The following is a 56,412-nucleotide window of genomic DNA, read 5'->3' on the forward strand; positions in this document are numbered from 1 at the left end:
ACGAGATCAACGCCCTGTGCCTGTGGTGCTGCCTGGCCTGGGTCGGGACCATCGTCATGTTCTGGTACGTGACCTCGCACAACGTGCGCAACGGGCTGCTGCCGGCACCGGCCGGGGTGCGGTCCTTCCTCGGGGAGTTCACCTGGGCGCTGCCGGTGCTGCACATCGGGATCATCGGCATGCTGATCCTGACCCGCTGGTGGGACTTCTGGACCTCCTGATCCGCCGCCGCCCACCGACGGCACGCGCACACGGAAGAGCCCCGGCCGCCTGGACGGCGCCGGGGCTCCTGCGTGCGGTGACGATCAGCGAGCGGAGACGCCGTTCGCCGACAGAACCGGGATGTCGTTGAGGATGTGCGACAGCGGCTCGTCACCCTTGGCCTGGGTGGAGTTCTCGACGCACTGCTGGTTCTGCGGGGCCGACAGGATCGGGATGTCCTGGACGGAGATCGGCACCGCGCCGACCAGCGAACCGACGTTGGCCTTGAGCGGCAGACCGACACAGGGCTTGTTCAGCGAACCCTGGATCAGGCTCATCTGCGGGCTCATGTCCCCGTACGTCTCGGCGTTGCCGTACGACTGGGAGGCGCCGTTGCCGCTCGCGGAGTGGGTGCCCTCGTTGTCGCCCACGGCCATAGCCTGCGGCGCCATGGCGGCACCCGCGGCAGCCACGGAGAGGGAGAGTGCCGCCGTAGCCATAACCTTCTTGAACATGTTGCGTCCTTCTGTTGCAGAGAATGCCCGCCGTTGGAGCTGCCTGACCAACCGCCGACCCGGCCTGTTGGTTATTCCGGTTCACTCCAAAGGCCCTCTTCCGTACGGCTGCTGACGGCTTCCGCCCCGGCGGACGGAGGGGCGGAGGGCGCCGGGCCGCCGGGGGTCAGCCGCCGAGGGAGATGCCGCCGAGCATCGGGGTCGCCCCGGCGGCCGTCTTCAGCAGCTGCTCCGGAGCGTTGCCCTTCAGGTTGTTGAGCTCCATCACCGCGTCGGTCGCCTGGCCGACCGCCGGACCGGCCTGGGTCACGTCGTCCAGCTGCGGCAGCGTGGAGGCCGCGTGCGCGATCCCGCCGTTGAGGCTCATCGGGACCGCGGGAGCGGCGTCGGCGGCGAAGGCGGGCGTGGCCGCGCCCAGCGCGACCATGGACCCGGTGAGAACGGCGGCGGCCCTGGAGTGCTTCATGTCCTGTGATCCTGTTCCCGGCGGGGCTCCCCGCCGTCGACAGGCACAACGATCAGCACGGGAACGGGAAACCCCTTCGCGCCGCCTCGTTCGCCCCTGTCCCGGCAATCCGCCGGAATCACCGTGACGACGCTGCAACGAACAAGTCGGCCGATGGTTGCGCTCTATCACACGATGGATTGATTCCCGGGTGCGGGGGGCGCGCGACACGCCGTGCACAACGCGCCTGTAAGGGACCGGAAAAGGCGCACCTCCAGATGGTCGAACGCCCGAGTCCGACGTGATTTCCCCCTGGCTTTCTGACAAAGTGCACTCCTGTTTTGTCGCGTTGACCGAAAATGGGGAGCCAGTCATGTCGAAGTCGTCAGGCTTCGCGGCGGTAGGGGGAGTCCCGCGGTTCGGGGCCGGACGCGCCGGACGCGGTATCGCCCGCTGGGGGGCACTGCTGTGCGCGGCCGTGACCCTCGCCCCGGCGACCGCCGCCGCGGCCCCGCCCCCGGTCCCCGCCGAGACCCCCCGCATTCCGTTCGTCCAGCGCTACCACGCCGTCCACCACGGCGGCGTCACCCGGATCGCCAACTCGGCCATCACCTGCCGCACCCCGCTCGCCGAGGGCGCGGCGGCCTGCCCGGCCCTGGAGCGCGGCGCGGCCGGCGCCAACAGCGACTACGAGATGTTCTACGTCGACCTCGACGACGACCCGAACACCTACAACTCCACCCGCGCCGAACTCGCCCTGCCCGCCGGTTCCACCGTCCGCTACGCCCGGCTCTACTGGGGCGGCAACCTGCGCGTCGGCGAGCAGAAACCCCCGAAGGACAACGGCCGCGTCCTCATCGCCGAGCCGGGCGGACGCTACAAGGAGGTCCTGGCCGACACCCGGATCGCGCACCGCGACGCCGACGGCCGCGACGCCTACCAGGCCTCCGCCGACATCACCCCGCTGGTCCGCGACAGCCGCTCCGGCTACTGGACCGTCAGCCAGCTCAACGTGGCCCGCGGGCACTCGAAGGCCGGCGCCTGGGGCGGCTGGACGATGGTCGTCGCCTACGAGAACGACCGCGAGCCGCTGCGTGACATCGCCCTCTGGGACGGCTTCGAGACCGTCGGCGAGGCCCGCGAGGTGACCCTGACCGGACTGCGGGCCGCCCCCGGCGCCACCGGCCGCGCGGGTCTGGTCGCCTACGACGGCGACCGCGGCGCCACCGGCGAGTCGGCCACCGTCCGCGCCGGGAACGGCCCGGCCCACCGGCTCACCGACGCGGCCAATTCCCGCGCCGACCTGATGAATTCCACGATCACCGATCTCGGCAGGCCGAACTCCGCCCGGAAACCCGCCCACCGGAACACCCTCGGATACGACTCCGACGTGTACGACATCTCATCCGCGCTCCGGCGTGGCGCCGATTCCCTCGCTTTCCGATTCACCGGAGAGAGGAACGGCTACTTTCTCGGCGCCCTCTTCGTGCAGGCCGACGCGCGCCGCTGAATACCGGCCCCCTCACAGTCCACCGCGTTCACGCCTGTTCGAAAAGAGCCGCATGTGCTGCACAGAGACTGGACCGAGAAAAGCCGGCTGACCGTATTCCATCTCGTTCAGCCCGTCGAAGGCGGAGTCGCCCGTGTCGTCACCGATCTGGTGCGCGCCCAGGCGCACGCGGGCGCACGACCGGTCGTCGCCTGTCCGCCCACCGGTCCGCTCGCCGCCGCCGCGGCCGAGGCGGGGGCCCGGGTCCACCCCTGGACCGCCGGCCGCTCGCCCGGACCCGGTCTCGCCCGGGAGGTGCTCACCGCCGCCCGGCTGGTCCGCGAGGTCCGGCCGCACCTTGTGCACGTCCACAGCGCCAAGGCCGGACTCGCCGGGCGGCTCGCCGTACGCGGCCGGGTGCCGACCGTCTTCCAGCCGCACGCCTGGTCCTTCGACGCCGTCGAGGGCCGCGAGGCCCGGCTCGCCCTCACCTGGGAGCGCTACGGCACCCGCTGGAGCACCCGCACCCTGTGCGTCAGCGACAGCGAACGCCGGGCCGGGGAGCGGGCGGGCATCCGCGCCCGCTGGTCCGTGATCCGCAACGGCGTCGACCCGGCTCTCTTCGCCGAGGACAGCGACGGCACCCGGCGCACCGCCGCCCGGGCCAGGCTGCCCGTGCCCGGCGGCCTCCCGGACGGCGTCCCGCTCGTCGTCTGCGTCGGGCGGCTCTGCCGTCAGAAGGGGCAGGACGTCCTGCTGCGCGCCTGGCCCGCCGTCGTCGGCCGCGCGCCCGCCGCCCGCCTCGTCCTCGTCGGCGACGGCCCCGAAGCGGACCGGCTACGGGCCTTCGCGCCGCCCGGGGTGGTGTTCGCGGGCGCCCAGGGCGACATCCGGCCCTGGCTGTACGCGGCCGACACGGTGGTCCTCCCGTCCCGCTGGGAGGGCATGGCGCTCGCCCCGCTGGAGGCGATGGCCTGCGGGCGGCCCGTCGTCCTCACCGACGTCAGCGGCGCCAGGGAGAGCCTGCCGCCCGGCCACGAGCCGTACGCCCTGGTCCCCCCGGAGGACCCGGCCGCGCTCGCCGCCGCCCTGGTCCGGCTGCTGGCCCAGCCGGGACTCGCCCGCGACCTCGGCCGCCGGGCCGCCGCGTACGTCCGCGCCACCGGCGACGTCTCGCGCACCGCCGACGCCGTGCTCGGCCTCTACCAGGAACTCCTCAGCACGCACCGACCCCTGACGAGGAAGCGCACCGAACGATGACGACGGAGAGTGCTCCCGCGCCCCACACCGCCCCCGTGGCGACGACCCGCCGCGTACCCTCGGTCCATCCGCCCCGCGGCACCGCCGGCCGGCGCCCCGCCGCGCACGCCAAGCGGCGCATCCGGCAGCGGCGGCGGCCCGTCGCGCTGATCGCCGCCGACGCCACCGCCGCGGTCGCCGCCTGCGCGCTCGCCCCCGGGGTGCCCTGGCCCGTCGCCCCGGCCGCCCTGGTCCTCACCGCCGCCGGGATCGCGCTGCACTCGGGGCGCGGCCTGTACCGGCTGCGCCTGTCGCCGTCCGCCCTCGCCGAACTGCCCGCGCTCCTCATGCTGTCGGCCGCCACCTGGCTGCTCCTCGACGCGGCCTTCACCGTGCACGACCCCGCGTACGCGGTCGGGCCGGCCGCCGTCGCGACGGGCGCCGGACTCCAGGCCGCCCTCGCCTGCGCAGGGCGGGCGGCCGTCCACCAGGCGCGCCGCCGCGCCGCCGCCCGCAGGCCGCGCTCCGCGCTCGTCGTGGGCCGCGGCCCCAGCGCCCAGCAGCTCACCGCCGCCCTGTACGCCCATCCCGGCTACGGCATGCGCCCGGTCGGCCGGGTCGACCCCGGCCACCGCGGCGGACCGGCCGACGAGGGCCAGCTGCCCGTCCTCGTCACCCCCGAGGACGTCAGCCGCGCCGTCATCCAGAACGCGGTCCGGCACGCCCTGTTCACCGGGCCCGACCTCCCGGCCCATCTGGTGCGCCTGTTCGGCGGACACGGCTGCCGGGTGTGGCAGGTCGCCCACCCCGCCGCCGAGGGCACCGCACCGCCCGGGCGGCGGGACGCGGACCATCTGTGGGGCTTCGCGGTCCGGCAGCTGGAGACGGACCCCCCGCGCGGCGGCTTCCCGCCCGCCAAACGCGTCCTCGACGCGGCCCTCGCCGCCGTCGCGCTCGTCGCCGCGGCCCCCGTCCTCGCGGTCTGCGCCCTCGCCGTCCGGATCTCCGACGGGCCGGGGGTGCTGTTCCGGCAGGAGCGGATCGGGCTCGGCGGGCGGCCGTTCGTGCTGCTGAAGTTCCGCACCCTGCGGCCCGCCGACGAGCACGAGTCCGCCACCCGCTGGAGCGTCGCCCGCGACCGGCGGATGAGCGCCACCGGGAGCCTGCTGCGGCGCACCTCGCTGGACGAGCTGCCGCAGCTGTGGAACGTGCTCCGCGGCGATATGAGCCTCGTCGGCCCGCGGCCCGAACGCCCCTACTTCGTCGCCAAGTTCGCCCACACCTACCCGGGCTACGCCGAGCGCCACCGGATGCCTGTCGGCATCACCGGGCTCGCCCAGGTCAACGGGCTGCGCGGGGACACCTCCATCGAGGAGCGGGCCCGCTTCGACAACCACTACATCGACACCTGGACCCTGTGGCAGGACGTGTGCATCATGGCGCGCACGGCCGCGTCGCTGTTCCGGCTCGGGGGAAGCTGACCATGGCCCTCGCCGCCGCGCCCTCCGCGCCCGCCTCCGCTGTTCCCGCGCCCGCCGCCCCGCACGTCTTGGTGGCCGCCGCCCGCCGGGTGCCCCGCGTGGACCGGCTCCTGCTGCTGCCGCTGCTGGTCACCGTGCTGCTGGTCGCCCTGCCCATCGGCCGCTCCGGTGAACCGGGCACGGTCGCGCCCGCCGACATCGCCTCCGGGCTCCTCGTCCTCGCCTGCCTCGCCCGGGTGCTGGCGCTGAGCGCCCGGCCGCTGACGGTCACCGCGGCCGTCGTCCTCGCCCTGCCGGTGGTCGGCTTCGCCGTCGCCACGGTGACCGCGGCCGACCCCGAGGCCGCCCTGCCCGGACTCGTGCGCTACCTCCAGGTGTTCGTCCTGGTGCCGGGCGCGGTGCTGCTGGTGCTGCGCGACGCGTGGGCGTTCCGGCTGGTCACCGTCTCGATGGTGGCGGTGGCGCTGGTGCAGGGCGCGGTCGGCACCTACCAGTACGCGACCGGCACCGGCGCCTCGTACATGGGCCAGGACGTCCGCGCGGTCGGCACCTTCGGGCCCACCGATGTGATGGGCATGGCCACGGTCGTCTCCTACGGGCTGCTCGCCGCGCTCGCCCTCGCTCTGCGCACCCCGCCGGGCTCGCCCGCCTGGCTGCGACCGGGCGCCTTCGCGGCGGCCGGGGCGCTGGTGGTGCCGCTCGGACTCTCCTTCAGCCGCGGGTCGTGGATCGCCACGGCGGCCGCCGCGCTGGCGATGCTGCTGCTGTCCGGGCTGCGCCGGGCGGCCCGAGTGCTGGCGGTGGTCGCCGCGCTCGGGGTCGTCCTCGTCGGCGGGCTGGGCGTCGGCTCCGAGATGATCGCCCAGCGGATCAGCAGCATCACGCAGGTCACCGGGACGCCGGACCGGTCGGTGACCGACCGGTACAGCATGTGGGCCGCGGCGGCGGCGATGTGGCGCGACGAACCGGCCACCGGCGTCGGCCTCAAGGGCTTCCCCGCCCACCGCGACGGGCACGCCTCGATCGGGCTCTCCGCGGGCAGCGACACGGCGGGCGCGGGACGGGAGTTCGTGAAGCAGCCACTGCTCTCGCCGCACAACATGTACCTGCTGATCCTCGGCGAGCAGGGCCTGATCGGGCTCACCGCGTTCCTGACCTCCTGGCTCGCGATCCTGGCGGGCGCGGTCCGCCGCGTCCTGGTCCGCCGCGGGGGCGGCCGCGTCGCGGCGGCGGACTGCGGGCTGGCGGCGGTGGGCCTGATGCTCTGGCAGACCGTCGACTTCCTGTACGCGGACATCGGCGGCCCCTCCACGGTCCTGACCGGCGTCATCCTCGGCCTCACCGCATGGTGGGCCCTCGCCCCACGCGAGGCCCGCCCATGACCCGCGACCGCGCCCCGGGCACGGCGGGGCCCGACGACACGGCCCCGCCGCCGACGGCTCCTCGGCCGCGTGCGCCGGGCGGGGACGGCATGCCCGGCCCAGGCGCGGCGGGCAGCGCGGTCCCGGTCACGCCCGGCGCCCCTGCCGCCGCCACCCCGGGCAGCCCTGGGCCGATCACGCGGCGGGCCCACGACCCGGGTTCTGACCCCGTGTCCGGCGCGGGCGCCGCTCCCGGCCCGGGCGGCACGCCCGAGCCCGGGCGGGCCGGGCATGCGACGGGCCCGGGCCCGGGCCCGGACGCCGCGTCCGGCGCGGTTGCGCCTGCGGGCCCGATCACCGCTCCCCGCCCCGGCAGCACGCCCGAGCCCGGTGGCGTCCCGCCGCACGTGCCGGACGGCGGTGCCGGCGAGCCGGACGTCATGCCCGGCGTGGGCGGGGAGCCTCCCGCTGTCGCCTCACGCCGCCCGGGCCGGGCGCGCCACGCTGCCCGGCGCGGGGGGCCCGGGGCGCTGCCCGCCGCCGTGCCGGACGGGCCCGGTGCCCCTGGCCCGCACGCGGGGCGCGCGCCGGGCACGGGCGCGGACACCGCGTCCGGCGGCGCGGGGTCTTCCGCCGCCACCCCCGCCCGGCGCGGGGGCCCCGGGGCGGAGGTCTCCGCCGTGCCGGGCGGCCCCGGCAGAGAGGCCGCCGGGGCGGAGCCCGCAGCCGAGGGCACTGCTCCGCCCCCGGCCCGGGGCCGGCACGCGCGGCGGGGAGCGCCCGCCGGTGGGCCGCCCGCGCGGCGTGGCGGGGAGGAGGGCGGCGGTGGGGCGCGGCTCGGGCGGGTGTTGGTGCGGGCCGCGGCCGTCACCGGGGCGCTCACCGTGGCCGGTGCGGTGCTCGGGCTGCTGCGCGATCAGACCATCGCGCACCTCTTCGGCGCGAGCGCCGAGAGCGACGCCTTCCTCATCGCCTGGACCGTGCCCGAGATGGCGTCCACGCTCCTCATCGAGGACGCCATGGCGCTGCTGCTCGTGCCCGCGTTCAGCCACGCCCTCGCCGCCCGCGACCCCGGGGCGGTCCGGGCCCTGGTGTCCGCGACCTTCCCACGGCTGTTCGCCGTGCTGACCTGCGTCGCCGTCGCCCTGATGGCGGGCGCGCCACTCGTCGTACGGCTGCTCGCGCCCGGGTTCGACGACCCGGAACTCGCCGTCGAGTGCACCCGGTTGACCGCCCTGACCGTGCTCACCTTCGGCGTCACCGGCTACTGCAGCGCCGCCCTGCGCGCCCACGGCAGCTTCCTCCAGCCCGCCGCCGTCTACAGCGCCTACAACGTCGGCATCATCGGCGTCACCCTCGCCCTGCACCAGTGGTGGGGCGTGCGGGCCGCCGCCGCGGGCGTCGCGGCGGGCGGGGTCCTGATGATCCTCGTCCAACTCCCCGCGTTCGCACGGAACATCGGCCTGCGCCCCCTCCTCGCCCCGCTGCGCGCGCCCCTCCGCGCCCCCGCCGGCGTCCCGCTGCTCGGCGCGGCCGTCCTCGCGCCCGTCGTGCTGTTCGCCGTCAGCCGCCAGTCGCAGGTGCTGGTCGAGCGCTTCCTCGCCGCGCCGCTCCCCGCCGGGGCCATCTCGCACCTCAACTACGCGCAGAAGGTCGCGCAGATGCCGATGGTGCTCTCCCTGATGGTGTGCACCGTCACCTTCCCCGTCGTCGCCCGCGCCATGGCCGAGGGGGACCGCGAACGCGCCCGCCGCCGCGTCGAGGAGGACCTCGCCACCGCCGGGGCGCTCGTCCTGCTCGGCACCGCCTTCGTCATCGGCTACGCCCCCGGCATCATCGAAGTCCTCTTCCAGCGCGGCGCGTTCGACGCCCAGGACACCGCGACCACCGCCGCCGTGATGCGGGTCTACGCGGCCGGGCTGCTCGGCCACTGCCTGGTCGGCGCCCTCGGCCGCCCGTTCTTCTCCTCCGGCCGCCCGACCTGGTACCCGGCCGCCGCCATGGCCGCCGGGCTCGCCGTCACCGTCGCGGCGGGGGCCGCCGCCGTCGGCCCGTACGGCGTCCACGGCATCGCCGCCGCCAACGCGGCCGGCATCACCGCCACCGCCGTCCTGCTGCTGCACGGCCTCGGCTCGCGCGTGGTCGCCATCGAGGTCCGCGCCATCGGTGTGCGGATCGCCCGGCTGCTGCTCGCCGCGGCCGCCGCCGTCACCGCCGCCCTGCTCACCGCGCCCCTGACCGGCGGCCCTGTCCTCTCCCTCGCCGCCGGAGCCCTTCTCGTCCCCGCCGTGTTCCTCGGCGCCGCCCGAGCCCTGGGCGCGCCCGAGGCACTCCACCTGCTGGCCCTCGTACGCCGGAGGCTGCGTCATGACCACTGACCCGACGACCAACCGCCGCCCTCAGCCGTGGATCTGGATGTACCACGCGGTCGGCGACCCCACCGACGACCCGTACGGCATCACCGTCGGCCCCGGCCGGCTCGACCACCAGCTCCGTCTGCTGCGCGACCGCGGACTGCGCGGCGTCACGGTCTCCCGCCTGCTGCGCGCCCACGCCGAGGGCCGCGACCACGGTCTCGTCGGGCTGACCTTCGACGACGGCTACGCCGACTTCACCGCCTCCGCGCTGCCCGTGCTCCGCCGCCACGGCTGCTCCGCGACCCTCTTCGTCCTCCCCGGCCGCACCGGCGGGGTCAACGTCTGGGACCCGGAGGGCCCCCGGCGGCCCCTGCTCGACGCGGACGGCATCCGCGGCGCCGCCCGCGCGGGCGTCGAGATCGGCTCCCACGGGCTCCTCCACCGCGATCTGACCACCCTGGACGACGGGGACCTGCGCGAGGAGACCGTCCGCAGCCGGGAGTTGCTGCGGGAGCTGACCGGCACCGCGCCCGCCGGGTTCTGCTACCCGTACGGCACCTTCGACGCGCGGGCCGCCGACGCGGTCCGCGCGGCCGGGTACGCGTACGCCTGCGCCATCGACCCCGGCCCGGCGGCCGGCCCGTACGCCCTGCCGCGCACCCACATCAGCCACGCCGACCGGCGCGGGCGGCTCGCGGTCAAGGGCCTGCGCCACCGGCTGCGCCGCCTCCCCGGCCTGCGGCCCGTCCGTCTCCCGGCCCTCCAGGAGCCCGTCCGATGACCCCCGCGAACCTCCCGGACCTCCCGAACCCCGCGCCCGGTCCCGAGCGGACGGTCCGGGTCCTGCACATCGTCACCGGCCTCGGCGTCGGCGGGGCCGAGCAGCAACTCCGGCTGCTGCTGCGCCACTTGCCCGCCCCCTACGTCTGCGATGTGATCACGCTGACCAACCCCGGCGCCGTCGCGGCCGGACTGCGGGACGACGGGGTCGCGGTCACCGACCTCGGGATGCGCGGCAACCGCGACCTGGCCGCGCTGCCCCGGCTGGTGCGCCGCATCCGGGCCGGGCGCTACGACCTCGTCCACACCCACCTCTACCGCGCCTGCGTCTACGGCCGGCTCGCCGCCCGGCTCGCCGGGGTGCCGTCCGTGGCCACCGAGCACTCCCTGGGGAAGGCGGAGATCGAGGGCCGGCCGCTCACCCGAGGGGTCCGCGCCCTCTACCTCGCCACCGAACGGCTCGGCGCCGCCACCGTCGCCGTCTCCCCGACGGTCGCCGCCCGGCTGCGCGCCTGGGGCGTGCCCGGTGAGCGGGTGCGAACGGTGCCGAACGGCGTCGACGCGGCCCGGTTCCGCTTCGACCCGGCCGCCCGCGCCGCCCTCCGCGCCCGACTCGGCCTCGGCGAAGGCGCGTTCGCCATTGCCGGGATCGGCCGGCTGGTGCCCGGCAAGCGCTTCGAGATCCTGGTCGAGGCGGTGGCCGCGCTGCCCGGGGCGGTGCTGCTCCTCGCCGGTGACGGCCCCGAACGGGAGGCGCTGCGGGCGCTCGCGGTCCGCCTCGGCGCGGCCGGCCGGGTGCGCCTCCTCGGCGAGCGGGACGACGTGCCCGCCGTGCTGTCGGCGGCCGACGCCTTCGTCTCCACCTCCCGGGAGGAGGCGTTCGGACTCGCGGTCGTGGAGGCCCTCGCCGCGGGCCTGCCCGTGCTGCACGGCGCCTGCCCCGCCGTCGACGACCTGCCCGCCGGCCACGCCCCCGGCGCCCACGCCCTGCGCGAGGGGACGGCCCGTGAACTGACCGCCGCCCTGACCGCCCTGCACCGGGCCGGCGCCCCCCGCCTGCCGCCGCCGCCCGCTGTGGCGCACTACGACATCACCCGTGGCGCGGCCCTGCTGGCCGAGCTGTACGCGCACCTCACCGGGCCCCCGGGCCCGCCCCGCGTCCCCCGTCCCACCCCCGACTCCGACCACGCCCCCGTCCCCACCGAGAGAGCGGCACGCCCATGACGACCACCCCCGAGCACGAGCAGGAGCCCGCCGAGACCGGCCGGACACGCCGACCGCGCCGCCTGCGCACGCCGTTCCCCGCCGGGCCCGCCTGGTGGCCCGTACCGGCCCTCGCCCTCCTCGGCACAGCCGCCGGCCTCGCGTACGGCCTGGTCAAGGCCCCCGAGTACGCGGCGACCAGCTATGTCGTCGCGGTACCGGCGAGCGGCACCGAGGCGGGCGCCGCCCTCGGCTTCGCCCAGGCGTACGGCCGGATCGCCACCAGCGACGCCACCCTCGCCTACGCCCGCCGCGACGCCGGCCTCCCCGTGAGGGAACTCCGTGACCGGGTGCGCACGGAGACCTCCCCGGACTCGCCGATGATCGCCGTCACCGGCACCTCCACCCGCCGCGCCCAGGCCGCCGACATCGCCAACGCCGTCTCCGACGCGATCGTCGTCAGCAGCAACCAGGTTTCCAAGAACACCGGCGTGAAGTTGATGACCTTCTCCGAGGCGGTCACCCCGAACGAGGCCGTCTCCCCGTCGCTGCCCGTCGCCACCGCCGTCGGCGCCTGCGCGGGCGGACTGGTCGGCGGGCTCTTCCTGCTGGTCCGGCCCCGGCCCGGCCGGCGCGGGGCCGGTGCGGGCGGCACCGCGGTGCCCGGCCCCGCCCAGCCCGTGGGGGCGCCCGCCGAGCGGGAGCGCGTGTGAGGGCCCAGGCCCCGGCCGGATGCGCCGTCAGCCTGTGCCGCGAACCGGCGGAGTTCGCGGCGCTGGCCGACGAGTGGGACCGGCTGCACCGCGCCTGCGGCGCCGCCACCCCGTTCCAGAGCCACGCCTGGCTCCACTCGTGGTGGCTCTCCTACGGCACCCCAGGACGCCTGCGCGTCGTCCTGGTCCGCGCCGAAGGCCCGTCCGGGCGGGGGGAGTTGATCGCGGCCGCGCCCCTGATGCTGGTGCACCGCCCGCTGCCCCTGCTGGTGCCCCTCGGCGGGACGATCTCCGACTACGGGGACGTCCTCGTCGACGACGCCCGCGCCGGGCTCGCCCTGCCCGCCCTGGCGCACGGCATCGGGCGCGCCGCCCGGCACGCCGTCGTCGACCTGCGCGAGGTGCGGCCCGGCGGGGCGGCCGAGCGGCTGTGGGAGAGCTGGCCGGGCCCGCGCGCCCGGCTGGCGGACTCGGTCTGCATGGAGCTGCCCGCCCTGCCCGTCGAGGACCTGGTCGCGCGGATGCCCGCCAACCGGGCCCAGCGGGTCCGGGCCAAGCTCCGCAAACTGGACGCCCTCGGGATCGAGGCCCACCCGGTACCGCCCCACGAGGTCGCCGGCGGCGTCGACCTGCTGCTGCGGCTGCACGAACTCCAGTGGCGCGGCCGGGGCGTCAACGTCGAGCACCTGCGCCCCCGCTTCCGCGACCACCTGGTGCGCGCGACGGGTGCGATGGCCGCGCGCGGCCACGCCTCGCTGACCGAGTTCCGGATGGACGGCCGCCCGGTCGCCGCGGGCCTCACCCTGCGCGCGGGCCGGCTCAGCGGCGGCTATCTGTACGGGGCCGACCCGGTGCTGCGGGAACGCAAGGCGGACGTGGCCGCGATGCTGCTGCGCGAGGAGGCCCGGCAGGCCGCGGGCCACGGCCTGGCGGTGCTGAGCCTGCTGCGCGGTTCGGAGCCGTACAAGAACCACTGGCGGCCGGAGGCCGTGACCAGCGGCCGGCTGCTGCTCGCCCGCCCCGCGCTGGAACCGCTGCTGCGGCTGCACGAGTCGCGGGCGCGGATGCGGGAGCGGGCGGCGGAGATGGTCCGCAGCAGACTGCCGGCCGCGCGCGAGTGGCGCGGCCGGCTCAACGACTGGCGGGCCCGGGGCACGAACGGCGGGCCGCCGGGGCAGGCCCCGGTCACAGCGCCCAGCGGGCCTCCGCGGGGAGGGTGACGCAGTAGTCCCGCGCCGGCACCCACTGGGACACCCAGTCGCCCAGGTCCAGGGGCATGCACCAGTCGTCCGGGTTGGTGCCCGTGTCACCGGGCACGGGGACGGGCTCGGTGGGCACCGGGTCCGGGTCCGTGGGAGCGGGCTCCTGCGGAGCGGGGTCGGTCGGGACCGGATCGGTCGGCGCCGGCTCGTTCGGCGGCTCGCCCGGGACGGGGTCCGTGGGCGCCGGCTCGTTCGGCGCCGGCTCCTCCGGGGCACCGGGCTCCTCGCTCTTCGCAAACAGCTTCGAGCGGAACACCTTCGAGGACTCCGGATTGCTCCCGCACTGCCAGACCCCGTGCGGACAGTAGTCTGTGATGGTCTGGTAGAGCGGCTGATGGCGGTCGATCCATTCGAGCATGCGCCGCATGTACTCGGGATTGTCGCCGTTGCGGAAGAGACCCCACTCCGGATAGGAGATCGGCTTTCCCCGCTCCGCCGCGAAATCGACCTGCTTCTGCAGTCCGTAGGGCGCGTTCACCTGGTCGTCGAACGAACCGCCGGGAGGCTGGTCGTACGAGTCCATTCCGATGATGTCCACCACGTCGTCGCCCGGATAGCACTCGGTCCAGGCGATGGCGTCCAGTCCGCGATTCGGCGCGAAATCGAATCGGAACTCCTGCCCGGGAACGGAGCGCATGGCCGCGACGATGTTCCGCCAGTACGTCCGCCACGCCTGCGGGTCCGGCCCGCAGCGGTGGGTGTACGTGACGCCGTTCATCTCCCAGCCGAGCACGATCACGGTGTCCTGCGCGCCGAGGTCCACCAGGCGGGAGGCGAGGGTGCGGAAGTGGTGGTCGTACTGGCCCTTCGCGCCGGCCCGGAGCAGTCGCGCGACGGCCGCGTCCGGGAGCCGGTCCTCGTTGCGGTCCAGCATCGGCACGTTGAGGACGAAGGTCCGCTCGGCCGACGCCCGCCGCCACTCGGCCCACGGCCGCAGGAATTCCGGGCGGCCCTCGATGTTCGTCCACACATCCCCGGGGAGATAGGTGTGAGCCACGGTCAGTTCGCGTCCGCCCAGCCATGCGGAGAGTTCCGACATGCGCTGGATTCCCTCCGGCCCGTAATGGAGATACGCGCCGTGGGCGGTCGGGGAATCGGACGCGGAATCAGCTGCGGAATCGGCCCGGGAATCGGCCGACGCCGGGGTCGTGAGCGGTCCGCCGGAGACAAGAAGTCCGGCTGCGACCGTCGCTATACATGAGTTGATCAGACGGTGCCTTCGCGGCATGCCTTCCTCCTTGTGGAGCATTTCTGCGACTGACACGACGTTAGGCAGAAACCTCCTGCGGCGAGCTGTCGTGAGGCACGTCCCTAGGCCATTAGCGAACAGGCGCGCACGCTGCGGGCCCGTCCAGGTGAAAGTTGTGACCCGAATGCCCGAACTCGACCGGTCGGTGCCCGCGCTGGTGCTGCGGCTGGACCGGAACCCCTTCCACCACGGCACCCTGGGCGCGGTGCGCTCCCTGGGCCGCGCGGGCGTGGAGGTGCACGCCGTCGTCGAGTCGCGGCGCAGCCCCGTCGCCCGTTCCCGCCATCTGCACCGGGCACATCCCAGGCCGCCCGGCGCGCCGGAACCGGACGTCCTCGTCGACGCCCTGCACCGGGTCGCCGAGCGGATCGGCCGGCCCGCCGTGCTGATCCCGATGGACGACCTCGGGGCCGTCCTCGTCGCCGGGCAGGCCCACCGCCTCGCCGGACGGTTCCTGCTGCCGCCCCAGCCCGCCGACCTGCCCGGCACCCTCGCCGACAAGGCGGAACTCGCCGGGCTGTGCGCCGCGCACGGCATCCCGCACCCCGAGACCGCCGTCCCCGGCGACGCCCGGGAGGCCGCGGCGGCGGTGCGGCGGATCGGGGTGCCGCTGGTCGCGAAGTGGAGCCGGCCGTGGCTGCTGGACCCGGCGTCCGGCCTGCGCAGCACCAGCCTGGTCGGCTCCCCGGCCGCCGCCGCCCGGCTGTTCGAGCGCACCGCCGAGGCCGGGAGCCGGCTCCTCCTCCAGCGCCGGCTGCCGGACCGCCCGCACTCGGACTGGTTCTTCCACGGCTGCTTCGGCGCGGACGCGGTCTGTCTGCACGGGGGCACCGGGCGCAAGGAGCTGTCCTGGCCGCCGCGCACCGGGCTGACCGCACTCGGGCGGTGGAAGCACAACGAACAGGTGGCGCAGGCCGGCCGCCGGCTCGCGGAGAAGGCGGGCTACCGGGGCATCCTCGATCTCGACTTCCGGCGGGACGCGGACGGCGTGTACCGGCTCCTGGACGCGAACCCGCGGCCCGGGGCGCAGTTCCGGCTGTTCACGGGGGCGGACGGGCTGGACGTGGTCCGCGCGCTGCACCTGGACCTGACCGGACGGCCCGTCACCGCCTCCGGCGACCGGCCCGGCCGGGTGTTCGTCGCCGAGAACTACGCGGTCCTCTCCGCGCTTGCGTCCGCCCGGCCGGGCTCCGGGGTCCGGTTGCGGGCGGGCGCCGGGGTGGAGACGGCGTGGTTCGCGGGCGACGACCCGGCGCCGTTCGCGGCGATGGCCGGGGCGTTCGCCGGGCGCGGCCTGGCGAAGGCGGCCGGGCGGCTGCGGGCCGCGGTACCGGGGGCGGCGGCGGTGCCGGCGGCGCGACGGGAGGCCGCGCCGGGGCGGGAGGCCGCGCCGGGTCCGGGCACGCCGGGTCCCGGAGCCGCCGGGGACGGGCCGGGTCCGGGCACGGCGCCCGGAGCCGCCGGTACGGACAACGATCCGAGGAACGGGAGCGCACCATGTACGACCTGGCAGTGATCGGCGCGGGCCCCTACGGGCTGTCGGTGGCGGCGCACGCGGCCGCCGCCGGACTGGACCTGCGGGTCTTCGGACGCGTGATGGCGTCCTGGCGGGACCACATGCCCGGCGGGATGTTCCTCAAGTCCGAGCCCTGGTCGTCCAATCTGTCCCACCCGGGAAGCGGCCACACCCTCGGGCAGTACGCCGCCGCGCACGGCTTCGAGGCGGTGCACGGGCGACCGATCCCGGTGGACGCCTTCGCCGGGTACGGCGCGTGGTTCGCCGGACGGGCCGTGCCCGCCGTCGACGAACGGACCGTCACCCTGGTGGCCCCGGCGGACGGCGGCTTCCGTGTGCGGACCGCCGACGGGGAGGAGGTCCGCGCCCGGACGGTGGTGCTCGCGGTCGGTGTGATGCCCTTCCGCGACGTCCCCGCCCCGCTCGCCGCACTGCCGGCCGGGCTGTGCACACACAGCAGCGGGCACCGGGACCTCGGCGCCTTCGCGGGGACGGACGTGGCCGTGGTCGGCGCGGGGCAGGCGGCGCTGGAGACCGCGACCCTCCTCGCGGAGCTGGGCGCCCGGCCGGTCCTGGTCGCCCGGACCCGCCGCCTGCGCTGGAACACCCTCCCGGCACCGCTCGACCGGCCCCTGCCGCGTGCGATGCGCACCCCGCACAGCGGCCTCGGCACCGGCTGGAGCACCTGGGTGTGGGCCGAACTCCCGGGCGCGGTCCGCCGGCTGCCCGCCCGCACCCGCCGGCGCCGGGCGGACACGGCGCTCGGCCCGGCCGGCGCGTGGTGGCTGCGCGAACGCTACGAGGGCCGGGTCCCCGAACTGCTCGGCCGCACCGTCCGCGCCGCCCAGGTCCGCCCCGACGGCCGCGTCCGCCTGGAACTGCGCGGCCCGGACGGCACCAGGAGCGCCCTCGACACCGGCCATGTCGTCGCCGCGACGGGCTTCACCCCCGACCTGGAGCGCCTGCACCTCCTGGACGACACCCTGGGCCGGACGCTACGGCTCTCCCCGGGGACGCGGGCCCCCGTCCTGAGCGCCGCCTTCGAGTCCTCCCACCCGGGCCTGTTCTTCGCGGGGTTGCTCTCCGCGCCGACCTTCGGCCCGGCGATGCGCTTCGTCCACGGCGCGACGTACACGGCCGCCCGCCTCGTCACGGGCGTCCGCCGCCACCTGCGCACGACCCCGCGCCGCCCCGCGCTCCCGCAGCCGGCCCGTCCCCTGCCCGCCCCCGAACCGACCGCGGGCGCGGGCCACTGAGACCGGCGCCCGGCCCACGGACGCGTCATACCCCGCGCCCGGGCGCACTCGTGGTCCGCACCGGGGTGCGCTGTGGCCGGACGGACCGGGCGTGGCGCGCCGCCGGGGCTCTCGCGCCGACCGCCGCGCGGGCCCGTGTCCCCGGGCAGCCCCCGCCTGGCGTGGTCACGGCCGCCCCTCCGGAGCGGAACCGCCGGGCCGGTGGCCTGCCTCGGCGGGCGCTGCGCGCCGGGCCAACGGGCACCCGCACCCGGCGTGCTCGTCGGCCGCGCCCGGGAGCGGACCGCGGGGGTCGACCTCGACCCCGGTTCGCCGACCGGCCCGGGGCCGCACCGGGAGCGGACCGCCGGGTCGGCCCCCCGCCGCAGGCGCGGGCCCCCGCCTGGGGTGGCAGGCCTCGCCAGGCGCTGCCCGCCGGGCACCCGCGCCCGCCCGCCGGGGCCGCCGGTCTGCCCTGGTCGGGGGGCCGACGGCGGGTGCCACTCGCCGTCGGCCCCCCGGCCTCAACCCGCCCCCGCCGTCAGGCGGAGACGCGGTTGTGGTCGTGGAGCCAGCCGCGGCGGGGCGGCGGGGACGGGATCGCGTCCAGGAGGTCGTCCGGTGCGGCCGGGGCGGGGCCGGACGCGGGCGGGTAGAGCGTCAGCCACTTCCACTCGCCGTCCGGGCGGCCCGGGAGTGTGCGGCCCGCGGCCGCCCACTCCCGGGCGAGCTGGTCGTAGATCGGGCTCGGGGCGACCGGTGGCGGGGCGGTCGGGGCCGGGTCAGTGGTCGGCCGGACGCGCTGCCGGCGAGCCGGCGCCGTAGTGCTTGCCATACGCGGCCAACGCGCGCCGCGCGGGGGAGGTCACTGCCGGGCCGGGGCGCCGGGGGACGGCGGGAACGGCCATTCGACGGGCGGGCCGCCCGACCGCCCGCGTGATCACCCGCGTGACACGGGGCGCGTCGCCGTCGTTTCCGTCGGTGGGACCCGAAGATACCGACGACGGGCCGCGGGAAGGGGACCGATGAGACGTATGGCCACTGCGCTGACGCCGGCGCTCGCGCTCGTGCTGGGGCTGACCGCCTGCCAGGCGGACGGCGGGCCGGGGGAGACGGCCCCCCGGGACGGCAAACGCGCCGCCACCACCGCGGCCCCGGCGGTCGCCGGGATCGGCGGCACCGCCGACGCCGACGACCGCCCGGGCGGCGGGCATCTGCGCGTCACCCTGAACGGGGTCGTCGACCCCGCCCTCGGCGTCCGGGCCACACCCCGCCCCGCCGCCGGGCACCGCTGGGTCGGCGTCGACCTGTCCGTGGTCAACGTCGGCGGCACGGCGTACGAGTCGGCCGTGGGCGGCGGCGCCTGGGTGACCGACGAGCGGGGCAAGAAGCACCGTGCCGTCACCACCGGGGAGCTGACCACCGGCTTCCCGCTCACCCGTGGGGCGCTCGGCGCCGGTGAACACCGCGACGGCTGGCTGGTGTTCGCGCTCCCGCACGGCTCCCGCGCGGTGAGCCTGCACTGGCCGTCCGGGGACGCGGAGCACCGCTGGACCCTGTGAGCGGACGGCCGCGCACCCCGCGCGGAACCGCCCGGGTCCGCGTTCACCCGCGCAGGTGAACGCGGACCGGGAGGGCCCCGGCCGGGCACTAGGGTGCCGAGCCATGACCACTGCGAACTCCCTCACATCGGCCGTCGACCCGGCGGAGCTGGGCACCCTCGTGCTGCTCGCCTGGACGGGCGACCCGGCCCAGGGGCACGACACCCCGTACCTCGTGGCCTACTCGCTGGGCGACGGCCGGGGCGGCCCGGAGGCGGCCGGCCGGGCCCTCACCGCGCTCATCGGGCAGCTGGGACTCGCCGCGGGGGACGTGCTCCACGACCGCACCGGCGAGGGCGCGTTCCCGGTGCAGCTGCTCATCCAGGCCGGCCAGGCCGTCGTCACCATGCCGCACATGAACGCCCAGTGCCCGGCGCCCGCCGAGTGGCTGGCCGCCGCCGAGCAGCGCGGCACCGTCCACTTCATGATCGCCGCCCGTCCGTGGCCCGAGGCGACGCCCGGACAGCCGCTCACCGAGGCGGTCCTCCAGGCGTTCCTGGGCGACGAGGCCGTCCTCGCCGACACCGCCCACGTCCTGCTCCCGGTCTCCCGCCTGCGCGGCTGACCCACACGCACGCCCGGGTCCGGTCCCGCGCGGGACCGGACCCGGCGGGGCGTCAGGGCGCGCCCAGCGCGAACGGCATACTGCGGACCCGGTTGTCGAAGCTGGAGTCCACCAACCCGGGCTCCCCGACCGCCCGCAGGCCCTCCGTACGGGTCAGCAGCTCGCGGAACAGGGCCTTCATCTCCTGCCGGGCCAGATGGGCGCCCAGGCAGTAGTGCGGGCCGCCCCCGCCGTAGCCGAGGTGCGGGTTGGGGTCCCGGGTGATGTCGAAGACGTCCGGGTCGGTGAAGACCGCCTCGTCGCGGTTGGCCGAGGCGTAGAACAGCACCACCTTCTCGCCGGGCAGGAAGCGGTGGCCCCCGAGTTCGCACTCGGCGGCGACCGTGCGGCGGAACTGGATGATCGGCGTCGAGTGGCGCACGATCTCCTCCACCGCCCCGTCCGCGTACCGGTCGAAGTCCGATTCCAGCAGGGCCCGTTGCTCCGGGTGGGCGGTGAGCAGGTCCAGACCGTGGGCGATCGCGTTGCGGGTCGTCTCGACACCGGCGACCAGCAGCAGCGAGAAGAAGGCCCCCAACTGGCGTGCGGTCAGGCCGCGTCCGTCCACATCGGCTGCGACCAGTGCCGACACCAGGTCGTCGGCGGGCCGCAGCCGCCGCTCCCGGCCCAGCCGCGCCATCTCCCACTGCATCCGGGCGAGCGCGGCCACACCCCGGCCGGGCACCCGCAGACCCCGCCGCACGCCCACGTTCTCCGAGGCACGGTCGATCCGGGCGGCGATCGAGGCGCGCATCTCCCCGGGGATGCCCATCAGGTCGCAGATCACCTCGAACGGCATCCGGGAGGCGACGGCGGGCACGAAGTCCGCGGCGGCGCCCCGGGACGGGTAGCGCGCGATCATCTCGTCGACGATCCGCCGGGCCACCTCCCGCACGTTCTCCTCGGCCGCCGCGAGCAGACGCGGGGTGAACGAGCGGCTCACGATCCGCCGCAGCTCCGCGTGTTCGGCGCCGTCCAGGTTGACCATCGAGTTGCCGAACAGCGCCTTCGCCCACGCGGCCGGCTCCGGCGTCGTCACCCCGGGCGCGCTCGTGAAGTCCCGCGGCCGCCGGCTCGCCCCCGACACGTCCGCGTGCCGGACCAGGGCGTGGAACGGCTTCCCGGTGCCCTCCCCGAAGCGGACGGGCCCGGGCAGGGTGCGCAGATGCGCGAAGGCGGCCAGGCGCGCGGAACGCGGCAGGGCCCAGAACGCCGGGTCCGCCAGGTCCGCCGACTCCGGCGGTGGCACCGCCTGCTGCTGCCCCGGGATCCTCTGTGCCACGACGACCTCCTGTCGCCAGGGCCGGGCCCGCGTCAGTTTCCGTCCCCGGATTGCTGCGGACAGGGGAAAGACGGGGGAAAACCGCACGGGTCGCGGCCGTGTGCTCGTTGTTCTCGTTGTGCCTGTTGTTGCAGGCAACGGACCGACAGGCGTCCGGGTCACTCCCGAGGAGACGAAGACAGTGAAGAAGTCGACAACGCGTGGAACCCTGGCGGCCGTCGTGGCCTGTGTGGCCTCGGCGGTCGGCGCGTCGGCCATGGGCGCCGCGCCCGCGGCGGCCGCCGGTTCCGTGCCGGTCACCGTGCCGCTGGAGAGCGTGGAGGCCGCGCTGCCGGTCGACGCGCCCGCGCTGAGCACCGGCGTCCCCGTCCCGGTGCCCGGTGCGCCCGAGGGGCCGCGCCATGTCACCGGGAACCTGCTGCCCGAGAACACCCTGCCCGCCGTTCCGCTCACCGCAGAGGTGCCCGGGACGCTGCTGGAACTGCCGGTGGAGAACCCGCTCGGCGAGGGGAACCTCGGGGTCGCCCAGGTGGTGTCCGAGGCGTCCGACCTCACGCTGGCGAGCCCCGGCGCCTCCCTCGGCGCCCCGCTGACCCAGCCTCGGCCCGAGCTGCTCGGGCAGCCGGAGGCGACCCTGCCGGAGGCCGGGATCGTCGCCCCGGTGCTGCGGGGCGCGCCCGCGGCGGAGCTGCTGCTCGGCTGACCGCGGGGGTCCCGGCGCGCGGGCGGCCAGAGGCGGATGCCGTGGGGCCGCTGTCCGGTCGTCCGGGTTCCGGCGGGCGGTCCGGGTGGTGGTCGGTCCGCTGCGGGCCGTGCGGGCCGCTTCGCCCCCGTCCGGCCGAGCAACCCTTTGGGCGCGCCCTCGTTGTCCCGGGCAGAGCCTGCCTGCACCGCAGGAACGGACCCACGGGGAGGGCGACGACATGGACCGGACCGACGGCAGCACGGGGACCGGCGGCGTGCGTGCGGCCGCCGCCGGGGAACCGGCCACCACCGGGGTGCCGGCCGGGGTGGCCGGGGGCCGCTCCCTCGCCCGCCGCATCCTGCTGCGCGCCCTGCTGACGGCCGGTGCGATCGCCGGCACGGCGGGCGCCCTGGCCCCCCTGCTGCTGCGGCGGGAGGGCGCACCCGGCCGCCCGCAGGCGCCCGGCGGCACCCCGCACTCGCTGGAGCGTTTCGCCGAGACCTACCGGGGGCGCCACATCCAGGGGAGCGCCACCGTCATGGTCCCGGCCGCCGCGGACGGCGTCCGGGGGACGGACGCGGAGACCCGGGCGCGGGCCGGTGTGCCGAGCGTCGAGGTGCGGATCGACGGCCGCCCGCTGCATGTGATGCGCCGCGCCGACGGCAGCTATCTGAGCCTGGTCAACCACTACGAGTCGTTCCCGACCCTGCGCGAGGTGGCCCGGGCCGCCGTCGACGAACTGGGCGACGCACAGCTCTCGTTGACCCCCCTGCACCACGTCTGACCCGGGAGGGAGCGCACCCGTGTACACCCGCGCCAACCAGCGGAACCTGACCCGCGCGCAGAAACGCCGTTTCGTCGACGCCGTACTCGCGCTGAAGCGCTCGGGCCGCTACGACGAATTCGTCCGGATGCACGGCCAGTTCTATGTGACCGACGCCGAGGACCGGGCCCGGGCCGCGCACATGACCCCCTCGTTCTTCCCCTGGCACCGCCGGTACCTGCTGGAGTTCGAGCGGGCCCTCCAGCAGATCGACCCGGGGGTCTCGGTCCCGTACTGGGACTGGACGGTGGACAACAGCCCCACCTCCTCGCTCTGGGCGGAGGACTTCATGGGCGGGACCGGGAGGCTGGGCGACCGGCAGGTGATGACCGGCCCGTTCGCGCACACCAACGGCAACTGGCGGATCAACAGCCGGATCACGGACGGCAAGTTCCTCACCCGGGACCTCGGCCGGCCCCGCGATCCGGTGGCCCTGCCGACCAAGGAGGACGTGGCCAGGGCGCTCGCCGATCCGGTCTACGACACCGCGCCCTGGGACTCCACCGCGCCCCGCGGCTTCCGCAACACCATCGAGGGGTGGAACGGGGGCGCGGAGGCGCGCTGGCTCAACCACAACCGGGTGCACCGCTGGGTGGGCGGGCTGATGATGGGCGCGACCTCGCCCAACGACCCGGTGTTCTGGCTGCACCACGCCTTCGTGGACCTGCTGTGGGCGCGCTGGCAGGCCGCGCACCCCGAGTCCGGCTATCTGCCCGCGAAACCGCTGCCGTCCTCCGACCCGGCGGCGGGGCAGGTCTTCGCGGCGGACCAGCCGCTGCCGCCGTGGGACGTGAAACCGTCGGCACTCCTCGACCACAGCCGGTACTACCGCTACGTCTGAGGCGGGTACGCGCGAGGGGCCGGTCCGGATCATCCGGACCGGCCCTTCTCTGTGCGGCGGGCCCGTGTGGGCTGGGCCCATGTGGGCCGGGCCCATGTGCGGCGGGGCCATGTGTGCAGCGCCCGTGTGCGCCGGGTCCATGTGCGCTGCGCCCATGTGGGCTGGGCCCGTGTGGGCCCGCGCCATGGGCCCGCCGCACACACGGCCGCGGCCTCCCCCGTGTGCGGAACACGGGGGAGGCCGCAGGTCATGCCGTGGTGGTGCGGTACAGCCCTGTCACCGAGGTGATCAGTAGGCGCCGTGGCCGTCGGCGTTGACGCAGGTGTTGCCGAACGCCGGGTTGAGCAGCGCGATGACGTTCACCGTGTTGCCGCAGACGTTGACCGGGATGTGGACCGGGACCTGAGCCTGGTTGCCCGAGAGGACACCGGGGGAACCGACGGCCGCACCGTGCGCTCCGGCGTCGGCGGCAGCCATGCCGGCGCCGCCGGCCAGGATGGCACCCGTGCCCGCGACAACGGCGGCGGCCTTCGCGATACGCGACATCAACTTCTCCTTGCACGATCAGAGGCGGCCGCAGGGGTTTGCGGCCATCACGCACCGTTCAACGCCGAAAGCGGACGGCGGTAACGGATCAGGGCGAACTCAGACCCCAACGGTCCCGTCGACACCCTCCGGGAGGAAATCCGCGTGCCCGTTCCGATGGGTACGTTCGTTCGTATGTTCTATTTACGGGGTACGCTGGACGCCATGGCAGCACATCTCCAGGGCTCCCTGTTCGACCAGGCCGACGAGATCCGGCCCGGCCCGCTCGGCGGGCTGCGGCGGACGGTCCTCGGGGCGGGGGCGTGGCTCGACGTGCTGCCGGGCTGGCTGAGCGGCGCGGACGCCCTGTTCGCCGCGCTGGAGGCGGAGGTCCCGTGGCGCGCCGAGCGCCGCCGGATGTACGAGCGCACGGTGGACGTGCCCCGGCTGCTCGCGTACTACGGCGCCGGTGACCCGCTGCCGCACCCCGTCCTGGACGAGGCCCGGGACGCCCTGTCCCGCCACTACGCCGAGGAGCTGGGCGAGCCCTTCGTGACGGCCGGGCTCTGCTACTACCGGGACGGCCGTGACAGCGTCGCCTGGCACGGCGACCGGAGCGGCCGGGGCGCCCGGGAGGACACCATGGTCGCGATCCTCTCCGTGGGCGCGCCCCGGGACCTGGTCCTGCGCCCGGCCGGCGGAGGCGGCCCGTCCGTCCGGCGGGCCCTCGGGCACGGGGACCTGGTGGTGATGGGCGGCTCCTGCCAGCGGACCTGGGAGCACGCGGTGCCGAAGACCGCGCGCCCGGCCGGGCCGCGGATCAGCGTCCAGTACCGGCCGCGCGGGGTGAACTGACCGCTGCCGCCGGGCCGGGCTCAGCCCACCGGGGTGCGGCGGACCGAGCGGCCCGCGAGGACGTCGGTGCGCCGGCCGTCCTCGATCACGAAGCGGCCGTCGATCAGGACGTGCGGGATGCTGGCCGGCAGGGTGCGCGGCCGCTCGAAGGTGGAGCCGGCGGCGACCGTGTCCGGGTCGAAGAGCACCAGGTCGGCCCGGTACCCCTCGCGCACCAGGCCCCGGTCCGGCAGGCGCAGCCGGGCCGCCGGGCGGGAGGCCAGATGGGCCACGGTCTCCTCCAGGGAGAGGATGCCCAGCTCGCGGGCGTAGTGGCCGAGGTAGTGGGGGAAGGTGCCGTAGGCGCGCGGGTGGAGCTTGGCGCCCTGGAGGATGCCGTCGCTGCCGCCGGTGTGGACCCGGTGGCGCATGATCGCGCGGACGTTCTCCTCGTGGCCGACGTGCTGGAGGATCGTCGGGCCGAGCCGGTCGCCGATCAGCAGCCGCCGGGCGGTGGTCCAGGGCGACTCGCCGCGCGCGGCGGCCGTCTCCTCGATCGTCCGGCCGACGTGGTCGGCGAAGGCGGGCTCGTTCACCCCGGAGATCTCGACGGTGTCCCACGCGATCGGCACCCCGTGGCAGCCGTCCGAGCCGGTCTCCTCCAGGTGGTGGCGGATGCGCTCGGCCGTGGCCTCGTCCCGCAGCCGGGCGAGGACCGCCTCGGGCCCGCCCTCGCCCGCCCAACTGGGCAGCATCGCGACCAGGGTGGTGCAGCCGGGGGTGTACGGATAGGTGTCCAGGGTGATGTCCGCGCCCGCGTCCAGGGCCTCGTCCAGCAGGGCCAGCAGCTCGGGGGCCCGGTCCTTGTTGACGCCGAAGTTCATGGTGGCGTGCGCGAGATGGAGGGCGCAGCCCGCCTCCCGGGTCAGGCCCACCATCTCCGCGTACGCCGCCAGGGCGCCCGCGCCGTAGGAGCGGTGGTGGGGGCAGTAGTAGCCGCCGTAGCGGGCCACCACCCGGCACAGCTCGGTGAGTTCGGCGTCGGAGGCGTACATGCCCGGGGTGTACGTCAGGCCGGAGGACATGCCGACCGCGCCCTGCTCCAGGCCCTCGGCGACCAGCTGCCGCATCCGGTCCAGGTCGGCCGGGCCGGCGGGGCGGTCCTCCCAGCCCATGGCGAGCATCCGGACCGTGCCCTGGGGGATCAGGTACGCGGCGTTGACGGCGGTGCCCTGGCGGTCGACGCGGTCCAGGTACTCGCCGACCGTGCGCCAGTCGAAGTCCACCCGGTCGTCGTCCGGGCCGCCGCCGTTCCAGCCGTTGATCGCGGTGCGGACGGCGGCCAGGGTGGCGTCGTCCACCGGGGCGTAGGAGAGGCCGTCCTGGCCGAGGACCTCCAGGGTGACGCCCTGCGCGGCCTTCGCGGAGTGGTCCGGGTCGCGCAGCAGGGCGAGGTCGCTGTGCGCGTGCATGTCGATGAAGCCGGGGGCCAGGGCGAGGCCGTGGGCGTCGAGGACCCGGGCGCCGGTGAGCGGCGGGGCGCCCGGGTCGCGGCGTATCTCCGCGATCCGGCCGTCGCGGAGGCCGACGTCCGCGCGGTAGGAGGGGCCGGCGCTGCCGTCGACGACACGCGTGCCGCGGATGACGAGGTCCATGGGGGCCTTTCGAACGATGGCGGACGACGACGGCGGACGGGGCGGGCGGGCCTCGCGGGCCCGCGAGGGCCGCGTGCGATCAGAAGTGCGATCAGAAGAAGGTGCGGATGTAGTCGGTGACCGTGCCGTCCTGCTCCACGACCGGGATGAGCTGCCACTTGTCGAAGGCCGTGCACGGGTGGGAGAGGCCCATGCCCACCCAGTCGCCCACCTCCAGGTCCGCGTCCGGCGCGGTGCGCAGCCAGCCGTGCTGGTCGGAGAGGCCGGTGACGGTGATCCCCTCGGCGGGCCGGATCTCCCCGGTGCGCCCGTCCCGGACGACCTGCGCCTCGGGCAGGTCCAGGTCGTGGGCGGCGTCCCGCTTGCCCGCGTTGACGAAGGCCTGCTCGCCGGACGGGCGGGAGACGACCTGCGCCCAGAGCCGGAACGCGGGCTGGAGCGCGCCCTCGGCCGGCACCCGGTTGAACGGGGTCAGCCGCCGGTAGTGGCCGTCGTCGTGGGAGACATAGGCGCCCGAGCGCAGCAGCTTCAGCACGGGGGCGGACAGCTCCGGGATCTCCGCGAACACCTCGGCGACCGTGTCGAACCAGGCGCTGCCGCCCGCGCTGACCACGATCTCCCCGGCGCCGGCGAAGCGGCCCGCCGCGTCGAAGTCCCGGGCCAGCGCGACCAGTCGGCGCAGCCAGGCGCGCACCCGCTCCTCGTCCGCCTTCGGGACCTCGCCCTCGTACCCGGCGACGCCGACCAGCCGCAGGTGGGCCGAGGCGGCCACCGCGTCGGCGACGGCGGCGCACTCCGCCTCCGTGCGCACCCCGGTGCGCGCGCCCTCACCCGCGCCCAGTTCGACCACCACCTCCAGCGGGCGGGACGCCCCGGCCCCGGCCAGCGCCTCGTCCATCAGCTCGGCACCGCGCACCGAGTCCACGTACACGATCAGACGGAACTCCGGGTCGGCCGCCAGCTCGCCCGCGATCCAGCGCAGGGCGGCCGCGTCCACCACCTCGTTGGCGAGGAAGATCCTGCGGATGCCGAACGCCCGGTAGACGCGGACCTGGTGGGGGACGGCGGCGGTGATGCCCCAGGCGCCGCGCTCCAGCTGGCGGGCGAAGAGCTGGGGGGACATGGAGGTCTTGCCGTGCGGGGCGAAGGCGAGGCCGTGCTGCTCGGCGTAGTGCTCCAGCAGGTCCAGGTTGTGCGCCAGGGGTTCGGCGGCCAGGGCGAGGACCGGGGTGGTGAACCCGCCGGTGAAGAGGTTGCGGCGGGCCGCCGCCAGTTCGCCGACGGTCAGGCCGAGGGCGTCGGGCGGGAGCGCCTTGAAACGGTGGTCGACCGTTTCCCCGGCGAGACCCGAGGCGAGTTCCGCGGCGAGTCGTACGGCGGCGTCGTCGGCGGCCATGGGGCGTCCTCCTCCATGTCGTTGCGTTGTGTGCAACGGTCATTGCGTATATCGCTCAGCGCTGTCTAACATCCGAGCCAATGCCGGGTCAATGGTGTCCGGCGCCGTGCCCGGCCCCGGAACCGGACCCCGGAATCGGGCCCAGGAACCCCGGCCCCGGACCCCGAATCGGACCCGGAACCGGCTCCGGGACCGCACCCACCGGAACGCCCGCCCCGACCAGCGAGGAGCCCCCGCCGCGATGACCGCGACCGTGAACGCGACCGTCCCCGGTGCCACCGGGCCCGTGGACGTCGTCTGCCTCGGCGAGTCCATGGTCACGTTCCTGCCCGACCGGGACGGCCGCCTCGCCGACGTCAGCTCCTTCGTCCGCGCCATCGGCGGCGCGGAGTCCAATGTGGCCTGCGCCCTGGCCGCCGCCGGGCACCGCGCCCGCTGGGTGGGCCGGATCGGCGCGGACGGCTTCGGCGAGCACCTGGTCTCCGCGATCTCCGCGTACGGGGTGGACACCTCCGCCGTCGCCCGGGACCCCGGGCGGCCGACCGGCATCTACTTCCGCACCGCCGCCGACCGCGCGGCCGAGGGCCACGAGGTCCTCTACTACCGCGCCGGGTCCGCCGCCTCCGCCATGTCGCCCGCGACCGTGGCCCGCGCCGACCTGTGGGCCGGGCGGGTGCTGCACGTCTCGGGTATCACCGCCGCCCTCTCCGGGGAGTGCCTGGCCCTGATGCGCGAGCTGACCGCCCGCCGCCCCGGCCGCCCGCTGCTCTCCTTCGACGTCAACCACCGGCCGGGCCTGTGGCGCGCGACCGGCGGCGGCCACGGCCACGGCGACGGACCGGGGGTGCTGCTGGAACTCGCCCGCGGCGCGGACCTGGTGTTCGTCGGCGAGGACGAGGCCGCCGAGGCGTGGGGGCTCACCGGCGCCGACGCGATCCGGGCCGCGCTGCCCGAGCCCGCCGTGCTGGTGGTCAAGCGGGGCGCGGCCGGGGCGGTCGCGTACACGGCCGGCGAGGCGGCGGGGGTCCCCGTCCCCGCGCCCGCCGTGGACGTCGTCGCCGCCGTCGGCGCCGGTGACGCCTTCGCCGCCGGCTTCCTCTCCGGGACCCTGCGCGGGCTGCCCCTGCGCGAGCGGCTGCGCCTGGGCCACCTGTTCGCCGCCGCCGCCCTCACCGTCCCCGGCGACCTCGGCGCCCCGCCCGCGGGCCTGCTCGCGGACCGGCTCACCGCCCTCGACGACGACGCCTGGGGGAGACTGCACCTCGGCCCCGGCTGGACGGGCCAGGACCAGGAGGTACGCACGCCATGAGCCAGACCGTCGACCGGGCGCTCAGCATCCTGCCGCTGCTCGCCGAAGGGCCGGCCGACCTCGGACAGGTCGCCGACCGGCTCGGCGTCCACAAGTCCACCGCCCTGCGGCTGCTGCGCACCCTGCACGAGCACGGCCTCGTCTACCGGCAGCAGGACCAGCGCTACCGGCTGGGCGCCCGGCTGATCGCGCTGGCCCAGGAGGCCGTGGAGAACCTGGACGTGCGCGAGGTCGCCCACCCCCACCTCGCCGCCCTCAACGAGCGGACCGGGCACACCGTGCACCTCGCCGTACGGGAGGAGAGCGAGGTCGTCTACATCGACAAGGTGGAGAGCCGCTACCCGGTGCGGATGTACTCCCGCATCGGCAGGCCCGTCGCCATCACCGTGGCGGCCGTGGCCAAGCTCCTCCTCGCCGACCTGCCCGAGGCCGAGCGGCGCGCCTTCGCCGAGAAGCTCGACTACCCCATGTACACGGCCCGTTCGATCCCGCACGCCGCCGCCTTCCTCAAGGAGCTGGCCACCGTGCGCGAACAGGGCTGGGCCACCGATCTCGGCGGCCACGAGGAGTCCATCAACTGCGTCGCCGCCCCGGTGCGCGGCGCGGACGGCCGGGTCGTCGCCGCGATGTCGGTGTCCGCGCCGAACGTGGTCGTCACCGCCGAGGAACTCCTCACCCTCCTCCCGCTGGTGCGCCGCACCGCCGACGCCATCACACGGGACTACTCCGGACACACCCCCCAGAAGGAAGCACGCGCATGACCGAGCACACCGCGCCCCACGGCAAGGCCGCCAAGACCGCCCTCACGCCCCCCACCCACACCGCGCCGCCCGCGAGGTTCTCCCACGGCGTCCGCAAGGGGAACATCCTCCAGGTCGCCGGCCAGGTCGGCTTCCTGCCCGCCGTCGAGGGCCGGGCGCCCACCCCGGCCGGGCCGACCCTGCGCGAGCAGACCCTCCAGACCTTCGCCAACGTCGAGGCGATCCTCACCGAGGGCGGCGCGAGCTGGGACGACGTGATGATGATCCGCGTCTACCTCACCGACACGGCCCACTTCGCCGAGATGAACGAGATCTACAACGAGTACTTCAAGGACCTGACGACCGCCCCGGCGGCCCGCACCACGGTCTACGTCGGCCTCCCCGCCGGCCTGCTCATCGAGATCGACGCCCTGGCGGTCCTGGGCTGACCCCGGACACGCCGCAGATCCCGGACACCCCTCGGTCTCCGCGTCCTGCTGGTGCAGCCGTCCGCGCGTGCCCCGCCCCTCGCGCGCGGAGAGGGACGGGGCACGGCGCGATCGGACGGCCGGCGGGTCAGCCGGTGCAGTACTGGCCCTCCTTGCCGATGGACCGGTACATGCAGTCCGAGTTCTCCAGGAGTTGCAGGACCGCGTCGCGGTTGCGGCTGGTCTCCCGTTCGATCACCTCGTCCGGCGGGTAGAAGCCGCCGCCGCCGAAGCCGGCCGGGTACATCTCGAAGGTGTAGCCGAAGATCCGCTGGTCACCCCAGAGCCAGTCGTCGATCGACCCGTCCGTGATGTACAGGTCGCTGGACTGCTCGGGCGTGTAGCCGTTGCTGGCCGCCATCTTGCGGCCGACCGCGGCGAAGGCGTCCCGGTCGTCCCTGGTCATGCCGGGGGCGGTGTCGTTGTAGGTGTAGCCGAACGGCCAGAGGACCAGTTCGCTGTAGGTGTGGAAGTCGATCCCGGTGCGGATCTGCTGCTTCCCGCCGACCACCCGGCTGCGCACGAAGTCGGCGACGACCTTCACCTCGGGCGCGGACTCGGCGGCCCGGCCGCGGTAGGTGTCCGAGCCGGGGGAGGACGAGGAGCCGCCGCAGCAGCCCCACTTGAAGGCCCAGTTGCGGTTGAGGTCGGTGCCGATCGCCGTGGAGCCGGAGTTGGGCTGCCGGTTCTTGCGCCAGGACCGGTAGGAGCCGGTGGCGATGTCGTACTCGCCGCCGTCCGGGTTGAGGTCCGGCACGATCCAGATCTCCCGGCTGTTCACCGCGTTGGTGATCCGGGAGTCGCTCCCGTAGTCCTCGCCGAACTCGCGCAGCAGATACAGCGCCATCTCGACGGTGAGGTGCTCGCGGGCGTGCTGGTGGTGGGTGAAGAGGACCTCGGGCTCGTTCTCGTCCGTCCCCACGTTGTCGCTGATCTTGATGGCGACGATGTCCCGGCCCTGGTGGCTCTTGCCGATGACCCGCTTGCTCATGATCGACGGGTACTGGGCGATCCGCTGGTCGATCTCCGCCGACATCTCGGCGTAGTTGTGGTAGCGGGAGTCGGCGGGCGGGAAGTCGAAGGGCTCCACGTCCGCCGCCGCCCCGCGCCGCTGCGGCGGGCCGGGCAGGGCGGTGAGCCTGTGGCCGAGGGCGCGCAGCCGCTTGGCCTCGGCCGCGTCGGCGCTCACCACCAGGGTGTGGTCGTCGACCTCGTCGATGGACGCGCCGGTGGCGGCGACGGCGGTCCGGTCGGCGGGCGTCTCGGGCCCGTGGATGAGGTACTGCCGGGTCTGCTCGTCCGCCGCCGCCCCGGCCGCGCGGGCGTCGGCCGGGCGCTCGGCGGCGGGGCTCGCGTTGGCGGTGAGCGGGACGGCCACGGCGAGGGCGACGACGGCCGCGAGTGCGGCGGTGCGTTTCCCGAGGGTGCGACGTCTCATGGACTGCTCCTGAGGAGTGGGGGGTTGCGCGGGGATCGGACGGCCCCGGCGGACCGGCCGCGGACCCATCCTGAGGTCGTGGCATGTCACGGTCAATACCACTCCCGGCCAAGCCCGCGGCTCCGCGCCCGCACAAGGTCCGCCCCAGTCGATCACCGCAGGGCCTCTTGCGCGATCACCCGCGCCAGGCTTACGTGACCACGGTCACCTGGTGGGACGAGTGGGAACGAGAGGGAAGGCGACTGCGCGATGACAGACACCACCGAGGAGCAGCCGAAGGGGACCGACGCCGTCCCCCGGAAGTCCGCCTGGCGCTACATCGGCCCCGGCATCGTCGTCGCGGCCACCGGTGTCGGCGCCGGCGACCTCGTCGCGACCCTGATCGCCGGCAGCAAGTACGGCTACACCCTGATGTGGGCGGCGGTCATCGGCTGCGTCGTCAAGATCTCCCTCGCCGAGGCGGCCGGCCGCTGGCACCTGGCCACCGGCCGCACCCTGTTCGAGGGCTGGCGCTCCCTCGGACAGTGGACCACCGTCTACTTCGCCTTCTACGTCGTGGTCTGGGGCTTCGTCTACGGCGCGACGGCCATGTCCTCCAGCGCCCTGCCGATCGTCGCCCTCTTCCCGGACGGCCCCGGGCTGAAGACCTGGGCGGTGATCACGGGCCTGATCGGGCTGGCCTTCGTCTGGTTCAACCGGTACGCGGTCTTCGAGAAGGTCATGACCGTGCTCATCGGCGTGATGTTCGTGGTCGTCGTCTATGTCGCGATCCGGGTCGGCCCGGACGTCGGCGCCTCCCTTGCCGGCCTCGCCCCCGTACTGCCGGACGGCTCCCTGCTCTACACCCTGGGCCTGATCGGCGGTGTCGGCGGCACCATCACCATGGCCGCGTACGGCTACTGGGTGAACGCCAAGGGCTGGACCAACTCCGGCTGGATGAAGGTCATGCGCCTGGACAACCGGGTCGCCTACCTCACCACCGGCGTCTTCGTCGTCGCCATGCTCATCGTGGGCGCGGAGCTGCTGCACTCCTCCCAGCTCGCCCTCACCAAGGGCGACCGGGGCCTGATCGACCTCGGGGCCGTCCTGGAGGAGCGCTACGGCACGGCGACCGCCAAGCTCTTCCTGGTCGGCTTCTTCGCGACCTCCTTCTCCTCCCTGATCGGCGTCTGGCACGGTGTGAGCCTGCTCTTCGCCGACTTCGTGGAGCGGCTGCGGCGCGACCGCGCGGGCGTCGCCGTGGAGGCGGGCACCACCGAGGAGGTCGCCGCGGGGGCGAAGGAACGCTCGCCCGCTTTCCGCGCCTATCTGCTCTGGCTGACCTTCCCGCCGATCTCCCTGCTCTTCCTGGACGAGCCCTTCGGGCTGGTGGTGGCGTACGGGGTGCTGGGCGCCTTCTTCATGCCGTTCCTGGCGCTCACCCTGCTCTGGCTGCTCAACTCCTCGCGCACACCCGCGGAGTGGCGCAACGGCATCGTCAGCAACACGATGCTGGCGGCGGCCGGGCTGCTCTTCGTGGTGCTGTGCGTGCAGCAGGTGCGCGAACTGCCCTGGTGAAGCGGTTCCGGACGCGCCGGGGGCCGTGCGCACCGGGGGAGCGGTGCGCACGGCCCTCGCCGTTCAGGGAGCCGTCCCTACGGCAGGTTGTGGACGTGCGGGCCGACCGCGTTGGACCAGGCGTTGCCCGCGGTCGCGTCCCAGTTGGTGGACCAGGTCATCGCGCCGCGCAGCGACGGGTACGTCTTCGACGGCTTGAACTGGCCGCAGTTGGTGCCGCGGGTCAGGCAGTCCAGCGCGTTGTTGACGATCGTCGGGGAGACATAGCCGCTGCCCGCGCCCCGGGTGGAGGCGGGGACGCCCAAGCCGACCTGGGACGGGTCGAGGCCGCCCTCCAGCTGGATGCAGGCGAGGGCGGTGAGGAAGTCCACCGAGCCCTGCGCGTACACCTTGTTGTCGCAGCCCATCATCGAACCGCTGTTGTAGTACTGCATGTTGACCACCGTGAGGATGTCCTTCACGGCCAGCGCCAGCTTGAAGTACTCGGTGCTGGTGTTCTGCATGTCGATGGTCTGCGGGGCCATCGTCAGCACCATCGAGGGACCGGCCTTCGCGGAGAGCTGGCGCAGCGCCTTCGTCAGGTAGGTGGAGTTGATGCCGTGCTCCAGGTCGATGTCGACCCCGGTGAAGCCGTACTCCTGCATCAGGGCGTAGGCGCTGTCCGCGAAGGCGGTGGCGGCCGCGTCGCTGTTGATCAGGACGTTGCCCTTCTCGCCGCCGACCGAGATGATCACCGACTTGCCCGCGGCCTTCTTGGCGGCGACGTCGGACTTGAACTCGGCGACGGAGGAGTAGCCGAGGGCCGGGTCCAGGTTGAAGACGATCTGGCCGGGCGTGGCCGTGGAGTCGGCGAAGGAGACCGCGATGATGTCGTACTGCGCCTGCACGTCCCGGAGCTTCTGCACGGTCGCGCCGTTGTCGAAGTTCTGCCAGTAGCCGGTCAGGGCGTGCTTCGGCACCGCCGGGTTGCCCGGGTTGGTGCCGCCCTTGCTGGTCCGGCCCGTCACGGCGGCCGACTTCGGGGACTCGCCCGCCGCGTTGGCTGCCGTCACCTGGAACTGGTACGCGGTGTCGGCGGCCAGCCCGGTGACGGTGGCGGAGGTGCCGCTCACCGACTGGACCTTCGTCCCGTCGCGGTACACGTGGTACCCGGTGGCCCCGGAGACCGCGCCCCAGCTCAGGGCGACGGACGAGGAGGTCACCGTGCCGACGGAGGGCGCGGCCGGGGCGGCGGGGACGGTCGGCTCGGGGTCGGTGCCGCCTCCGCCGTCCGGGCCGAAGACGCTCACATCGTCGACGTGGTACGCCTCGGTGCCGTACCAGCCGTGGGTGTACAGGGTCACCGAGCTGGTGCCGGCGCCCGTGGTGAAGGTCGTGGACAGCTTGGTCCAGGCGCTGCCGCCCGGGGTCCAGGTGGACACGTCCTGGGTGCCGGTGCCGGTCGCGCCGAGGTAGGCGTAACCGCCCTGCACCCAGGCGCTCACCGTGTAGCTGGAGCCCGGCTTCACCTTGAGGGTCTGGGTGCAGCGGGCGTTGTCGTGCCCGGCGGGGGTCGCCCGGAGGGCGCCCGTCCCGGTGCGCACGGGGGAGGAGACGGCCGCGCCGCTGTTCGCGGAGCAGGACCAGTTGGCGAGCCCGGACTCGAACCCGGCGTTCTTGACGACGTTCACGTCGGCGGCCGAGGCGGGCCCGGCCGTGCCCATGAGAGCGAGCCCGGAGCCGAGGGCGAGCGCCAGTGCGGCGCCCAGCCCTCTCCGGGCGGGAGTGCTGCGGTCCACGTGCGTCCTCCGGTGGGGGAGTCGGGGAGGGAGAGCCGGGAGCCGGGGCGTTCCGGTCCCGGTGTGCGGCGGCCACCGTGGAGGTACAAGTTGGTCCAGACCAATTTGCTTGTCAAGACCTCCGGCAGGAACCCGGCCCGGTCCGCGCGGACATGACGCCCTGCCGGGGCAGGCCCGCGCGGTGGTACGGGAGTTCACCACTGACCGCTTCCTCCGGATTTCGTCCGGGTGCATCGGGTGAGGGGCCGTGCACAGGGAGTCCGAAAGGTGTTCTCCCCCTCGGACGACGTGGTTAGAGTGCTGTCGCAGGAGCACGACAGGAGCACGATCAGGGCAGAGACGTCAGGCAGAACGGCAGCCGCCCGCCCGGCGACCGGATCCGAACGGGGAAACGAGCGTGCAGACCGCCATCGCCGTGACCAGCGCCGACCTGGTGCTGCCGCCCACGGACCCGCACACCCCGACCGCCGCCCTGCTCCCCGCCCCTGCCGAACAGTCCCTGGACGCCGCCCTCGTCGACATGCAGCTCCTGCTCGAACAGCACGGCCATGTCGTCGCCCTCTACCCCGCGTCCCTTCCCGACGCCCACCAACGGCGGCTGCACACCGTCCGGTCGGTGCTGGAGAGCGACCGGATCGCCCTGCTGAAGCTCGCCCTGCCGCCCCTCGCGGTGGCCGTCCTGGTGCGCCAGCTGCGGCAGTTGTCGATCTGCGACTTCGGCCCGGGTGTCGTCGCCTGCGCCGCCCGGCTGCTCGCCCACTACGTCCACGCGGGGGCGGTACTGCACTCGGTCGCCCGTCTCGACCGGGTGCCGGTGAGCCTCACCTCGCACGCCCGGTCCTGGGTGCCCGGCTCCCAGTTCGCCGTCCTCGCCAACCCGGTGCCGCAGCTCATCCGGATCGGCGGCGGCCGGGACGCGGGCGAGGCCGTGGGGCTCGAAGGGCCGCAGTTCGGACACCACTTGGTGGTCGCCCGCGGGCAGTCCCCCAGCGACTGGCCCACCGCCCGGCTCGCGCCCGCCTGGCAGTCGGCCGCCGTGCTGGAGGCCGCGCTGCCGGCGGAGTCCACGCGCTGGTGGGCGACCGCGAAGCTCGTGGAGTTCGCCGCGTACCTCCCCGACATCGGCATGATCCACCAACTGGTCTCCTCGGTGCGGCGCGAGCGGTGCACCTGGTGCGGGCTGGAGATCATCGGCGACCGCTGCTGCTTCTGCGCCGCGCCGCTGCTGCCGGCCGCGGCGGGGCGGGCCCGGCCGGCCCGGGCGCCCGCCGGCACCGGGGCCCGCGAGCTGTCCCCGGCGGCGCCCCGGGGGCTCCCCGGGCGGGCGCCCCGCACCCTGCCCGGGCGCGCGCCGCGGGCGCTTCCGCGGTCCGCGGGCGGGGGAGCGGGCGGGAGCGGTGAGCCCGCCGCCGGAACGGGCGACGGCCCGGACCGGCCGGGGGCCCCGGCCCACCCTGCGGACCCGGACCGGCCTGCCGCCCCGGTCCGTCCGGCGGACCCGCGCCGCCCGGGCCCGCACGGCTCTGCCGGCCCGCACCTGCCCGGCCCGCGCCGCCCGGCGGACCCCACCGACTGACCGACCCGCCGCACCCCGGCACCGCTTGCCCGTCCCGCCCCGTCTCCCCCGACCCGCCCACGAGACCACTCCCGACCGCTCCCGACCACCCCCGACCGCTCCCGCAACTCCCCTACGAGGTCGCTGCGCTCATGAACTCACGGCAACGCCGCGGTGTGATCCTGCTGCTCCTGTCCGTCCTCTGCGCGCTCGCCGCGTTCGCCGGCGTCCTGTCGGTGATCGGCGACGTGAACTCCAAGGTCGGGCCCGAGGTGACGGCCTACCGCGTCAAGTCCCAGGTCGCGCCCTACACCCGGCTGCGGGCCGACCAGTTCGAGCGGATATCGATGCCCGAGCGCTGGCTCTCCCCGAGCGCCGTCACCGACATCTCCGCCGTCAACGGCAAGATCGCCGTCACCGAACTGCGCGAGGGCTCCCTGCTCCAGAGCGACATGGTCGTCGACCGCCCCGCGCTGGAGGAGGGCGAGCAGGAGATCGCCATCATGATCGACGCGGCCACCGGGGTCGCGGGCAAGATCACCCCCGGGGACCGGGTCAACATCTTCGCCACCTTCGACGGCGAGGGACGCGGCTCCGGCTCCGGGAGCCGGTCCGGCGCCGCCGAGTCCCGGATCATCGTCCCCGGTGCCCGGGTCATCGACGTCGGCAAGCTGACCGCGCTGGAGCCCCGGGGCGACGACCGCGCCGCGGCCGCGAGCCAGGCGGTCCCCATCACCTTCGCCCTCGGCACCCAGGACGCCCAGCGCGTGGCGTACGCCGAGTCCTTCGCCGTGCATGTGCGCCTCGCCTTGGTCGCCAAGGGCGGGTCCGCCGACCTCCGGCCGGGCGAAGGCACGTACACCCTCGAAGAGGACAGGAACAGGTGAGGGCCGGATGACCGTACGCATCCTCCCGGCCGTCGGCGACCCCGACGCCGCCCGGACGGTCACCGCGCTGCTCGGCCGGCTGCCCGACGCCGACCCCGCCGCGCCCGTCGCCGACTCGACCGCCCTCCTGGACACCCTCGCCCGGCTGGCCGCCGAGTCCCTGGACGAACTGCCCGAGGTCGTCCTCGTCCATGAACGCATCGGCCCGGTCCCCGCGCTGGAACTCGTCCGGGAGGTCGCGCTGCGCTTCCCGGGCGTCGGGGTCGTCCTGCTCGCCGCCGGCACCGGCCCGGGGCTCTACTCGGCCGCGATGGACGCCGGTGCCCGCGGGCTGGTCGCCCTGCCGCTCACCTACGACGAACTCGCGCAGCGGGTGCAGGCCGCGGCCTCCTGGTCGCTCGGGGTCCGGCGGCACCTCGGCCACACGGGCGACGCGCCCGCCGGGCCCGGCGGGCGGGTGGTCACCGTCTCCGGCGCCAAGGGCGGGGTGGGCACCACCGTCACCGCCGTGCAACTGGCCCTCGCCGCCCGGGCCTCCGGCCTGACCACCGCCCTGGTCGACATGGACCTCCAGTCCGGGGACGTCGGCTCCTATCTGGACGTGCAGTTCCGCCGGTCCGTCGTCGACCTCGCCGGGATCCAGGACATCTCCCCCCGGGTCCTCCAGGACGCCGTCTTCGCCCATGACACCGGCCTCGGGCTCCTCCTCGCGCCCGGCGAGGGCGAACGCGGAGAGGAGGTGGACGAGCGCGCCGTCCGCCAGATCCTCGGCGCGCTGCGCGGGCGTTACGAGGTGGTCGTCGTGGACTGCGGCACCCAGGTCACCGGCGCGAACGCGGCGGTCGTGGAGAGCGCCGACACCACGGTCCTCGTCACCACGCCCGATGTGGTCGCCGTCCGGGCCGCCAAGCGCATGATCCGGCTCTGGGACCGGCTCCAGATCCGCAAGCCGGAGGAGATCACCACCGTGGTCAACCGCCATGTGCGCAGCAGCGAGATCCAGCCCGCCCTGGTCGCCCGGATCACCGGCACCCGGGTCGCCCGCGCGGCCGTGCCCGCCAACTTCAAGGAACTCCACGCGGTCGTGGACGCGGGCCGGCTCCAGGACCTGGAGGCCAAGTCCTCGGTGAAGCAGGCCCTCTGGTCCCTGGCGGGCGAACTGGGCATCGTGAAGGGGACGACGGACGAGCAGACCGGCGACCGGCCGGGCCGGGCCGCCGGCGCGACGGCCGTCCTGCGCCGCCGCCGGGCGATCGGCGGGCCGAAGGGGGAGGGCTGAGCGATGCGCGACGGGAGCGCCGGACGCGCACCGGGCCGGGGCCGCGCCCCCGCCCGAGGGTCCGCCGTGCGCCCGCGAGGCGGTGGCGGTGGCGCCCCCGCCGCCCGGGAGCGCGCTGCCGGCCCGGGCGGCGCGGACGAGAGCGGACCGCCCCCCGCGAGAGGCGCCGGGTCCGGAACGCCCCGCACCGGGGAGGCGCTTCACGGCCGCCGCCACGCCCCGGCGGCCGGGTCCGCCGGGCGTGAGCCGGGTGGTTCCCTCGCGGGCGGGCCCGCGACGGGCCGCCGGGGCGGTGCCGGTGTGCGCCCGCCGTGGCGGCGGGGCGGGGACCGGGGGCAGGTGGCCGTGGAGTTCGTCGGGATGCTGCCCGCGATCGCGGTCACCTGCGTACTGCTGTGGCAGGCCGCCCTCCTCGGCTACACCTATGTCCTCGCGGGGAACGCGGCGGACGAGGCGGCCCGGCAGGGCGCGGTCGGCGAGGGCGGGGCCGGGCGCTGCCAGGCGGCGGCGCTGGAGGACCTGGACACCTGGCGGCAGGGCGCGGACGTCGCCTGCGGCAGCGCGGGCGGCGGGATGTACCAGGCGACCGTGACGCTCCGGGTGCCGGTGCTCTTCCCGGGCTTCGCTCCGTTCCCCTTCGAGGCGAGTTCGCGCGCGGCGGCGGTGGAGGAACGATGACGGGCCCCGCCTCGCACCGGACGCTGCCGCCCCCGGACCGGGTCCGCGTCGGGCACCGGACGCCGCCGGACCGGACGCCGCCCCCGGACCGAGCCCGCGTCGCCCGCCGCACGCCCAAGGACCCGGCCCGCGTCGGGCACCGGACGCCGCCGGTCTCGGCCCGCTCCGCCCGCCGTGCCCTCCGGTACCGCCCCGCCCGCACGCCCGCCCGCCGCGACCGGGGCCAGGTCGCCCTGGAGTTCGCCGGGTTCCTGCCGATCCTGATGATCCTCGCCCTCGCCGCCCTCCAGCTCGGCGTGGGCGCGTACACCGCCCTCCAGGCCGGCACCGCGGCCCGGGCCGCCGCCCGCGCCGACAGCGACGACGACCCGGCCACCACCGGCGGCCAGGCCGCCCGCGCCGCCGTCTCCGGCTGGCTCGCCGACGACCTCGTCCACAGCGGCGGCCCCGGCGGACGCGAGGCCACCGCCACCGTCCGCATCCGTATCCCGTCCGTGATCCCGTTCGTCGACTGGGGCCACGCCGAACGGAGTTCCACCATGCCCGCCGACTGACCGACTGACCGACTGACCGACTGACCGACTCGCTGACCGACTTGACCGACTGACTGACCGCCGCCGCCCGTCCGCCCCAGCGCACCGCCGGCCCCCGCCCCTTTGAGGAGAGTCACACATGAGTTTGCGGGCACGCCTCACCGCTCCCGAGGACCGCGGGGGCGGGCACGACGACGGCCATCTCGTCGCCACCTACCGCGCCAAGCTCCTGGAGGAGATCGACCTCGCCGAGATGTCGGCGCTCGCCGCCGACGAGCGCCGCACCCGGCTGGAACGCGTCCTCGGGCACATCATCAGCCGCGAGGGCCCGGTCCTCTCCGCCGTCGAACGCGGCCGGCTGATCCGCCGCGTCGTCGACGAGGCCCTCGGCCTCGGCGTCCTCGAACCCCTCCTGGAGGACGCCTCCATCACCGAGATCATGGTCAACGGGCCGGACCAGATCTTCGTGGAGCGCGACGGCCGGGTGGAACTCCTGCCGCTGCGCTTCGCCTCCCACGAGCAGCTGATGCAGACCATCGAACGCATCGTCTCCACCGTCAACCGCCGCGTGGACGAGTCGAATCCGATGGTCGACGCCCGCCTCCCCACCGGCGAACGCGTCAACGTGATCATCCCGCCGCTCGCCCTCTCCGGCGCCACCCTCACCATCCGGCGCTTCCCGCGCGCCTTCACCCTGCACGAGATGATCGGCGTCGGCTCCCTGGACGAGCCCATGGTCCTGCTGCTCTCCGCCCTGGTGCAGGCCCGCATGAACATCATCGTCTCCGGCGCCACCGGCACCGGGAAGACCACCCTGCTCAACGCCCTCTCCGGGCTGATCCCGGAGGGCGAGCGGGTCATCACCATCGAGGACTCCGCGGAACTCCAGCTCCAGCAGGCCCATGTCATCCGCCTGGAGTCCCGCCCCGCGAACGTCGAGGGCAAGGGCCGCATCACCATCCGCGACCTCGTCCGCAACTCCCTGCGCATGCGCCCCGACCGCATCGTGGTCGGCGAGGTCCGCGGCGGGGAGACCCTGGACATGCTCCAGGCCATGTCCACCGGCCACGACGGCTCCCTCGCCACCGTCCACGCCAACAGCGCCGAGGACGCCCTGATGCGTCTCCAGACCCTCGCGTCCATGTCCGAGGTGCGCATCCCGTTCGAGGCGCTGCGGGACCAGATCAACAGCTCGGTGGACTGCATCGTCCAGCTCACCCGGCAGGCCGACGGCACCCGGCGGGTACGGGAGATCGCCGTCCTCGACTCGCGCGGGCAGGAGCCCTACCGGCTCGCCACCGTCGCCCGCTTCGCCGCCCGGCCGATGGGCGCGGACGGACGGGTGCACGGCGTCCACGAGCATCTGCCGCTGCCCCGCAGACTGGCCGACCGGCTCTTCCTCGCGGGCCAGCCCGTCCCGCAGTCCTTCGGCGTCGCCGCGCGCGAGGACCAGCTCACCGTCAGAGAGGCCCGGTAGGCGACGACATGACCACCACCGTCTGGCTGACGATCGGCGCCACCCTGCTGTGCGGGGTGCTCGCCGTCCTCGGCGTGCACGCCTGGTCGACCGGCCGGGCCCGCCACGAGGCCCTGATCGAACGGCTCGACCGCACCGGCCCCGCCGAGGCGCCCGGCGGCCGCCGCCGGCGCTTCCGGGGCGTCGACCGGCGGCTGCGCCGCACCCGCCTCGGCCGCTGGATCACCCTGCGGCTCGCGGTCACCGGACTCGACCTGACCCCGGGGGAGTTCTTCGTCGGCACCGCCGCAGCCACCGGGGGGCTGTGGATCCTGGCGCACGTCCTGTTCGCCCCGTTCTTCGGGCCGATCGCCGGACTCCTCGCCGTCTGGGGCGCGTTCGGGTTCCTGGACTGGCAGCGGAACAAGCGGATCGAGAAGTTCATCAACCAGCTCCCCGAGCTGTCCCGCATCCTCGCCAACGCCACCCAGGCCGGACTCGCCCTGCGCACCGCCCTGTCGATGGCCGCCGAGGAACTGGACGCCCCGGCCGGCGAGGAACTGGCCCGGGTCTCCGACCAGCTCGCCGTCGGGCACTCCGTGGAGACCGCCCTCGGGGAGCTGGCCGAACGCCTCCCCTCGCGCGAACTCGTCGTCCTCGTCACCACGCTGGTGCTCTCCAACCGGGCGGGCGGCACCGTCGTCGGCTCGCTGCGCAACCTCACCGAGACCCTGGAGGAGCGCAAGGAGACCCGCCGCGAGGTGCGCACCCAGCTCTCCCAGGTCAACCTGACCGCCTACGCCGTGCCAGCGATGGGCCTGGCCGCCCTGCTGCTGCTCGACCGGGTCCTGCCCGGCGCGATCGACCGCATGACGGACTCCTTCCTCGGCCAGGCCGCGGTCGTGGTGGCCCTGGTGCTGTACGGGCTGGGCGTGTTCGTCATCCGCCGGCTGTCCAAGATCGACGTCTGAGGCCCCGAGCGGCCCGCGCGGCCCGAGAGGAACGCACGCCACCATGACCTCACTCGCCCTCGCCCTGGTGATCGCCCTGTGCGTCGTCGGCGTCTTCCACGGCGTCCGCATGTACCGGGCCGAGGCCCGGCTGCCCGGGGACCTCGCCCTCGCCCTGGAGGTCGGCGCCACCCGCACCACGGCCGTCGGCTCGGCCGTCGACCGGCTCGGCATGCGCTGGGCGCCCGCGGTGCTGAGGCTGATGGGCCCCGCGCGCGTCAACAAGGTCCGCCGCCGTATCGACCTCGCGGGCAACCCCGGCGGCCTCACCCTCGACCGCTACGCCGCCCGGCGGGCCGTCTACGGCCTCCTCGGCGCCTTCGGCGCGTTCGCCATGGTCCTGCGCGGGCAGCCGCTGCTCGCCCTGCTGATGGTCGCCTTCGGGCTCTTCTGGGTGGAGGTCGGCATCCTCGCGGCCATCCGCCAGCGCAAGGACCGCATCGAGCGCACCCTCCCCGACTTCCTGGACGTCCTCGCGGTGGTGGTCAGCGCTGGCCTCGGCTTCCGGGAGGCGCTGGAGCGGGTCGCGGAGAGCTACGAGGGGCCCTGGGCCGACGAACTGCGCATCACCCTGCGGCAGATGGACATGGGCGTCGGCCGCCGCCAGGCCTTCGACGAACTGCGGCGGCGCAACGACAGCGAGCAGGTCGCGCAGTTCGTCACCGCCCTCCAGCAGGGCGAGGAACTGGGCGCCCCGATCACCGAGACACTCATCCAGATCGCCAACGACATGCGCCGCACGGACGCGCAGAACGCCCGGCGGCGGGCGGCCAAGGCGGTCCCCAAGGCGACGCTCACCATCACCTCGATCATGGTCCCGGCGACGATGATCCTCCTGATCGCGGCCTTCGTCTTCGGCGCGGACGCGGACTTCGGCTCGGTGGGCGGCTGAGTTGGCCGCTGAGTCGGCGGTCCAAGCGGCTGGGCGACGGGGGCGCGGGGTCCAAGCGGCTGCGGGGGCGGGGCCGTGCGGCCCGAACGTCTCGACTTCGTTGAATTCAGGCGAACTCGCTTCGCACCTGCAACCGGCTGTGGGACAGTCGTTCCCGAACACGCGGGGTGACGCGTCCGCTACGCGGACGACCTGTCCCGGGCCCGGTGCGGCCCGGCGTCCGCCCCGTGACGTCGTCGGGCACGGCCGGGTTGTACGGGGAGGGGGAGGGGTGGTGCGGGACCATGTCTGATCGCGCCATGACGGCTTATTTCGGCCGGAATTGGGCCCAGGGGCCCTGTACGGGAACGCCCCGCCCGCCGTACGTTCCGGGTGTCGGCACCGACACCGAGACACGCGCACCGGCCGGCCCCGATCCGGCCGGACCCGAAGGGGGACGACATGTCCAACGACTCGCTGCTGAAGGCCGCGGTGAGCACCCAGCTCCGCCTGGCCACCTGGCGGAACACCGTCGTCCGCCACATGACCGGCCCCGACCGCTCGAAGGGCCAGACGGCACTGGAGTACCTGGGGATCATCATGGTGGTGGTGGTGATCATCGGGGCGATCGTGGGGACGGGGATCGGCGGGAAGATCACGGAGAAGATCAACGAACAGATCGACAAGATCAAGGCTGGCTGAATCCCTCCGTGCGCCGGCGTGCCCGGGATCAAGGGCAGGCTTTTCCCCTGTACCTGGTGATGGTGGGTGGTCTGCTCTTCCTCGCGTTCGCCTTCTTCGCCGTCGGCATGGCGTCCGCGACGCGGAGCACCGCGCAAGGCGCGGCGGATGCCGCAGCCCTGGCAGCCGCCCAGGAAGCCCGTCGCCAGCTCACCGGCCAGTGGCTCGACGCACTTGACGACCCTGCCGCCTGGCAGGCCATCTTCGATGGCAGCGGAGAAGTGCTCGCCTGCGGCGAGGCCGAGGGCTTCGCCGCTCGCAACGGCGCCCGGCTGACCGCGCCCTGCCGTGCCGAGATGACCCCGTGGCTCACCTACGGTGTCGAGGTCGAAACCACCGAACCGATCGGCGCGTCGGTCGTCCCCGGCACCGAGGGCAAGTACGCGAAGGCGGATGCGAAAGCAGTGGTGGAGCCCCTGTGCGCCGTGGGCCCGTTGCCCCCGGAGCCCACCCCTTCACCGAGCCTGAGCCCGACGCCCGACCCCGATCCTGATCCGGGGGAGGACGAGGACCCCCGACTTCCCACGCTGGTCTGCGAGGACAGGATCTGGGACCTGGGAGACGATCCGGACGACCTGCCCGAGGCGAAGGACCTCTTCGAAGTCCGGCTGGTCGACTGACAGTGAACACGAGAGAAGGAATCCGATCGATGAGCATTCGGCGCGTCTCGGCGGTACGCAGGGGAGCGGCAGCGGCCGTGGTGTGCGCCGTGCTGACTCTGGCGATGGCCGGTTGTGGTGGGGGCGAGGGCAACGACAGCGCGGACAAGCCCGGTTCGTCCTCCACTCCGCCGAGGAAGGAGAGTCAGGGTGCCGGACGAACATCCGGCACACCGAAGCCCGAGCCCACCGAAGTCATCGCCACCGCGAAGGGCAGGAACGGGATCGTTCTGGAGGTCACCTCGGTCGAGCGTGACTCCGGCGGATTCGTCACGGTGAACGGCCAGATCAAGAACACCGGCAGCGCCACGTACTACCAGACCACGCCATGGCGGGGGAACGAGCAGGAACTCCAGGGCGGCGGTCAGTCGGTGGGCGGGGCCACTCTGGTCGACAAAGTGGGGAAGAAGCGCTACTACGTGCTCCGTGACACGGACGGCCGCTGCCTGTGCACCTCGGGCTTCACCCAGGTCGACGCAGGTCAGGAGCTCCCGATCTTCATTCAGTTCCCGGCGCCCCCGCAGGACACGACGTCGGTGGACTTCCAACTCCCCACGTTCCAGACCACCACCGTCGAGATCACCGGATGAGCGGCGAGGACATGACCCGCACCCGGACGCCCCGGCATCCCGCCCCCCGCCTCGCCCTCGGCGCCGTCACCGCCGTCCTGCTCCTCACCGCCGGCCCCGCCCCCGGCGCCCACGCCGACGAGACGCCCAGTGTGCCGCCCGGGACCGAGGCGTCCGCGACGCCGCCCGTGGAGGTGGACCCCTCGTCGCCCGGGCTCAGGATGGTCGACGGGGCGACGCTCGCGCCCGCCAAGGTGCTCGACATCAAGTCCGTCGTCGAGTCGCCCGGGGGCGAGGAGCGCCGGGAGGACACCAACTCCGATGTGACGTTCGCGCTCCAGGCCGAAGTGCTGTTCGGCAAGGACAGCGCCAAGCTCGGGCCCGAGGCCAGGACCCGGATCCAGGCGATCGCCGCCGAGATCACCAAGGAGAACGCCCGGCGCGTCCGCATCTTCGGCTTCACCGACGACCTCGGGTCCTCCGCCCACGGCGACGTGCTGTCCAAGAAGCGCGCCGACGCCGTGCACTCGATCCTCTCCGGATCGCTCACCGACGCGGGCATCACCTACGAGGTCCGCGGCTACGGCGAGCAGTTCCCGATCGCCGACAACTCCACCGAGGAGGGCCGCAAGAAGAACCGCCGCGTCGAGGTCTCCTACCCGCGCGGCGCGGCCGGCGCCCCCGGCTAGCCCCAGCCCGCCTCCCCGCCTCCCTGCCGGCCCGCTCCGTTAGCCCGCCCGGGGTGCCTGAACCATCCGCTCGCCCTCGCGGCGGTGCGTCCCGTGGCCGTGGACCGTCCGATGGGCCATCTTGCTGACCGTCAAACGGATCAGCACGGACGGCACGGACCGGTGACGACACCGGCACGACACCGGCCGGACGCGAAGGAGGCCCGCGGTGGGCGAGGGCGAGCTGTACATCGACGGCGAGTGGACGCGGGCGTCGGCCGGCGGCCGGCGGGAGGTGGTCAACCCGTACGACGCCTCCGTCGTCACCACCGTCGACGAGGCCGACGCCGAGGACGTGGACCGCGCCGTCCGCGCCGCGCGGCGGGCCTTCGACGACGGGGAGTGGGCCGGCGCCCCCACCCGCCGCCGCGCCGACCTCCTGCGCCGCGTCCACGACCTCCTCCTGCGCGACAAGGAGGAGATCGCCCGCACCGAGACCCTCGACACCGGCAAGACGCTGACCGAGGCCCGGATCGACGTCGAGGACGTGGCGAACACCTTCCGCTACTTCGGCGAACTCGCGGGCAAGGACGGCGGCCGGGTCGTGGACGTCGGCCCGGACGTCCTCAGCCGCGTCGTCTACGAGCCGATCGGGGTCTGCGCCCTCGTCGCCCCCTGGAACTACCCCCTGCTCCAGGCCTCCTGGAAGGTCGCCCCGGCCCTGGCCGCCGGCAACACCTTCGTCCTCAAGCCCAGCGAGGTCACCCCGCTCACCACCATCGCCATGATCCGGCTCATCGAGGAGGCCGGCGCCCCGCCCGGCGTCGCCAACCTGGTCCTCGGCTCCGGCGCCACGGTCGGCGCGGCCCTGACCAACCACCCCGAGGTCGACCTGGTCTCCTTCACCGGCGGCCTGGCCACCGGGCGCACCATCATGGCCGGCGCCGCCGACGGCCCGAAGAACATCGCCCTGGAACTCGGCGGCAAGAACCCCAACGTCGTCTTCGCGGACGCCGACTTCGACGCTGCCGTGGACAACGCCCTCAACGCCGCGTTCCTCCACTCCGGCCAGGTCTGCTCCGCCGGATCGCGCCTGATCGTCGAGGACTCGCTCCACGACCGCTTCGTCGACGCCCTCGCCCGCGGCGCCGCCGCGATCCGGCTCGGCGACGGCATGGCGGAGGGCACCGAGAGTGGGCCGCTCAGCTCCGCCGAGCACCGCGCCAAGGTGGAGGCCCTGATCGCGGTCGGCCGCGAGGAGGGGGCCCGGCTGGTCACCGGCGGCGAGCGCCCCACCGACCCCGCCCTCGCCCGCGGCTACTTCCTCCGGCCGACCGTCTTCGCCGACTGCGACCGGTCCATGCGCATCGTCCAGGAGGAGGTCTTCGGGCCGGTCGTCACCGTCGAGCGCTTCCGCACCGAGGACGAGGCCGTGGCCCTGGCCAACGACACCCGCTACGGCCTGGCCGGCGGCGTGTGGACCTCCGACGCGAGCCGCGCCCAGCGCGTCGCCCGCCGGCTGCGGCACGGCACCGTGTGGATCAACGACTTCCACCCGTACGTCCCGCAGGCCGAGTGGGGCGGCTTCGGCCACTCCGGCGTCGGGCGCGAACTGGGGCCCACCGGGCTGCGCGAGTACCAGGAGGCGAAGCACATCTACCAGAACCTCGCCCCCGCGCCCACCGGCTGGTTCAAGGGCTGACCCCACGCCCACCCCCACACCCCGGCCCCAACGCCCCCACCCAGGAAGGCCCCCAGGCACCCCATGGCTCCCATCACCCCGCACGGCGCCGAGTCCGCCTACGACTACGTCATCGTCGGCGGCGGCACCGCCGGCTGTGTGCTCGCCGCCCGGCTGACCGAGGACCCCGACTGCCGTGTCTGCGTCATCGAGGGCGGCCCCAGCGACGTCGGCGACGACCGCATCCTGCGCCTGCGCAACTGGATCAACCTGCTCGGCTCGGAGTTCGACTACGGCTACACCACCGTCGAGCAGCCGCGCGGCAACTCGCACATCCTGCACTCCCGCGCCCGGGTCCTCGGCGGCTGCTCCTCCCACAACACCCTGATCAGCTTTCTGCCGCTGCCGGAGGACCTGGACGACTGGGTGGCCGAGGGCTGCACCGGCTGGGACCCGGCGACGATCCTGCCGTACCGCGACCGCCTGCTGACCAACATCGTCCCGGTGGCCGAGGCCGACCGGAACCCGATCGCCCGGGACTTCGTCACCGCCGCCTCCCGCGCCCTCGGCGTCCCCGTCGTCGAGGACTTCAACGCCCGGCCCTTCGCCGACGGCACCGGCTTCTTCTCCCTGGCGTACCAGCCGGAGGGCAATCTGCGCTCCTCCGCCTCCGTCGCCTATCTCCACCCCGTCCTGGACCGGCCCAACCTCACCCTGAAGCTGGAGACCTGGGCGCACCGGCTGCTGCCCGACGAGGCGGGGCGGTTCACCCGGGTCGCCGTGCGCGGCGCCGACGGCGAACCCGCCACCGTGCGCGCCGAGCGGGAGGTCCTGCTCTGCGCGGGCGCGATCGACACCCCGCGGCTGCTGATGCTCTCCGGTATCGGCCCGGCCGAGGACCTGCGGCGCGTCGGCATCGAGGTGCGGGCCGACCTGCCGGGAGTGGGGGAGAACCTGCTGGACCACCCCGAGTCCGTGATCGTCTGGGAGACCGCCGGGCCGCTGCCGCCCAACTCCGCGATGGACTCCGACGCGGGGCTCTTCCTGCGCCGGGAGCCGGACCAGCCGCGCCCGGACCTGATGTTCCACTTCTACCAGGTGCCGTTCACCGTCAACACCGAACGCCTGGGCTACCCCGTCCCGGAGCACGGCGTGTGCATGACGCCGAACGTGCCGCGCGCCCGCTCCACCGGCCGGATGTGGCTGCGCAGCGCCGACCCGTCCGAGCATCCCGCCCTGGACTTCCGGTACTTCACCGACCCGGACGGGCACGACGAGCGGACCGTCGTGGACGGGCTGCGGATCGCCCGCGAGGTCGCCGCCACCGAACCGCTGCGGGACTGGCTGGTGCGCGAGGTCGCCCCCGGCCCCGAGGTCACCTCCGACGCCGAGCTGTCCGAGTACGGACGGCGGGTCGCGCACACCGTCTACCACCCGGCGGGCACCTGCCGGATGGGCGCGGCGGACGACCCGATGGCGGTCTGCGACCCGCAGTTGAGGCTGCGGGGCGTGGAGGGCGTGCGGGTCGTGGACGCCTCGGTGTTCCCGACGATGCCCACCATCAACCCGATGGTGACCGTGCTGCTGGTCGCCGAACGCGCCGCCGACCTGCTCACCGGCCGTCCCGGGCCCGCCGCCACCGGGGCGGAACTGTGACCGCGCCCGGCCCCGCCGCCGACACCGAGGACCTCGCCGAGGGGTCCCCGGAGGGCGAGGGCACCCTCAAACCGCTGGTCTTCTTCGGGTCGGCCGCGCTGATCCTCGCCATCTCGGTCTGGGCGATCATCACGCCCTCCGGGGCGGAGAAGGCCATCGGCGTGGCCGTCGACAAGATCTCCGGCTGGTTCGGCTGGTACTACTTCCTCGCCGCGACCCTCTACCTGGTGTTCGTGGTCTTCATCGGGGTGTCCAAGTACGGCACGATCAAGCTCGGCCCCAAGCACTACAAGCCCGACTACGGCCTCTTCTCCTGGGCGGCCATGCTGTTCGCGGCGGGCATCGGCATCGACCTGATGTTCTTCTCCGTCGCCGGGCCGGTGAGCCACTACCTGGCCCCGCCGGAGGGGGACCCCGAGTCGCTGGAGGCGGCCCGGATGGCCGTGGTGTGGACGCTGTTCCACTACGGCATCACCGGCTGGGCCATGTACGCCCTGATGGGCATGGCCCTCGCCTACTTCGCCTTCCGCTACAAGCTCCCCCTCGCGATCCGCTCCGCGCTCTACCCGCTGATCGGCCGCCGCATCCACGGCCGGGTCGGCGACGCCGTCGACCTGGCGGCCATCATCGGCACCGTCTTCGGCATCTCCGTCTCCCTCGGTATCGGCGTCGTCCAGCTCAACTACGGCCTGAAGTACCTCTTCGACATCCCGGAGGGGCTGCCCGCGCAGATCGGCCTGATCGCGGTGGCGGTGCTGATGGCCACCGTCTCCGCGGTCTCCGGCGTGGACAAGGGCATCCGCCGGCTCTCCCAGCTCAATGTGCTCCTCGCCGTGCTGCTGATGCTCTTCATCCTGGTGGTCGGCGAACCCTTCCGGCTGCTGAACGCCGTCGTCCAGAACATCGGCGACTACATCAGCGGCTTCCCGTCGATGACCCTGAACACCTTCGCCTACGACCAGCCCACCGAGTGGCTGGACGCCTGGACCCTCTTCTTCTGGGCCTGGTGGATCGCCTGGGCGCCGTTCGTCGGACTGTTCCTGGCCCGGATCTCCCGCGGCCGGACCCTGCGCCAGTTCATCGCGGCGACGCTCATCATCCCGTTCTTCTTCACCGGCCTCTTCCTGGCGGTCTTCGGCAACAGCGCCCTGTTCGTGGTGATGGACGGGAACACCGCCTTCGGCGACATCGCCCTGAACTCCCCGGAACAGGCCTTCTACGGGCTGCTGGACCAGTACCCGGGGGCCGTGTTCAGCGCGGGTCTCGCGACCTTCGTCGGGCTGCTGCTCTATGTCACCTCCGCCGACTCCGGCGCCCTGGTGACCGGCAACCTCAGCTCCCACCTGCCCACCCCGGTGACCGACGCCAAGACCTGGCTGCGCACCTTCTGGGCGGTGGCGACGGGTCTGCTCACCCTCGCCATGCTGATCGTCGGCGGTGTGCAGGCCCTCACCGACGCCACGATCATCATGGGCCTGCCCTTCTCCTTCGTGATGTTCCTGATCATGGCCGGGCTCTATCTGGCCCTGCGCTCGGAACGGATGCGCGAGGAGGCGCTGACCACCACCCTGCCGGGCTCCCTCTCCGGCCGCACCACCCAGCACGGCCCGACGGGCGCCCAGTACTGGCGCCGCCGCCTCGGCCGCGCGATGGCCTTCCCGGGCCGCCGCGCCGCCGTCCGCTTCGTCGAGGACGTGTGCCGGCCGGCCTTCGAGGAGGTCGCCCAGGAACTCCGGGACCAGGGCGCGCAGGCGGAGGTCCTGACCGGCACCGACGAGCCGACCGGCCTCCCGCACGTCGGCCTCGGCGTCCCGATCGGGGAGAGCGACCAGTTCGTCTACCGCGTCTGGCCGACCGAACTGCCCACCCCCGCCTTCGCCACCCGCTCGGTCAGCACCCACGACAGCTACGTCCGCTTCGAGGTCCAGCTCGCCGAGGGCAACCAGGGCTACGACGTGATGGGCTACACCAAGGAGCAGCTCATCGCCGACATCCTCGACCAGTACGAACGCCACCTCGAATTCCTCCGCCTCCACCACGAGGCCACCGCCGACTCCCCCCTCCCGGACCACCGCCCGGACCCCCCGGACGTGCACCACCCGGAGTAGGACCCCGGGGCACGGCGGCTCACGGAGCGGGGCGCGGCGCGGTCAGCGCGTTCGTGCCCCGCTCCGCGCAGTGCGGGCAGCGTTCGCGGCCGTCCCAGGCGGACCAGCCGAAGTCCGTCGGGGCGAGGGCGCGGCCCTTCAGTTCGTCGCGGACGGCCTCGCGGTAGGCCCAGACGGCGTCCAGGTAGGGGTGGTAGACGTCGTGGAAGGCGGGGGACGCGATGTCCGCGCCCGCGGCGACCGCCCGGCGCAGGGCCCGCAGGTGTTCGAACATGGTCTGGCCCGCGCCGGCGATCCGGGTGCTGGCGTCGAGGAAGAGGCGCTCGCGCACCTCGTAGATCCGGGCGTCCGTCAGCGCCGCGCGGCTCGCCCCCTCCAGGCCGGACGGCCCGGCGCCGCCCTGCGCGAGGCGGCGGAGTTCCGTGTGGGCCGCGCCCGCCGCCGCGATGAACTCCGTGTAGACGTCCCGGCGGCGCGCCTCCAGCCCCCGGCGGTGCTCCTGCCGGGTGCGCAGCCGGTCGGCCAGGACCGTGCCCGCTATCGCGATCAGACCGCCGCCCAGTGTGGCGACGAGTGTTCCCCATTCCACCCCGTGTCCCCCTCGGATCGTGTCCGCGACCGCCCCCGATGATGCCCGGTCCGCCGTGATCCCCGCCCGGCTCACGCCCTCAGACGCGGACGATCCGGCGGCCCATCAGCTCCGCGAGCCCCAGGCGGGTCGCCGCGATCACCACCCGGTCGCGTTCCGTGAGGAGATGGCCCGGGTGCAGGTCCCAGACCAGGCCCGAGCCGTTCTCGCCGGACGGGGCCCCGCCCTGCGGGCCCAGGTCGGCGCGGCGGTTCTCCGGGTCCGTGGTGTCCAGGGCGATCACCCGCCAGGCGCCGGGCCGGAAGGACTCCGCCACGGTCCGGCCCTCCAGCTGCGGGGTACCGGCGACGTCCACGGCGGCGACCAGGAGCACCCGCCGCTCCACCGGGATCGCCCCGAGGATGCGACGGCCCATCATCGCCCCGGCGAACGCGGGCGCCGCCAGATGCGTCACGCTGCGGCTGCGGGTCAGCGCACGCGGGTGGGCGGTCCGCAGGGTGCGGTAGACGGCGGTGGCGAACTGGTCGTCGTACAGCCGCAGGGCGGTGCGCACATCGGGCCGGATCGACCGCGCGTACAGGGTCGCCTCCAGGTTGGTGGTGTCCGAGCTGGTCAGCGCGAGGAGCGCGTGGGCGCGGTGGATCCGGGCGGTCTCCAGGACCCCTTCGTCGGTGACGTCGCCGAGCACCACCGGCACCCGCAGGCTGCGCGCGAGGGCGAGGCCGCGCGCCTCGGGGTCGTTCTCCACGCACACCACCGGGATCTCCATCTCGCGCAGCCGGGCCAGCACCCGGGTGCCGATCTTCCCGAGGCCGAGGAGGACCACATGCCCGGACAGTCCGCGCGGCGGCCGGCGCAGCACCGTCGCCGTACGGAACGCGCCGAGGGCCTCCAGCACGGCCGCGACCAGCACCGGCAGCAGCAGGATGCCCACCAGTCCGGCGAGCAGCTGGAGGACCTGGCGGCCGGCGGCCTCGTCCACGGCCGGGTCGTTGATGGCGAAGATGTCCAGCAGGGTCATGTACGCGGCGTGCAGCGGGTCCTCCCCGGAGACCGCCCACGCGGTCAGCGCCAGCGCCCCGACCGCCGCGAGCAGCCCGAACAGGGACCAGCGCAGCCGGCGCGAGAACAGCGACCCCATGGGCAGCGCCGCGCCCGCCAGCCGGGAGGCGGCCTGGGTGCCCCCGGCGTACGACACGGCCTCCAGCGCGACCGTGCCCCGGCCGGTGGCGCGGGCCACCGCCTCGTCGTCCGGCAGCAGTTGGGGCCCCTGCTCGCCGCTGTCCTCGGAGCCCTCGGCGCCCGCCGGGTCCGTGGTCGTCGCGGACAGCAGGGCCAGGGTGCACAGCCCGGGGTCGGCGACGGCGCCCTCCCCGGGCGGGGTGCGTTCCACGGCGCGCAGCAGCAGGCCGTCGGCGTGGATCACCTTGCCGGTGCCGGCCACGGCGGTCGCGGCCAGGGCCGGGGCGGCGGTGTCGGCGTCCGAGAGCACGGTGGTGGAGGAGTCCAGCTCGGCGAGGTCGATGTCCGGTTCGGCCACGATCGCCGCCTGGTCGAGCAACTCCTCCAGGTGCTGGCCGAGTTTGCGGTTGTAGAGCCGGATGACGAGGCGCAGCCGGGGGTTGAGCCGCCGTGCGACGAGCGCGGCGCGCAGATTGGTCTCGTCGTCCTCGTAGACGAGCGCCAGCGCGGAGGCGGTGGCCGCGCCCGCGGCCGTCAGGACCTCCTCGTCCGGTTCGAGGGCCTCCATCACCCGCAGGTCACCGGCGGCCCGCCGGTCACCCGGTCGCGGCCGGGCGCCGGGCGACGGTACGCGGCCGAGGAGCCCGGAGCCGAGGAAGCGCAGGGTCCGGCCGCCGCTGTCGGCGGGGGGTTCGCGGTCGGCGGGGACGACGACGGTGACGCGCTCGCGGTAGACGTCCCGCAGCTCGACGGCGAGCCGGTGGGCGAGCCCGTCGTCCCCGCAGACGACCATCCGGCCCGGGGCCGGGGCCCTCCGCTGCCCGGCCGCGGCCGCCCCGCCCCGCTGTGCCACCACGCGTCCGCCTCCCCGTCGCACTGCCGACCGCCACCGGGGACGCCCGCCAACCTGCCCGCGCGCGGCGGGCGTTCACGGTGATCGTGCCATCGCGGAGGCCGGTTCCGCATTGCCGGTGTCCGGCACTTCCCGGCTCGTCCCGGATGCCGGTGGCACGGAACGGCCCGCCGGGCCAGACCGCAACCGGCCTTCCTCGTACGGGCGTTGGCGCATCGCCCACCCCGGCGCGCTCAGCCCCCGGCGACCGGGCGGACGTTCACCCGTACGCCGGGCACCAGCCCCCACCCCGCCATTGCGCCCGCCTCCGCCTCCAGCACATGGCGCGAGCTGAGCCGGACCTGCCCGAGCCGCCCGGGCACCATCGTGCGCACGGCCAGCACCCGCAGCTCCCGGTCCAGATGGGCCACATCGATCGCGAAGCGCATCCGGAAGGTGTGCACGGACGCGCACGGCGTCAGCAGCATCGCCCCCTCGACCCCGTCCCGCCCGAGCAGCCCCCGCCTCCGCGCCCGGTACGACGCGGCCACCACCACCCCGACCGGCTCGGCCCGCCCGGGAATCCACAACTCGGCCGTGCCGTCCCGCCATTCACCCATGGGGGGACGGTAGCGGGCCCCGCCCCGCGCTTCGAACGGGTCGGGGCCCGGGGCGGTCAGCCCGGAGGCGCGGTACCGGCCGCGCCGGACGGCTTCGGCACGACCCCGTCCATCGGGGCCAGGTGCCACTGCCCGTCCTCCCAGCTCACGGTCTCGGTGACCGAGACGTCACGGCCGCCGGCCGCCGCCTGTCCGGTCAGCCGGACCTGCCAGACGTCCTGGAACTCGGAGTTCCGGCTCCAGGTGACGTCCCACCCCTGCCCGCCGTAGGCCCGCAGCCGGGCCTTCGCGTCGTCCTCGCCGTCGGGGTGGCCGTCGAGGAGATCGGCGAGACCGGCCTCGTCGGAGGCGTTGAGCAGCTGGACGTACTCGGTCAGGAAGCGGTCCTGGTCGGCGAGATCCGCCTTCTCGGCGCCCTCGCCACCGCCCCCGCACGCCGCGAGCACGAGCGCGGCGCACACCACGGCCGCCGCCACCCCGAACCGGCGGCCCGCCCGCCCGTCGGCCGGCCGTTCCGGCTCAGGTGCGGAAGGCGTAGTACGTCGCTCCCTTGTTGGACGCCACAAGGCTCGCCACCGACTTTCGGTAGGTGTTGGTCGAATGGTAGGTGAGGTACGGGACACCGCTGGAGCTCCGGTAGGTCGTGATCATGGAGTGATCCTTGGACCCGTTGCTGGTGAAGTCCATCTGGAGAATGTCCCCGACACCCATGTGGTACACGTTGGAGAGGTTGTACGTCCGCTTGCTGTGCAGGGCGAACGAGGCCCAGTAGCTGACGCTCGTCCAGGACCAGGTCTGGTTGCTGGAGTTGTACCACCAGTTCTTGTAGCTCTTGTACCAACCGGTGTCGTTCTTCCAGCCTCCCGCGCGCAGCGCCTGGCTGATGAAGTTGGTGCAGTCGCCACCGACGCCGTTGAACGTGCGGTATGCCGGGTTGTAGTTCTTCCAGTGCTTCTCGGCGTACTTGGCCATGGCGCTGTAGTTGTAGCCGGCCGCCACCGAGAACTTGTTCTGCTGCTGTGCGGGCTCCGAGGTGGTCGCCGGCTCGCCGACGGGTGTCTCCTCGCCGCCCGGGTCCACGACCTCGGTTTCCGGTGCGTTCACCGCCCCGGGGCCGCCCTCTTCGAGCGGCGAGATCCGGGACAGCTGCCATGTCCCGTCCGCGCCTGCGGTGAAGGTCAGTTCGTGGCGTGCCTGGAAGCCCGTCGTCGGCGGCTCGTCGCCTCGGATCTTCTTGTAGGTGAGCACGGTGGTCTCGGTGGCGTGAGCTGTTGCCCGGCCGTCGGCGGCGACTGTCACCTAGTCGATGGTGACGTCGGTGTCCGCGGCTGTGTAGGCCTCGTCGAGTTCGGCGAGGAGCTTCTTGCGCTTCACCAGCCCTGTGACGGCACGGTCCTCGGCGCGGGCGACGGTGCCGGCGAGGCGTACATCGCCGACCGGTGGCGTCGAGGCCCTGGCCAACGACTGTGTGCCCTCGACAAGGGCGGCCGTCCGCTTGGTGATCACGGCTTCGGCGAGGGCGGCGAAGTCCCCTTTCGTCTCCGCCGTGACGGCAGTGCTGTCGGTGGCCGGGCTCTGCGCTCCCGCTGTGCCCGGTTCCGAGGCGGTTGCACCGGCGGCGGGCAGCAGGACGGCCGACAGCGCAACGGCCAGTGCGCCGACGGTGAGCCGGCTCGTACTTCTGATCGGTCTCACTGAATTCCCCCATGTCTCCCGGGACTTGCCGAATGTCATGACTATGCCATTCATTATGAATCCATGTGCCGGGTCTATGGGACTTGCGATCGGAATGGCCTATTCCGCCGTTGCGTGGGCCCGTTCCCGGGCCTGACCGCCGGTGCCGAGCCCTAGGATCCCGGCGTGGACCCGACGCCGATGCTTGCCGTGGTCGCCGCCCTGTGGGGCGGCGCGGCGGGGCTGCTGGTGCCCCGGGCCGCCTACCGCCTCTCCGTCGAGCCGGAGGAGGCGTGGCGCGACGCGTGCCCGGCCGGGCATCCGATCGGCGGGCCGGTGCGTGGCTGGGTGGGGCTCGCGCGGTGCCGGGAGTGCGCGAGGGCGACGACCGGGCCGCTCGCCCCGCCCCCCGGCCCGGCGGTGGTGCGGAGTGACCACCCCCGCCCGGCGGCCGGGCACGGCGACCCCGGCCCGGTGGTCGCCCAAAGCGACCCCGCCGACCCCGACGCCCCGGGCCCCCGCTACCGCCGCGCCCCCGTCCTGCCCCTCACCACCGCGCTCC

Annotated in this window: 52 protein-coding genes and 2 pseudogenes (1 of these 54 only partly in view); 38 read left to right on the forward strand and 16 right to left on the reverse strand. The window is 74.6% G+C overall.

Annotated elements, in window-relative coordinates; all coding sequences use genetic code 11:
- Positions 1-221, forward strand: a pseudogene (locus tag ABZ457_RS17715) (hypothetical protein); the annotation flags it as partial.
- An 84-nt stretch (positions 222-305) separates the two neighbouring features.
- On the opposite strand, the gene ABZ457_RS17720 reads toward ABZ457_RS17715, so the two are convergent.
- Complete coding sequence (locus ABZ457_RS17720) at positions 306-716, reverse strand: rodlin (RefSeq protein WP_359158489.1); 411 nt, start codon at positions 714-716, stop codon at positions 306-308.
- 166 nt (positions 717-882) lie between these two features.
- The gene (locus ABZ457_RS17725) at positions 883-1,182 is read right to left on the reverse strand and encodes a hypothetical protein (RefSeq protein WP_359158490.1); all 300 of its coding nucleotides are present in this window, start codon (positions 1,180-1,182) and stop codon (positions 883-885) included.
- Positions 1,183-1,534: 352 nt separating this feature from the next.
- On the opposite strand from ABZ457_RS17725, the gene ABZ457_RS17730 reads away from it, so the two are divergent.
- The 9 genes from ABZ457_RS17730 (at position 1,535) to ABZ457_RS17770 (ending at position 13,004) form a co-directional block, all read left to right on the forward strand.
- Positions 1,535-2,671: a DUF3344 domain-containing protein gene (locus ABZ457_RS17730; RefSeq protein WP_359158491.1), complete on the forward strand. Its 1,137-nt coding sequence runs from the start codon at positions 1,535-1,537 to the stop codon at positions 2,669-2,671.
- A gap of 54 nt (positions 2,672-2,725) precedes the next feature.
- Positions 2,726-3,910: a glycosyltransferase family 4 protein gene (locus ABZ457_RS17735; protein WP_359158492.1), complete on the forward strand. Its 1,185-nt coding sequence runs from the start codon at positions 2,726-2,728 to the stop codon at positions 3,908-3,910.
- Positions 3,907-5,370, forward strand: coding sequence for an exopolysaccharide biosynthesis polyprenyl glycosylphosphotransferase (locus ABZ457_RS17740; protein ID WP_359158493.1), 1,464 nt, complete (start codon positions 3,907-3,909; stop codon positions 5,368-5,370). Before ABZ457_RS17735 ends, ABZ457_RS17740 begins: the two co-directional genes overlap by 4 nt.
- A 2-nt stretch (positions 5,371-5,372) precedes the next feature.
- Positions 5,373-6,752 carry an O-antigen ligase family protein gene (locus ABZ457_RS17745; protein ID WP_359158494.1) on the forward strand — a complete coding sequence of 460 codons (1,380 nt, stop codon included), beginning with the start codon at positions 5,373-5,375 and terminating at the stop codon, positions 6,750-6,752.
- Between the two features lie 659 nt (positions 6,753-7,411).
- On the forward strand, positions 7,412-9,109 hold the full coding sequence (locus tag ABZ457_RS17750) for a lipid II flippase MurJ (RefSeq protein ID WP_359158495.1): 1,698 nt from the start codon (positions 7,412-7,414) through the stop codon (positions 9,107-9,109).
- The gene (locus tag ABZ457_RS17755) at positions 9,099-9,869 is read left to right on the forward strand and encodes a polysaccharide deacetylase family protein (RefSeq protein WP_359158496.1); all 771 of its coding nucleotides are present in this window, start codon (positions 9,099-9,101) and stop codon (positions 9,867-9,869) included. The genes ABZ457_RS17750 and ABZ457_RS17755 overlap by 11 nt, the downstream gene beginning before the upstream one ends.
- Positions 9,866-11,092, forward strand: coding sequence for a glycosyltransferase (locus ABZ457_RS17760; protein ID WP_359158497.1), 1,227 nt, complete (start codon positions 9,866-9,868; stop codon positions 11,090-11,092). Before ABZ457_RS17755 ends, ABZ457_RS17760 begins: the two co-directional genes overlap by 4 nt.
- Complete coding sequence (locus tag ABZ457_RS17765; RefSeq protein ID WP_359158498.1) at positions 11,089-11,784, forward strand: lipopolysaccharide biosynthesis protein; 696 nt, start codon at positions 11,089-11,091, stop codon at positions 11,782-11,784. Before ABZ457_RS17760 ends, ABZ457_RS17765 begins: the two co-directional genes overlap by 4 nt.
- Entirely contained in the window at positions 11,781-13,004 is a 1,224-nt protein-coding gene (locus ABZ457_RS17770) for a GNAT family N-acetyltransferase (protein ID WP_359158499.1), read from the forward strand. Before ABZ457_RS17765 ends, ABZ457_RS17770 begins: the two co-directional genes overlap by 4 nt.
- Here ABZ457_RS17770 and ABZ457_RS17775 read toward each other — a convergent pair.
- Complete coding sequence (locus tag ABZ457_RS17775; protein WP_359158500.1) at positions 12,970-14,274, reverse strand: glycosyl hydrolase; 1,305 nt, start codon at positions 14,272-14,274, stop codon at positions 12,970-12,972. The two genes, ABZ457_RS17770 and ABZ457_RS17775, sit on opposite strands and share 35 nt — an antisense overlap.
- A gap of 145 nt (positions 14,275-14,419) precedes the next feature.
- Here ABZ457_RS17775 and ABZ457_RS17780 point away from each other — a divergent pair, with 145 nt between their 5' ends.
- A complete protein-coding gene (locus ABZ457_RS17780; RefSeq protein WP_359158555.1) occupies positions 14,420-15,811 on the forward strand; it encodes an ATP-grasp domain-containing protein in 1,392 nt (463 codons plus the stop codon).
- A complete protein-coding gene (locus ABZ457_RS17785; protein WP_359158501.1) occupies positions 15,793-17,067 on the forward strand; it encodes an NAD(P)-binding domain-containing protein in 1,275 nt (424 codons plus the stop codon). Before ABZ457_RS17780 ends, ABZ457_RS17785 begins: the two co-directional genes overlap by 19 nt.
- A 520-nt stretch (positions 17,068-17,587) precedes the next feature.
- Here the strand turns inward: ABZ457_RS17785 and ABZ457_RS17790 are convergent.
- The gene (locus ABZ457_RS17790) at positions 17,588-17,881 is read right to left on the reverse strand and encodes a hypothetical protein (RefSeq protein WP_359158502.1); all 294 of its coding nucleotides are present in this window, start codon (positions 17,879-17,881) and stop codon (positions 17,588-17,590) included.
- A 199-nt stretch (positions 17,882-18,080) separates the two neighbouring features.
- On the opposite strand from ABZ457_RS17790, the gene ABZ457_RS17795 reads away from it, so the two are divergent.
- Both ABZ457_RS17795 and ABZ457_RS17800 read left to right on the forward strand, forming a co-directional pair.
- On the forward strand, positions 18,081-18,608 hold the full coding sequence (locus ABZ457_RS17795; RefSeq protein WP_359158503.1) for a DUF4352 domain-containing protein: 528 nt from the start codon (positions 18,081-18,083) through the stop codon (positions 18,606-18,608).
- A 103-nt stretch (positions 18,609-18,711) separates the two neighbouring features.
- Positions 18,712-19,212: a DUF5949 family protein gene (locus ABZ457_RS17800; RefSeq protein ID WP_359158504.1), complete on the forward strand. Its 501-nt coding sequence runs from the start codon at positions 18,712-18,714 to the stop codon at positions 19,210-19,212.
- 52 nt (positions 19,213-19,264) lie between these two features.
- Here ABZ457_RS17800 and ABZ457_RS17805 read toward each other — a convergent pair whose 3' ends face one another.
- A complete protein-coding gene (locus ABZ457_RS17805) occupies positions 19,265-20,533 on the reverse strand; it encodes a cytochrome P450 (RefSeq protein WP_359158505.1) in 1,269 nt (422 codons plus the stop codon).
- Between the two features lie 181 nt (positions 20,534-20,714).
- Between ABZ457_RS17805 and ABZ457_RS17810 the strand changes: the two genes are divergently transcribed.
- The 3 genes from ABZ457_RS17810 to ABZ457_RS17820 all read left to right on the forward strand — a co-directional run bounded on the left by ABZ457_RS17810 (position 20,715) and on the right by ABZ457_RS17820 (position 22,882).
- Positions 20,715-21,236: a hypothetical protein gene (locus ABZ457_RS17810; RefSeq protein ID WP_359158506.1), complete on the forward strand. Its 522-nt coding sequence runs from the start codon at positions 20,715-20,717 to the stop codon at positions 21,234-21,236.
- 220 nt (positions 21,237-21,456) lie between these two features.
- Positions 21,457-22,002 (forward strand): tyrosinase family oxidase copper chaperone, encoded by a 546-nt coding sequence (locus tag ABZ457_RS17815; RefSeq protein WP_359158507.1) that lies wholly within the window; start codon positions 21,457-21,459, stop codon positions 22,000-22,002.
- A 19-nt stretch (positions 22,003-22,021) separates the two neighbouring features.
- On the forward strand, positions 22,022-22,882 hold the full coding sequence (locus ABZ457_RS17820) for a tyrosinase family protein (RefSeq protein ID WP_359158508.1): 861 nt from the start codon (positions 22,022-22,024) through the stop codon (positions 22,880-22,882).
- Between the two features lie 288 nt (positions 22,883-23,170).
- Here ABZ457_RS17820 and ABZ457_RS17825 read toward each other — a convergent pair whose 3' ends face one another.
- A complete protein-coding gene (locus ABZ457_RS17825; protein ID WP_359158509.1) occupies positions 23,171-23,428 on the reverse strand; it encodes a chaplin in 258 nt (85 codons plus the stop codon).
- Between the two features lie 204 nt (positions 23,429-23,632).
- On the opposite strand from ABZ457_RS17825, the gene ABZ457_RS17830 reads away from it, so the two are divergent.
- Positions 23,633-24,262 carry an alpha-ketoglutarate-dependent dioxygenase AlkB gene (locus tag ABZ457_RS17830; RefSeq protein ID WP_359158510.1) on the forward strand — a complete coding sequence of 210 codons (630 nt, stop codon included), beginning with the start codon at positions 23,633-23,635 and terminating at the stop codon, positions 24,260-24,262.
- Between the two features lie 20 nt (positions 24,263-24,282).
- Here ABZ457_RS17830 and ABZ457_RS17835 read toward each other — a convergent pair whose 3' ends face one another.
- Positions 24,283-25,896: a D-aminoacylase gene (locus ABZ457_RS17835; RefSeq protein WP_359158511.1), complete on the reverse strand. Its 1,614-nt coding sequence runs from the start codon at positions 25,894-25,896 to the stop codon at positions 24,283-24,285.
- A gap of 91 nt (positions 25,897-25,987) precedes the next feature.
- On the reverse strand, positions 25,988-27,292 hold the full coding sequence (locus tag ABZ457_RS17840) for an alanine racemase (RefSeq protein WP_359158512.1): 1,305 nt from the start codon (positions 27,290-27,292) through the stop codon (positions 25,988-25,990).
- A gap of 241 nt (positions 27,293-27,533) precedes the next feature.
- Between ABZ457_RS17840 and ABZ457_RS17845 the strand changes: the two genes are divergently transcribed.
- The 3 genes from ABZ457_RS17845 to ABZ457_RS17855 are packed head-to-tail and all read left to right on the forward strand — an operon-like array spanning position 27,534 to position 29,790.
- The gene (locus ABZ457_RS17845; protein ID WP_359158513.1) at positions 27,534-28,601 is read left to right on the forward strand and encodes a sugar kinase; all 1,068 of its coding nucleotides are present in this window, start codon (positions 27,534-27,536) and stop codon (positions 28,599-28,601) included.
- Positions 28,598-29,362: an IclR family transcriptional regulator gene (locus tag ABZ457_RS17850; RefSeq protein ID WP_359158514.1), complete on the forward strand. Its 765-nt coding sequence runs from the start codon at positions 28,598-28,600 to the stop codon at positions 29,360-29,362. Before ABZ457_RS17845 ends, ABZ457_RS17850 begins: the two co-directional genes overlap by 4 nt.
- A complete protein-coding gene (locus tag ABZ457_RS17855; RefSeq protein WP_359158515.1) occupies positions 29,359-29,790 on the forward strand; it encodes a RidA family protein in 432 nt (143 codons plus the stop codon). The genes ABZ457_RS17850 and ABZ457_RS17855 overlap by 4 nt, the downstream gene beginning before the upstream one ends.
- Positions 29,791-29,917: 127 nt before the next feature.
- Here the strand turns inward: ABZ457_RS17855 and ABZ457_RS17860 are convergent, their stop codons facing one another.
- Positions 29,918-31,267, reverse strand: a complete 1,350-nt coding sequence (locus ABZ457_RS17860; protein WP_359158516.1) for a M14 family metallopeptidase — start codon at positions 31,265-31,267, stop codon at positions 29,918-29,920.
- 249 nt (positions 31,268-31,516) lie between these two features.
- Here ABZ457_RS17860 and ABZ457_RS17865 point away from each other — a divergent pair, with 249 nt between their 5' ends.
- Entirely contained in the window at positions 31,517-32,824 is a 1,308-nt protein-coding gene (locus ABZ457_RS17865; protein ID WP_359158517.1) for an Nramp family divalent metal transporter, read from the forward strand.
- Positions 32,825-32,901: 77 nt separating this feature from the next.
- On the opposite strand, the gene ABZ457_RS17870 is transcribed toward ABZ457_RS17865, so the two are convergent.
- Entirely contained in the window at positions 32,902-34,602 is a 1,701-nt protein-coding gene (locus ABZ457_RS17870; protein WP_359158518.1) for a glycoside hydrolase family 18 protein, read from the reverse strand.
- 415 nt (positions 34,603-35,017) lie between these two features.
- On the opposite strand from ABZ457_RS17870, the pseudogene ABZ457_RS17875 reads away from it, so the two are divergent.
- From ABZ457_RS17875 to betT, 15 genes and pseudogenes are all read left to right on the forward strand, one after another.
- A pseudogene (locus ABZ457_RS17875) lies at positions 35,018-35,833 on the forward strand (hypothetical protein); the annotation flags it as partial.
- A gap of 476 nt (positions 35,834-36,309) precedes the next feature.
- A complete protein-coding gene (gene cpaB, locus ABZ457_RS17880) occupies positions 36,310-37,044 on the forward strand; it encodes a Flp pilus assembly protein CpaB (RefSeq protein WP_359158519.1) in 735 nt (244 codons plus the stop codon).
- 7 nt (positions 37,045-37,051) lie between these two features.
- Positions 37,052-38,323, forward strand: coding sequence for a P-loop NTPase (locus ABZ457_RS17885; RefSeq protein WP_359158520.1), 1,272 nt, complete (start codon positions 37,052-37,054; stop codon positions 38,321-38,323).
- A gap of 339 nt (positions 38,324-38,662) precedes the next feature.
- A complete protein-coding gene (locus ABZ457_RS17890; RefSeq protein WP_359158521.1) occupies positions 38,663-39,001 on the forward strand; it encodes a pilus assembly protein in 339 nt (112 codons plus the stop codon).
- Positions 38,998-39,555 (forward strand): TadE family protein, encoded by a 558-nt coding sequence (locus ABZ457_RS17895; protein WP_359158522.1) that lies wholly within the window; start codon positions 38,998-39,000, stop codon positions 39,553-39,555. Before ABZ457_RS17890 ends, ABZ457_RS17895 begins: the two co-directional genes overlap by 4 nt.
- Before the next feature lie 118 nt (positions 39,556-39,673).
- On the forward strand, positions 39,674-41,011 hold the full coding sequence (locus ABZ457_RS17900; protein ID WP_359158523.1) for a CpaF family protein: 1,338 nt from the start codon (positions 39,674-39,676) through the stop codon (positions 41,009-41,011).
- 8 nt (positions 41,012-41,019) lie between these two features.
- On the forward strand, positions 41,020-41,961 hold the full coding sequence (locus ABZ457_RS17905; RefSeq protein WP_359158524.1) for a type II secretion system F family protein: 942 nt from the start codon (positions 41,020-41,022) through the stop codon (positions 41,959-41,961).
- 43 nt (positions 41,962-42,004) lie between these two features.
- The gene (locus ABZ457_RS17910) at positions 42,005-42,892 is read left to right on the forward strand and encodes a DUF5936 domain-containing protein (protein ID WP_359158525.1); all 888 of its coding nucleotides are present in this window, start codon (positions 42,005-42,007) and stop codon (positions 42,890-42,892) included.
- A gap of 441 nt (positions 42,893-43,333) precedes the next feature.
- Positions 43,334-43,573: a hypothetical protein gene (locus tag ABZ457_RS17915; protein WP_359158526.1), complete on the forward strand. Its 240-nt coding sequence runs from the start codon at positions 43,334-43,336 to the stop codon at positions 43,571-43,573.
- A gap of 8 nt (positions 43,574-43,581) precedes the next feature.
- Positions 43,582-44,232 (forward strand): pilus assembly protein TadG-related protein, encoded by a 651-nt coding sequence (locus tag ABZ457_RS17920; protein ID WP_359158527.1) that lies wholly within the window; start codon positions 43,582-43,584, stop codon positions 44,230-44,232.
- 29 nt (positions 44,233-44,261) lie between these two features.
- Complete coding sequence (locus ABZ457_RS17925; RefSeq protein WP_359158528.1) at positions 44,262-44,861, forward strand: hypothetical protein; 600 nt, start codon at positions 44,262-44,264, stop codon at positions 44,859-44,861.
- Positions 44,858-45,529 carry an OmpA family protein gene (locus ABZ457_RS17930; protein WP_359158529.1) on the forward strand — a complete coding sequence of 224 codons (672 nt, stop codon included), beginning with the start codon at positions 44,858-44,860 and terminating at the stop codon, positions 45,527-45,529. Before ABZ457_RS17925 ends, ABZ457_RS17930 begins: the two co-directional genes overlap by 4 nt.
- A 208-nt stretch (positions 45,530-45,737) precedes the next feature.
- Positions 45,738-47,210, forward strand: a complete 1,473-nt coding sequence (locus ABZ457_RS17935) for an aldehyde dehydrogenase family protein (protein ID WP_359158530.1) — start codon at positions 45,738-45,740, stop codon at positions 47,208-47,210.
- Positions 47,211-47,273: 63 nt separating this feature from the next.
- Positions 47,274-48,845: a GMC oxidoreductase gene (locus ABZ457_RS17940; RefSeq protein ID WP_359158531.1), complete on the forward strand. Its 1,572-nt coding sequence runs from the start codon at positions 47,274-47,276 to the stop codon at positions 48,843-48,845.
- On the forward strand, positions 48,842-50,953 hold the full coding sequence (gene betT / locus ABZ457_RS17945; RefSeq protein WP_359158532.1) for a choline BCCT transporter BetT: 2,112 nt from the start codon (positions 48,842-48,844) through the stop codon (positions 50,951-50,953). The genes ABZ457_RS17940 and betT overlap by 4 nt, the downstream gene beginning before the upstream one ends.
- 19 nt (positions 50,954-50,972) lie before the next feature.
- Here the strand turns inward: betT and ABZ457_RS17950 are convergent, their stop codons facing one another.
- From ABZ457_RS17950 to ABZ457_RS17975, 6 genes are all read right to left on the reverse strand, one after another.
- Complete coding sequence (locus ABZ457_RS17950) at positions 50,973-51,542, reverse strand: CchlQ (protein WP_359158533.1); 570 nt, start codon at positions 51,540-51,542, stop codon at positions 50,973-50,975.
- Positions 51,543-51,621: 79 nt separating this feature from the next.
- On the reverse strand, positions 51,622-53,517 hold the full coding sequence (locus ABZ457_RS17955; protein WP_359158556.1) for an NAD(P)-binding protein: 1,896 nt from the start codon (positions 53,515-53,517) through the stop codon (positions 51,622-51,624).
- A 293-nt stretch (positions 53,518-53,810) separates the two neighbouring features.
- On the reverse strand, positions 53,811-54,176 hold the full coding sequence (locus ABZ457_RS17960; RefSeq protein ID WP_359158534.1) for a DUF192 domain-containing protein: 366 nt from the start codon (positions 54,174-54,176) through the stop codon (positions 53,811-53,813).
- A gap of 56 nt (positions 54,177-54,232) precedes the next feature.
- Positions 54,233-54,637: a hypothetical protein gene (locus ABZ457_RS17965; protein WP_359158535.1), complete on the reverse strand. Its 405-nt coding sequence runs from the start codon at positions 54,635-54,637 to the stop codon at positions 54,233-54,235.
- Between the two features lie 58 nt (positions 54,638-54,695).
- Entirely contained in the window at positions 54,696-55,475 is a 780-nt protein-coding gene (locus tag ABZ457_RS17970) for an amidase domain-containing protein (RefSeq protein ID WP_359158536.1), read from the reverse strand.
- Positions 55,476-55,871 (reverse strand): hypothetical protein, encoded by a 396-nt coding sequence (locus ABZ457_RS17975; protein ID WP_359158537.1) that lies wholly within the window; start codon positions 55,869-55,871, stop codon positions 55,476-55,478.
- Between the two features lie 180 nt (positions 55,872-56,051).
- On the opposite strand from ABZ457_RS17975, the gene ABZ457_RS17980 reads away from it, so the two are divergent.
- Positions 56,052-56,412, forward strand: the 5' end (the start) of a protein-coding gene (locus ABZ457_RS17980) for an A24 family peptidase (protein ID WP_359158557.1). Its footprint extends 503 nt past the window's final position; the window shows 361 of its 864 coding nt (coding positions 1-361); its start codon is at positions 56,052-56,054; the stop codon falls past the right edge of the window.

Source organism: Streptomyces sp. NPDC005805 (assembly GCF_040630445.1).
Lineage (GTDB): Bacteria > Actinomycetota > Actinomycetes > Streptomycetales > Streptomycetaceae > Streptomyces.

Coding starts and splice junctions, on each gene's coding strand:
- ABZ457_RS17720 (WP_359158489.1), bottom strand. CDS start 716: ATGTTCAAGAAGGTTATGGCTACGGCGGCACTCTCCCTCTCCGTGGCT.
- ABZ457_RS17725 (WP_359158490.1), bottom strand. CDS start 1,182: ATGAAGCACTCCAGGGCCGCCGCCGTTCTCACCGGGTCCATGGTCGCG.
- ABZ457_RS17730 (WP_359158491.1), top strand. CDS start 1,535: ATGTCGAAGTCGTCAGGCTTCGCGGCGGTAGGGGGAGTCCCGCGGTTC.
- ABZ457_RS17740 (WP_359158493.1), top strand. CDS start 3,907: ATGACGACGGAGAGTGCTCCCGCGCCCCACACCGCCCCCGTGGCGACG.
- ABZ457_RS17745 (WP_359158494.1), top strand. CDS start 5,373: ATGGCCCTCGCCGCCGCGCCCTCCGCGCCCGCCTCCGCTGTTCCCGCG.
- ABZ457_RS17755 (WP_359158496.1), top strand. CDS start 9,099: ATGACCACTGACCCGACGACCAACCGCCGCCCTCAGCCGTGGATCTGG.
- ABZ457_RS17760 (WP_359158497.1), top strand. CDS start 9,866: ATGACCCCCGCGAACCTCCCGGACCTCCCGAACCCCGCGCCCGGTCCC.
- ABZ457_RS17765 (WP_359158498.1), top strand. CDS start 11,089: ATGACGACCACCCCCGAGCACGAGCAGGAGCCCGCCGAGACCGGCCGG.
- ABZ457_RS17775 (WP_359158500.1), bottom strand. CDS start 14,274: ATGCCGCGAAGGCACCGTCTGATCAACTCATGTATAGCGACGGTCGCA.
- ABZ457_RS17780 (WP_359158555.1), top strand. CDS start 14,420: ATGCCCGAACTCGACCGGTCGGTGCCCGCGCTGGTGCTGCGGCTGGAC.
- ABZ457_RS17785 (WP_359158501.1), top strand. CDS start 15,793: ATGTACGACCTGGCAGTGATCGGCGCGGGCCCCTACGGGCTGTCGGTG.
- ABZ457_RS17790 (WP_359158502.1), bottom strand. CDS start 17,881: ATGGCAAGCACTACGGCGCCGGCTCGCCGGCAGCGCGTCCGGCCGACC.
- ABZ457_RS17795 (WP_359158503.1), top strand. CDS start 18,081: ATGGCCACTGCGCTGACGCCGGCGCTCGCGCTCGTGCTGGGGCTGACC.
- ABZ457_RS17800 (WP_359158504.1), top strand. CDS start 18,712: ATGACCACTGCGAACTCCCTCACATCGGCCGTCGACCCGGCGGAGCTG.
- ABZ457_RS17815 (WP_359158507.1), top strand. CDS start 21,457: ATGGACCGGACCGACGGCAGCACGGGGACCGGCGGCGTGCGTGCGGCC.
- ABZ457_RS17825 (WP_359158509.1), bottom strand. CDS start 23,428: ATGTCGCGTATCGCGAAGGCCGCCGCCGTTGTCGCGGGCACGGGTGCC.
- ABZ457_RS17830 (WP_359158510.1), top strand. CDS start 23,633: ATGGCAGCACATCTCCAGGGCTCCCTGTTCGACCAGGCCGACGAGATC.
- ABZ457_RS17835 (WP_359158511.1), bottom strand. CDS start 25,896: ATGGACCTCGTCATCCGCGGCACGCGTGTCGTCGACGGCAGCGCCGGC.
- ABZ457_RS17840 (WP_359158512.1), bottom strand. CDS start 27,292: ATGGCCGCCGACGACGCCGCCGTACGACTCGCCGCGGAACTCGCCTCG.
- ABZ457_RS17845 (WP_359158513.1), top strand. CDS start 27,534: ATGACCGCGACCGTGAACGCGACCGTCCCCGGTGCCACCGGGCCCGTG.
- ABZ457_RS17850 (WP_359158514.1), top strand. CDS start 28,598: ATGAGCCAGACCGTCGACCGGGCGCTCAGCATCCTGCCGCTGCTCGCC.
- ABZ457_RS17855 (WP_359158515.1), top strand. CDS start 29,359: ATGACCGAGCACACCGCGCCCCACGGCAAGGCCGCCAAGACCGCCCTC.
- ABZ457_RS17860 (WP_359158516.1), bottom strand. CDS start 31,267: ATGAGACGTCGCACCCTCGGGAAACGCACCGCCGCACTCGCGGCCGTC.
- ABZ457_RS17865 (WP_359158517.1), top strand. CDS start 31,517: ATGACAGACACCACCGAGGAGCAGCCGAAGGGGACCGACGCCGTCCCC.
- cpaB (WP_359158519.1), top strand. CDS start 36,310: ATGAACTCACGGCAACGCCGCGGTGTGATCCTGCTGCTCCTGTCCGTC.
- ABZ457_RS17885 (WP_359158520.1), top strand. CDS start 37,052: ATGACCGTACGCATCCTCCCGGCCGTCGGCGACCCCGACGCCGCCCGG.
- ABZ457_RS17895 (WP_359158522.1), top strand. CDS start 38,998: ATGACGGGCCCCGCCTCGCACCGGACGCTGCCGCCCCCGGACCGGGTC.
- ABZ457_RS17900 (WP_359158523.1), top strand. CDS start 39,674: ATGAGTTTGCGGGCACGCCTCACCGCTCCCGAGGACCGCGGGGGCGGG.
- ABZ457_RS17905 (WP_359158524.1), top strand. CDS start 41,020: ATGACCACCACCGTCTGGCTGACGATCGGCGCCACCCTGCTGTGCGGG.
- ABZ457_RS17910 (WP_359158525.1), top strand. CDS start 42,005: ATGACCTCACTCGCCCTCGCCCTGGTGATCGCCCTGTGCGTCGTCGGC.
- ABZ457_RS17915 (WP_359158526.1), top strand. CDS start 43,334: ATGTCCAACGACTCGCTGCTGAAGGCCGCGGTGAGCACCCAGCTCCGC.
- ABZ457_RS17925 (WP_359158528.1), top strand. CDS start 44,262: ATGAGCATTCGGCGCGTCTCGGCGGTACGCAGGGGAGCGGCAGCGGCC.
- ABZ457_RS17930 (WP_359158529.1), top strand. CDS start 44,858: ATGAGCGGCGAGGACATGACCCGCACCCGGACGCCCCGGCATCCCGCC.
- ABZ457_RS17940 (WP_359158531.1), top strand. CDS start 47,274: ATGGCTCCCATCACCCCGCACGGCGCCGAGTCCGCCTACGACTACGTC.
- ABZ457_RS17955 (WP_359158556.1), bottom strand. CDS start 53,517: ATGGTCGTCTGCGGGGACGACGGGCTCGCCCACCGGCTCGCCGTCGAG.
- ABZ457_RS17960 (WP_359158534.1), bottom strand. CDS start 54,176: ATGGGTGAATGGCGGGACGGCACGGCCGAGTTGTGGATTCCCGGGCGG.